Origin of the sequence: Nereida sp. MMG025 (assembly GCF_021654165.1) — a bacterium.
Lineage (GTDB): Bacteria > Pseudomonadota > Alphaproteobacteria > Rhodobacterales > Rhodobacteraceae > Nereida.
This window is the reverse complement of record NZ_JAKFZN010000007.1, coordinates 1-57,671: the sequence shown is the minus strand read 5'-3', so window position 1 is coordinate 57,671 and position 57,671 is coordinate 1. Positions and strand designations below refer to the sequence as shown.

General features: G+C 56.7%; 46 protein-coding genes (1 of these 46 running past the window's edge). 21 read left to right on the top strand and 25 right to left on the bottom strand.

From position 1 onward, the window contains the following. The 11 genes from L1065_RS13730 to L1065_RS13680 all read right to left on the bottom strand — a co-directional run. Window positions 1-695, bottom strand: partial view of an aldose epimerase family protein gene (locus L1065_RS13730; RefSeq protein WP_237096076.1) — the 5' portion only. The gene continues 268 nt to the left of window position 1, outside the view; 695 of the gene's 963 nt are visible here — the first part of the coding sequence; the start codon lies at window positions 693-695; its stop codon lies beyond the left edge, outside the window. Further along, window positions 680-2,566 (bottom strand): beta-galactosidase, encoded by a 1,887-nt coding sequence (locus L1065_RS13725; protein ID WP_237096075.1) that lies wholly within the window; start codon window positions 2,564-2,566, stop codon window positions 680-682. The genes L1065_RS13730 and L1065_RS13725 overlap by 16 nt, the downstream gene beginning before the upstream one ends. Window position 2,567: 1 nt before the next feature. Continuing rightward, on the bottom strand, window positions 2,568-3,380 hold the full coding sequence (locus L1065_RS13720; protein WP_237096074.1) for an SMP-30/gluconolactonase/LRE family protein: 813 nt from the start codon (window positions 3,378-3,380) through the stop codon (window positions 2,568-2,570). Then, a complete protein-coding gene (locus L1065_RS13715) occupies window positions 3,377-3,982 on the bottom strand; it encodes a 2-dehydro-3-deoxy-6-phosphogalactonate aldolase (RefSeq protein ID WP_237096073.1) in 606 nt (201 codons plus the stop codon). Before L1065_RS13715 ends, L1065_RS13720 begins: the two co-directional genes overlap by 4 nt. After that, window positions 3,979-4,887, bottom strand: coding sequence for a 2-dehydro-3-deoxygalactonokinase (locus L1065_RS13710; protein WP_237096072.1), 909 nt, complete (start codon window positions 4,885-4,887; stop codon window positions 3,979-3,981). The genes L1065_RS13715 and L1065_RS13710 overlap by 4 nt, the downstream gene beginning before the upstream one ends. After that, the gene (locus L1065_RS13705; protein ID WP_237096071.1) at window positions 4,884-5,648 is read right to left on the bottom strand and encodes an SDR family NAD(P)-dependent oxidoreductase; all 765 of its coding nucleotides are present in this window, start codon (window positions 5,646-5,648) and stop codon (window positions 4,884-4,886) included. The genes L1065_RS13710 and L1065_RS13705 overlap by 4 nt, the downstream gene beginning before the upstream one ends. Beyond that, window positions 5,648-7,363, bottom strand: a complete 1,716-nt coding sequence (locus L1065_RS13700) for an IlvD/Edd family dehydratase (RefSeq protein ID WP_237096070.1) — start codon at window positions 7,361-7,363, stop codon at window positions 5,648-5,650. The genes L1065_RS13705 and L1065_RS13700 overlap by 1 nt, the downstream gene beginning before the upstream one ends. Further along, the gene (locus tag L1065_RS13695; protein ID WP_237096069.1) at window positions 7,360-9,438 is read right to left on the bottom strand and encodes an alpha-galactosidase; all 2,079 of its coding nucleotides are present in this window, start codon (window positions 9,436-9,438) and stop codon (window positions 7,360-7,362) included. Before L1065_RS13695 ends, L1065_RS13700 begins: the two co-directional genes overlap by 4 nt. Continuing rightward, the gene (locus L1065_RS13690) at window positions 9,438-10,286 is read right to left on the bottom strand and encodes a carbohydrate ABC transporter permease (protein ID WP_237096068.1); all 849 of its coding nucleotides are present in this window, start codon (window positions 10,284-10,286) and stop codon (window positions 9,438-9,440) included. Before L1065_RS13690 ends, L1065_RS13695 begins: the two co-directional genes overlap by 1 nt. Continuing rightward, the gene (locus L1065_RS13685; RefSeq protein WP_237096094.1) at window positions 10,286-11,206 is read right to left on the bottom strand and encodes a carbohydrate ABC transporter permease; all 921 of its coding nucleotides are present in this window, start codon (window positions 11,204-11,206) and stop codon (window positions 10,286-10,288) included. The genes L1065_RS13690 and L1065_RS13685 overlap by 1 nt, the downstream gene beginning before the upstream one ends. A 120-nt stretch (window positions 11,207-11,326) precedes the next feature. Then, window positions 11,327-12,577, bottom strand: coding sequence for an ABC transporter substrate-binding protein (locus tag L1065_RS13680; protein WP_237096067.1), 1,251 nt, complete (start codon window positions 12,575-12,577; stop codon window positions 11,327-11,329). Window positions 12,578-12,720: 143 nt separating this feature from the next. On the opposite strand from L1065_RS13680, the gene L1065_RS13675 reads away from it, so the two are divergent. After that, a complete protein-coding gene (locus tag L1065_RS13675) occupies window positions 12,721-13,521 on the top strand; it encodes an IclR family transcriptional regulator (protein ID WP_237096066.1) in 801 nt (266 codons plus the stop codon). Continuing rightward, window positions 13,521-14,576, top strand: coding sequence for an ABC transporter ATP-binding protein (locus L1065_RS13670; protein WP_237096065.1), 1,056 nt, complete (start codon window positions 13,521-13,523; stop codon window positions 14,574-14,576). Before L1065_RS13675 ends, L1065_RS13670 begins: the two co-directional genes overlap by 1 nt. Here the strand turns inward: L1065_RS13670 and L1065_RS13665 are convergent. After that, on the bottom strand, window positions 14,573-16,654 hold the full coding sequence (locus L1065_RS13665; RefSeq protein ID WP_237096064.1) for a DEAD/DEAH box helicase: 2,082 nt from the start codon (window positions 16,652-16,654) through the stop codon (window positions 14,573-14,575). The genes L1065_RS13670 and L1065_RS13665 overlap by 4 nt on opposite strands. An 82-nt stretch (window positions 16,655-16,736) precedes the next feature. Next, window positions 16,737-17,705, bottom strand: coding sequence for an ester cyclase (locus tag L1065_RS13660; protein ID WP_237096063.1), 969 nt, complete (start codon window positions 17,703-17,705; stop codon window positions 16,737-16,739). Window positions 17,706-17,823: 118 nt separating this feature from the next. Here L1065_RS13660 and L1065_RS13655 point away from each other — a divergent pair, with 118 nt between their 5' ends. The 4 genes from L1065_RS13655 to L1065_RS13640 all read left to right on the top strand — a co-directional run bounded on the left by L1065_RS13655 (window position 17,824) and on the right by L1065_RS13640 (window position 22,216). Further along, window positions 17,824-18,873, top strand: a complete 1,050-nt coding sequence (locus L1065_RS13655) for an ABC transporter ATP-binding protein (protein WP_237096062.1) — start codon at window positions 17,824-17,826, stop codon at window positions 18,871-18,873. An 87-nt stretch (window positions 18,874-18,960) separates the two neighbouring features. After that, entirely contained in the window at window positions 18,961-20,211 is a 1,251-nt protein-coding gene (locus L1065_RS13650) for an ABC transporter substrate-binding protein (RefSeq protein WP_237096061.1), read from the top strand. Window positions 20,212-20,300: 89 nt separating this feature from the next. After that, complete coding sequence (locus tag L1065_RS13645) at window positions 20,301-21,326, top strand: carbohydrate ABC transporter permease (protein WP_237096060.1); 1,026 nt, start codon at window positions 20,301-20,303, stop codon at window positions 21,324-21,326. Window positions 21,327-21,337: 11 nt separating this feature from the next. Then, on the top strand, window positions 21,338-22,216 hold the full coding sequence (locus tag L1065_RS13640; RefSeq protein WP_237096059.1) for a carbohydrate ABC transporter permease: 879 nt from the start codon (window positions 21,338-21,340) through the stop codon (window positions 22,214-22,216). A gap of 21 nt (window positions 22,217-22,237) precedes the next feature. Here L1065_RS13640 and L1065_RS13635 read toward each other — a convergent pair whose 3' ends face one another. The 6 genes from L1065_RS13635 to L1065_RS13610 all read right to left on the bottom strand — a co-directional run bounded on the left by L1065_RS13635 (window position 22,238) and on the right by L1065_RS13610 (window position 30,997). Then, complete coding sequence (locus tag L1065_RS13635; protein ID WP_237096058.1) at window positions 22,238-23,110, bottom strand: DmsC/YnfH family molybdoenzyme membrane anchor subunit; 873 nt, start codon at window positions 23,108-23,110, stop codon at window positions 22,238-22,240. Further along, complete coding sequence (locus L1065_RS13630; protein ID WP_237096057.1) at window positions 23,110-23,865, bottom strand: 4Fe-4S dicluster domain-containing protein; 756 nt, start codon at window positions 23,863-23,865, stop codon at window positions 23,110-23,112. The genes L1065_RS13635 and L1065_RS13630 overlap by 1 nt, the downstream gene beginning before the upstream one ends. Window positions 23,866-24,046: 181 nt before the next feature. Further along, window positions 24,047-26,884, bottom strand: a complete 2,838-nt coding sequence (locus L1065_RS13625; protein WP_237096056.1) for a molybdopterin oxidoreductase family protein — start codon at window positions 26,882-26,884, stop codon at window positions 24,047-24,049. A gap of 20 nt (window positions 26,885-26,904) precedes the next feature. Next, window positions 26,905-27,657 carry a sulfite exporter TauE/SafE family protein gene (locus tag L1065_RS13620; protein ID WP_237096055.1) on the bottom strand — a complete coding sequence of 251 codons (753 nt, stop codon included), beginning with the start codon at window positions 27,655-27,657 and terminating at the stop codon, window positions 26,905-26,907. 30 nt (window positions 27,658-27,687) lie between these two features. Continuing rightward, on the bottom strand, window positions 27,688-29,460 hold the full coding sequence (gene xsc, locus L1065_RS13615; protein WP_237096054.1) for a sulfoacetaldehyde acetyltransferase: 1,773 nt from the start codon (window positions 29,458-29,460) through the stop codon (window positions 27,688-27,690). Window positions 29,461-29,545: 85 nt separating this feature from the next. Next, the gene (locus L1065_RS13610; protein ID WP_237096053.1) at window positions 29,546-30,997 is read right to left on the bottom strand and encodes a PLP-dependent aminotransferase family protein; all 1,452 of its coding nucleotides are present in this window, start codon (window positions 30,995-30,997) and stop codon (window positions 29,546-29,548) included. Window positions 30,998-31,306: 309 nt separating this feature from the next. Between L1065_RS13610 and L1065_RS13605 the strand changes: the two genes are divergently transcribed. Next, complete coding sequence (locus L1065_RS13605; protein ID WP_237096052.1) at window positions 31,307-32,209, top strand: bifunctional helix-turn-helix transcriptional regulator/GNAT family N-acetyltransferase; 903 nt, start codon at window positions 31,307-31,309, stop codon at window positions 32,207-32,209. Between the two features lie 52 nt (window positions 32,210-32,261). On the opposite strand, the gene L1065_RS13600 is transcribed toward L1065_RS13605, so the two are convergent. Further along, window positions 32,262-33,653 carry an aspartate aminotransferase family protein gene (locus L1065_RS13600; protein ID WP_237096051.1) on the bottom strand — a complete coding sequence of 464 codons (1,392 nt, stop codon included), beginning with the start codon at window positions 33,651-33,653 and terminating at the stop codon, window positions 32,262-32,264. A gap of 391 nt (window positions 33,654-34,044) precedes the next feature. Here L1065_RS13600 and L1065_RS13595 point away from each other — a divergent pair, with 391 nt between their 5' ends. The 5 genes from L1065_RS13595 to mmsB all read left to right on the top strand — a co-directional run bounded on the left by L1065_RS13595 (window position 34,045) and on the right by mmsB (window position 39,824). After that, the gene (locus tag L1065_RS13595) at window positions 34,045-35,052 is read left to right on the top strand and encodes an ABC transporter substrate-binding protein (protein WP_237096050.1); all 1,008 of its coding nucleotides are present in this window, start codon (window positions 34,045-34,047) and stop codon (window positions 35,050-35,052) included. Window positions 35,053-35,136: 84 nt separating this feature from the next. Continuing rightward, a complete protein-coding gene (locus L1065_RS13590; protein WP_237096049.1) occupies window positions 35,137-35,946 on the top strand; it encodes a taurine ABC transporter ATP-binding protein in 810 nt (269 codons plus the stop codon). A 64-nt stretch (window positions 35,947-36,010) separates the two neighbouring features. After that, window positions 36,011-37,282: an ABC transporter permease gene (locus L1065_RS13585; RefSeq protein WP_370641194.1), complete on the top strand. Its 1,272-nt coding sequence runs from the start codon at window positions 36,011-36,013 to the stop codon at window positions 37,280-37,282. 4 nt (window positions 37,283-37,286) lie between these two features. Further along, entirely contained in the window at window positions 37,287-38,918 is a 1,632-nt protein-coding gene (betA, locus tag L1065_RS13580) for a choline dehydrogenase (RefSeq protein ID WP_237096048.1), read from the top strand. A 33-nt stretch (window positions 38,919-38,951) separates the two neighbouring features. Then, entirely contained in the window at window positions 38,952-39,824 is an 873-nt protein-coding gene (mmsB, locus tag L1065_RS13575; RefSeq protein WP_237096047.1) for a 3-hydroxyisobutyrate dehydrogenase, read from the top strand. On the opposite strand, the gene L1065_RS13570 is transcribed toward mmsB, so the two are convergent. Then, on the bottom strand, window positions 39,813-40,673 hold the full coding sequence (locus L1065_RS13570; RefSeq protein ID WP_237096046.1) for a LysR family transcriptional regulator: 861 nt from the start codon (window positions 40,671-40,673) through the stop codon (window positions 39,813-39,815). The genes mmsB and L1065_RS13570 overlap by 12 nt on opposite strands. Before the next feature lie 96 nt (window positions 40,674-40,769). Between L1065_RS13570 and L1065_RS13565 the strand changes: the two genes are divergently transcribed. The 6 genes from L1065_RS13565 to galE all read left to right on the top strand — a co-directional run bounded on the left by L1065_RS13565 (window position 40,770) and on the right by galE (window position 48,369). Then, complete coding sequence (locus tag L1065_RS13565) at window positions 40,770-42,269, top strand: CoA-acylating methylmalonate-semialdehyde dehydrogenase (RefSeq protein WP_237096045.1); 1,500 nt, start codon at window positions 40,770-40,772, stop codon at window positions 42,267-42,269. Between the two features lie 269 nt (window positions 42,270-42,538). Then, entirely contained in the window at window positions 42,539-43,570 is a 1,032-nt protein-coding gene (locus tag L1065_RS13560) for a hypothetical protein (RefSeq protein WP_237096044.1), read from the top strand. Window positions 43,571-43,641: 71 nt separating this feature from the next. Further along, window positions 43,642-43,968: a hypothetical protein gene (locus L1065_RS13555; RefSeq protein WP_237096043.1), complete on the top strand. Its 327-nt coding sequence runs from the start codon at window positions 43,642-43,644 to the stop codon at window positions 43,966-43,968. Between the two features lie 46 nt (window positions 43,969-44,014). Further along, on the top strand, window positions 44,015-45,817 hold the full coding sequence (locus L1065_RS13550) for a S8 family serine peptidase (protein WP_237096042.1): 1,803 nt from the start codon (window positions 44,015-44,017) through the stop codon (window positions 45,815-45,817). A gap of 150 nt (window positions 45,818-45,967) precedes the next feature. Then, window positions 45,968-47,317: a polysaccharide biosynthesis/export family protein gene (locus L1065_RS13545; protein WP_237096041.1), complete on the top strand. Its 1,350-nt coding sequence runs from the start codon at window positions 45,968-45,970 to the stop codon at window positions 47,315-47,317. 23 nt (window positions 47,318-47,340) lie between these two features. After that, window positions 47,341-48,369 (top strand): UDP-glucose 4-epimerase GalE, encoded by a 1,029-nt coding sequence (galE, locus tag L1065_RS13540; RefSeq protein ID WP_237096040.1) that lies wholly within the window; start codon window positions 47,341-47,343, stop codon window positions 48,367-48,369. 1 nt (window position 48,370) lies between these two features. On the opposite strand, the gene L1065_RS13535 is transcribed toward galE, so the two are convergent. Then, on the bottom strand, window positions 48,371-49,681 hold the full coding sequence (locus tag L1065_RS13535; RefSeq protein WP_237096039.1) for an AarF/ABC1/UbiB kinase family protein: 1,311 nt from the start codon (window positions 49,679-49,681) through the stop codon (window positions 48,371-48,373). Next, window positions 49,678-49,893, bottom strand: a complete 216-nt coding sequence (locus L1065_RS13530; RefSeq protein ID WP_237096092.1) for a TIGR03643 family protein — start codon at window positions 49,891-49,893, stop codon at window positions 49,678-49,680. The genes L1065_RS13535 and L1065_RS13530 overlap by 4 nt, the downstream gene beginning before the upstream one ends. Window positions 49,894-50,067: 174 nt before the next feature. On the opposite strand from L1065_RS13530, the gene L1065_RS13525 reads away from it, so the two are divergent. Continuing rightward, window positions 50,068-52,251 (top strand): NADP-dependent isocitrate dehydrogenase, encoded by a 2,184-nt coding sequence (locus tag L1065_RS13525; protein ID WP_237096038.1) that lies wholly within the window; start codon window positions 50,068-50,070, stop codon window positions 52,249-52,251. A gap of 119 nt (window positions 52,252-52,370) precedes the next feature. Continuing rightward, on the top strand, window positions 52,371-53,306 hold the full coding sequence (locus L1065_RS13520) for a carbohydrate kinase (protein WP_237096037.1): 936 nt from the start codon (window positions 52,371-52,373) through the stop codon (window positions 53,304-53,306). Here the strand turns inward: L1065_RS13520 and L1065_RS13515 are convergent, their stop codons facing one another. Together L1065_RS13515 and L1065_RS13510 are read right to left on the bottom strand one after the other, a co-directional pair. Beyond that, on the bottom strand, window positions 53,307-55,544 hold the full coding sequence (locus L1065_RS13515) for a xanthine dehydrogenase family protein molybdopterin-binding subunit (protein WP_237096036.1): 2,238 nt from the start codon (window positions 55,542-55,544) through the stop codon (window positions 53,307-53,309). Between the two features lie 3 nt (window positions 55,545-55,547). Further along, complete coding sequence (locus L1065_RS13510) at window positions 55,548-56,009, bottom strand: (2Fe-2S)-binding protein (RefSeq protein ID WP_237096035.1); 462 nt, start codon at window positions 56,007-56,009, stop codon at window positions 55,548-55,550. A gap of 139 nt (window positions 56,010-56,148) precedes the next feature. Between L1065_RS13510 and L1065_RS13505 the strand changes: the two genes are divergently transcribed. Beyond that, on the top strand, window positions 56,149-57,066 hold the full coding sequence (locus L1065_RS13505; RefSeq protein ID WP_237096034.1) for an aminotransferase class IV: 918 nt from the start codon (window positions 56,149-56,151) through the stop codon (window positions 57,064-57,066). The last annotated feature ends 605 nt before the right edge of the window (window positions 57,067-57,671 follow it).

Sequence of the window (57,671 nt, the reverse complement as noted above, 5' to 3'; positions counted from 1 at the left end):
AAGTTATGATCAAGGCGGCGCTGCGCGATGGGGCTTGCGCGGCGTAGATCAAATGATGTGCCTTTGACAGGTGCGCGGTGCGTCGGGATGCCCTGCGCATCTGTTGCAAGGTAGTGGTCGGCCGCAACGGACAGCGTGTGTTCATCAATCGTGTCTGCCCCCGAGAGATTCCAATAGCTGTGTTGTGCAGGGGCGATCCATGTTGCGGCGTCGGCGCGGGCGATGATGGCAAGCGTCAGGTGCGGCCCGATCAACTGATAGGTCGCGGTGACATGATAGGCGGCGCGAAACCCGCCGTCACCTGCCGTGCTACGCAGTGACAGGGTCACGAAACCGGGGCCTTGATCCGCGATATGCCAGTTTTTCAGGTGCCAACTGGCCGCGCCTGAATGAAGTGTGTTGCCGGTGTCGTTGGCCTCAAACCGATGGTTGGATCCGCCCAGAGAGGCCTGCGCGCCCGCAATTCGGTTGGCTACGGGGCCAATGATACCACCTGCGAAATGGCCTGTTTCAAGGTAGGGCGCAATCGTGTTGAACCCCAAGGTCAGATTGCGGGGGGCGCAGGCATGAACAACCGATTGCAACGTGGCCCCGAACGTGAGGATGCCGACGGTCATATCGTCAGATTGCAGGGTGATTTTGCTGATCTCTTGCCCGTCTGGAAGGGTGCCAAAATGCGTCAAAGCGACGTCCATTGCACACCTGCGGCAGGAATGGTCAGACCCTCGAAAGTCACATCATGCGGGTTGTAATTGATCCAGAAGCGGTGCGCATCGGTGTCGCGCACGCGCAACCCTTGGGGCAGGTTCATCGGGGTCACAAACCGTGCGATGATCTTATCCAGCGTTTGCTCGTCTGGCCAGCCGCCCAGATAGTAAAGGTTGTTTTTTGCAACCATTGCAGGGCTGCCAGCCGCGTGGCGCAATACGGGGTCAGCCGCGCCTTCAAGATGTTCGATCCAATGGACAAAGCGACCGCCCCCTTGCAAAGGTGCGTGCGTGTTTGGCGGGATGCTTTCGGTCATCACGACGCTGATGTCTAACCCGTCCACGTTTGGCCCCATTGGTGTCGGGATTGCCAGATGGTCTGTCTTGGTATCTGTGCGCGGCCCCAGGATGACAGGTGTTTTCGTATCACGCAGGGCCGTGCGCAAGGCGAACGACAAGGACATCAGGCCAGGGGCCATAACCAGTTCATATCCGTCCAGATTGGTGGTGTCGGGTGCAAGTATGTCCACGTTCAAGCCTGCCCGCCGCAGCCCGCGATACACCGCAAAGCACAAGCGGAAGTAGTCGAAATCAGCCCCTTGTGGCTGCGCCATCCATGCCCAAGCCGAGGTATAGTCAAAGATCAGCGCGGCCTGCGCTTTGGCTGTGCCCACATCGGGCATTGCCGCAATCTCTTGGGCCACTTGCTGGCATTCGGCAAGCGCGGGGGCATCGGCGCTGTCAGGGCGTAAGAGGCCAGCGTGCATCTGCTCCTGGGCGAATGGGGCCTGCCGCCAGCGGAAATAGCAGACGGTTTCGGCACCATGGGCAAATGCCTCCCACGCCCAAAGCCGCGCCATACCGGGCAGCGGGGCAGGGTTGTAGGGTGCCCAATTCACGGGGCCGGGTTGTTGTTCCATGATCCACATGCGCCCGCGCCCCACACTGCGGTAAAGATCATGGTGAAACGCCTGAAAATCGGGATCACCTTGGCGCAGGAAATGACGTTTGTGATCATCGTCTGCCTCAAGCCGATCGGACAGAAAGCCGATGGGATAGCTGTCCCAAGATGCGATATCCAGATCGGCCCCGACCGCGTAGTGATCAAATTCAACGATGCGCCCCATGTAGTTATGAATAAGGGGGGCATCGGTGTGCTGGCGTAAAATCTCGGTTTGCAGGCGGTTGAATTCTACAACCATATCCGAGCTATAGCGCATGAAGTCCAGCTGATGGGGGTGGTTCGGCTCGGTCACGGTCAAGTTTGGCAGATCGACATCTGCAAAGTCCGGGTACTCCATCGACCAGAACACATTGCCCCACGCGCGGTTCAAGGCATCGGGGCTTTGATATTTCTGCGAAAGCCAGTTTTGGAACCCGGCACGCGCGGCGTTGGAATAGCTGATCACGGTATCATGGCAGCCGTATTCGTTGTCTGTTTGCCACGCCTTGATAAACGCATGTGCGCCGTAGCGTTCGGCCAGTTTGGTGACGATGCGGCGACATTCCTGACGGTAGCCTTGATGCGAAAAACAATAGTGCCTGCGGGATCCGAATTTGCGCGGCGCGCCGCTGGCATCAACGGCCAGCATATCGGGATGTTTATCAAGCACCCATTTCGGGGGCGTGGCTGTGGGTGTGCCAAGCACGACCTTGAGACCCGCATGTCCCAATACGTCGATAGCGTCATCAAGCCATGCGAAATCAAAATTGCCTTCGGTGGGTTCAAGACGTGACCACGCAAATTCGCCGATGCGCACCCACGTCAGGCCCGCATCCACCATGCGGCGCGCGTCATCTTCCCAGACATCGCGGGGCCAGTGTTCTGGATAATAGCAGGTGCCAAGGGTGCGCTTCATATCACAAAATCACCTGATGTTCGGTCTGGCCGCGCACGGGCAGTGGGATAAAGAATGTTTTGCCGCCGTCGGGTTCATTCACACCCTCGCTGGCACTGGTGGCATATAACCCGTCTGGCCCGAGTGCGGGGCAGGTGATTTGGCTGGCAGGCAAATCGAAGGCGTGTTGGAACGCACCATTTTGATCATAAACAGCGATGCGTGACGCACCCCATTGGGCATTCCACAGATTGCCATCGCGGTCCACCACGGCGCCATCGGGTGCAAGGCCGTCGGCTGTCAGATCAACAAACACCTCTGCTGTCCCTTTGGGCCATCCATCGGTATCGAGGGCCTGGCGCATGATCAGCTTGGTGGGGGTGTCTGTATAGAACGCGCATGCTTTGTCAGGGCTAAAGCAAATGGCATTGCTGATCGTAATGCCTGAACGGATCTGGTTGAGCTGTCCCTTGTAGAAACGATAGATGGCGCCGGCTTGGGGTTCGGCTTGTTTGCCCATCGTGCCAATCCAGAACCCACCCCAAGGATCGGCCCGACCGTCATTGGAACGGGTGATTGTGTTGTCGGCTTCAAGGTCCGCAACCTTGCGCTGTTCGCCCGTTTCCAGATTGAAGGAAAACAGCTTGGTTTCCGATGCGATCAACAGGCGGTCTTTGGTCAGCCAGCCCGCGGCGGACACGTGTTCTGAAAACTGCCATTCCTGTTGTGAAGTCAGCAGGCGCTTTCCCTTAATGTCGAACCAAAACAGTTGCTTGCGGGTTGGATGCCACAGCGGACCCTCGCCCAATATACATTGTCTGTCATCAAAAATCATGCGGTGGCCTTATCAAAGGCCGCGACAATTCCGGCGGCGTTTTGGGCGATATTTTCGATTGTGTCACCTGGCTTGAACAGGGCCGATCCGATGCCAAAACCGCTTGCGCCTGCTGCAATCCAATCGGCGAAATTTTCGGGGCCTGCGCCGCCGACCGCATAGACCGGCACCTGCGGCGGCAGCACGGCGCGCATGGCCTTTAGCCCATCTGGACCCGCCATGTTGCCCGGAAACAGCTTGAGGCCTGTGGCACCCGCGGCAATTGCTGCGAAAGATTCGGTCGGGGTGAACACGCCCGGCCAAGACTGCATCCCAAGGGCAACGGTTTTCGCTATGACCGCCGTATCGCAGTTGGGCGATACAACCAATTTACCGCCAGCCTTATGGACCTGCGTGACTTGATCGGTGTCCAAAACAGTGCCCGCGCCGATAAGGGCGGATGTGCCGTGGGCATCTGCCATTGCCTTGATGGAGGCAAAGGGATCAGGCGAATTAAGCGGCACTTCAATGCGGTCGATCCCTGCGTTTATCAAAACGGATGCAGCCTCTGCGGCGTCTTTCGGGGCGATGCCGCGCAAGATTGCGATGATAGGACGGCTCATGGTGTGGCTTTCAGTTGGGCATAGGCGGATGCAAGGCCCGCGAGGGTCATTGCGGTCGGGTCGGTTTCTATCACGGGCACGCCTTGCACCTTCAGCGCTTGGGCATAGGCGGGCGCAACCTGATCCGAGCCGATCAAAGCGACCTGCTGGCCAAGCCAGTAGGGGCGCGTCGCGGCCAGTTCTGCGCCCAACAGAAAACCCGATAGCCGCGATTTGGCGACAGACACGTCCTGTCCGTTCACAAGGTCTTCTGCGCGGATATTGAACAACCTTGCGGCCAGCATCTCGGGTTTGGACATGGCGTCTGACAGCGCAGTTTCAAAAGCCTCCTGGTGCCATTCACCGCCCGCGAGCGAATGTTTCAAAACGCTGTTGTGGCGCAGAAAGCTATAGATCTCGCCTGTCATAAAGGTCTGAAATGACACAACTTCGCCAGCGCTTAGATGCGCCCATTTGCTGTGGGTGCCGGGCAAGCAGATGACACCATCCCATTTGGGGTTCAGCTTCAAGAACCCTGCGATCTGTGTTTCCTCGCCGCGCATAACATCGGCGGGGTTGGTTTGTTTGAGGCCACTGATGATGTGGAGCGAAAGATTTGGATGATCTGTCGGCGCCTCAATCAGGGTTGGCGCAAGCGGTTCACAGGGCACCGTGGCATAAGGCGCTTCGCACCATCCCTGGCGGGCGCCGACCATGCCACAGGCGATGACGGGTTTGGGCGTATCAAGCCAGTCTTTGATCAGGCTGAGAAGCGCGCTTTCAAACGCGCCTTGGGCAAGCGTGGCCATGCCTTGTTCGCTTTTGCCTTGGGCCACCACGCGCCCATCACGGCCAATCCCCCAAACCCGCAGGTTTGTGGTGCCCCAATCCGCAGCGATCCATGTGATGTCAGCAGCCTGGCTCATCCTGTCACCACAACGCCCCCGTCGATGACAAGGGCTTGGCCTGTCATCATTTTTGACGCGTCAGAGGCCAGAAACAGCACACCGCCCGCGATGTCATCGGGCGCAAGAGGGTCTTTGAGGCATTGGCGTTCCAAATGGGCCGCAAGGCCTTCTTCGGTCACCCACATGTCTTTTTGCTTTTGCGTCAGCACCCATCCCGGCGCCAGCGCGTTGACGCGGATCTTGTCGGGGCCAAATTCCCGCGCGAGGCTTCGGGTCATGCCGTTGATGCCTGCGTTCGCGGTGGTGTAAATCGGGTAGCCTGCATTGCCCATCATATAGCTGATCGAGCTGAAGTTGATGATTGAACCACCCCCTGCTTGCGCCATCATCGGGGCGGCGTGCTTGCAGGCAAAGAAATACGCCTTGAGGTTGATGTCGATCATCCAGTTCCAGAAATCCTCGGTCACTTCTTCGGTGCTGTGGCGTTTGTCATTGGCCGCGTTGTTGACAAGTGTGGTGATGGGGCCGTGGGCGGCGGCGGCTTCGTCCATCGTCGCCTTCAGCCGCGCGGTATCGGTGATGTCGCCTTGCATAAAAAGAGGGCGGGTGCCGTGTTTGGCTTCCATCGCATCGCAGAAATCTGTCGCGTCAGAGCGCCCGATAAATGCAACATGGCTTCCTTGTGCCATGAAGGCGTCAGTCAGCGCCGCACCAATGCCAGAGCCGCCGCCTGTGATATAGACGGATGCACCTTTGAGGTCTGGAAAAGAAGCGTTCATCAATGGCTCTCCCGCGTGACGGGGCGGGTGTCTTTACCCACCAGAAAATCAAGGTCTGCGCCCTTATCAGCTTGCAACACGTGGTCAATATAGAGTTTCGCATAGCCGCGCGTATAGTGTGGGGCTTCGGGCGTCCAAGCGGCGCGGCGGGCCTCCAGTTCAGCTGCATCAACCAATAATTCCAGCTCGCCTTTGCGGGCAGACACGCGAATGCGGTCGCCTGTTTTGACCAGCGCGAGTGTGCCGCCTGCGTTTGCTTCGGGGCTGACGTGCAGGATTACGGTGCCATAGGCCGTGCCCGACATCCGCGCGTCCGAGACGCGGATCATATCGCGCACGCCCTGTTGCACCAGCACCTTGGGGATGGGCATGTTGCCAACCTCTGGCATGCCCGGGTAGCCCTTGGGCCCGCAGCCTTTAAGCACAAGGATTGTATCGGGTGTCACGGGCAGATCATCGCGGTCGATATTGGCTTTCAGGTCCTCGATGTTTTCAAACACATAGGCTTCGCCTTCGTGTTCCAGCAGCGCATCTGTCGCCGCCGATGGTTTTACGATCGCGCCATTGGGGGCAAGATTGCCGCGCAACACGCGTAGCCCCGCGGCGGGTTTGACGGGATCGGCCATCGTCTTGATCACATCGGTGTTGTGGTTTTCTGCCCCCTCGGCATAGGCGCTGATATCGCCGTTCAGCACGGTTTTGGCGGGGCGCAAGTGATTTTTCAACTCAGCCAGAACTGCGGGCACACCGCCCGCATAGCAGAAATCCTCCATCAGGTATTTGCCCGATGGCATGCAGTTGACGAGCAGCGGAATGTCCGAGCCGATCTCGATATCGTCCATCGTCAAATCCACGCCGACACGGCCCGCAAGGGCCAGCAAATGCACAACGGCGTTGGTGGATCCGCCCACCGCGGCATTGGCAAGGATCGCGTTTTCAAAGGCTTCGCGCGTCAGGATGTCAGAGGGCTTGAGGTCTTCATCCACCATTTCCACGATGCGCTTGCCTGTCAGATGCGCCAGCGCCATTCGGCGCGCGTCCACAGCGGGCAGGGCGGCGTTGGTGGGCAGCGACATGCCCATGGCTTCGACAAGCGATGCCATCGTGCTGGCGGTGCCCATCGTCATGCAGACCCCTGCGCTGCGCGACATTCCGCTTTCGGCGTTCATGAAATCCTGCAATGTCATATCGCCTGCGCGCACGGCTTCGGAAAACTTCCATACATCCGTGCCCGATCCGATATCATGCCCTTTGTATTTGCCGTTCAGCATCGGGCCAGAGGATACAACGATCGAAGGCAGATCGACCGAAGCCGCCCCCATCAGCTGGCCCGGTGTGGTCTTGTCGCAACCGCCAAGCAAGACCACCCCGTCGATGCCATAGGCGCGGATGGATTCTTCGACATCCATCGCAAGCAGGTTGCGAAAGAGCATCGCTGTGGGTTTCATCTGCGTCTCACCAAGCGACATGACGGGAAATTCCACAGGAAAGCCGCCTGCTTCCCACACGCCGCGTTTGACGCCTTCGGCCAGATCGCGCAGGCCCGAATTGCACGGCGTGAGTTCGGACCAGGTGTTGCAAATACCGATGATGGGGCGCCCATCGAAAGCATGATCGGGAAACCCCTGGTTTTTCATCCAGCTGCGGTGGATGAAGCCGTCTTTGTCCATTTTGCCATACCAAGCGGCAGAGCGGCGGGGTTTCTTGGCGGTCATATGCGTTCTCCTTCAAGGACCCACATTGTTTCGGGGAAAGACCACGGCAGGGTAACGCCGTGGTTCATCAGATAAGCGCCCGACAGTTGCAGAGGATCTGATTTGATGCGCTGGTCGCCCCGCGACAGGGCATGGGCTGTGGCCCCGTTCAGCAAGCGGATGCGATAGGTGCCTTTGGGGTCCAGATTGGTCAAACGCAGCGGGCGCGGCGCGATCTGGTCGCTGGTGGCGGCCTTGCCTGCAAAGACCACAAAGCGCTGCCCGTCGCGGGCGTGTTGTTGTTCTGCGATCACCGCAGGGTCCGCGCTATCAAGGCGCAGAATATCGGCGGTGTGCATCCAGTTGCGGTTGGCTTTCCACCATGCAGTGACTTCCATCAGCACTTGTTCTTCACGGGCGTCCAACTCGCGCGGGTCCATCTCGAAGCCCATGTGGCGCTGTGCAGCGACCCATGCCCGCATAGAGATATCAATGGTGCGCCCCGAGGTATGGCAATGGCGCGGCCCCACGTGGCTGCCTGTTACGGCCAGCGGCAAAAACAGCGCCGCGTTGTGCTGCATCTTCAGCCGCTCAAGCGCATCGTTGCTGTCGGACAGCCAAACGCGTTGGGTGCGCTTCATGATGCCAAAGTCAATGCGCCCGCCCCCTGACGCACAGCTTTCGATTTCGACGTGGGGAAAATCACCGCGCAGGCGGTCCATGAGAGCGTAAGAACCACGGGTCTGTGCGGCATCAGGCGCAGGCAGCACACGGTTGTGGTCCCACTTGATGTAGTCAATGGCGTGCTCGGCCAGAATTTTGGATATGCGTGTATAAAGGAAATCGCGCACCTCGGGCAGCGCCATATTCAGGGCCTTTTGTTGGCGCCCCAGGGTCTGGTCTTCTGAGCCCAATGCCCAGTTGGGGTGGGCTTTGTGGATTGTGCTTTCAGGGTTGATCATCTCGGGCTCGAACCAGATGCCGAAGGTCATGCCAAGGCTGTGCACATGGTTGATCAGGGGGTCGAGACCGTCTGGATATTTGCGCGGATCGACCTCCCAATCGGACAGCGATGTGGTGTCGTCGTCGCGTTGACCAAACCAGCCATCGTCCAGAACAAAGCGTTCAGCCCCAAGACGCGCGGCGCGTTCGGCGATATCCTTGAGGGTGGGCAGGTTGTGATCGAAATAGACCGCTTCCCAACAGTTGTAGTGCACGGGGCGCGGGGCGTCAGGCTTGGGCCATGTGACGATGCGGTCGCGCAAGTGGCGCTGGAACGCGGTGGCGCAGCCGTTCAGCCCTTGGTTCGAGAACGTGGCATAGAGCGTTGCGGTCTCAAAATGCGTGGCAGGCTCGGTCTCCATTCGGGCGGCGTGGCCAAACTGGATTTGGCGGCGGCCGTCGGGCAATTCCTCGGCGATCATCTTGTGGCCACCTGACCAGCCGTAGTGGAAGGCATGCGCCTCGCCTTTGGTATTGGTATATTGATTGCGCGGCACGATGAGGCCCGGGAAATGCTCATGGCCCGTGCGGCCCGTACGGTTTTCGCGGTAGCGCATGCCAGCAGACCAAGCGGTGACATTTGTTTGAAACTCACCACACCAACGCCCCGAAAAATCGATCATCTCTGCGGCGTGTTGCGAGGCGGGAAACACAGGTGCGGCCAGCCAATGCAGATGGATCGGGCGTGTCGCGTCTAACAAGTGTTTCGCGGTGATGATGTGGGTGTCAGGGTCAATGGCGAACAACGCCGTCAACGTCAGGTTGTTGTCTTGATCGGTGAACACCAGTCGCAACCCGTCGCTTGTATCCGCGTGATCCAGACAGAACTTTGGCAAAAGCGGCGTGCCATCCGTATCGCGGCAAATCAGGCCGGGTTGTCCCGGGAATGTGCGCGAGGCTTCAGGACAAATCGACAGATCGGGGTTGGCGTCCAGCATCCCGCCTGTCACATCAATGGCATGGGCGGCATGCAGGGTCTCTAGGTTTTCGGTGGCAGGCAGCGGCGCGCCCCAATAAATCACCTCGGGCAGTCGTGCGCCTGTGCTGGCCAGAACAAGGGTCTGGCGCGCATCATCCAATCGCCAATGGTGCATTATTTTACCGCCCCCAGTGTCAGCCCCGCAATGAAGTGCTTTTGCATCAGAAAAAACATGGCCACAGGTGGGATGGCGGCCACGATGCTGCCCGCGCTCATCAAATGATACTGCGCCACGAATTGCGAGTTGAAGCTGGTAATGCCTGCGGTCACGGGTTGTGCATCTGGCCCTTGGGTCAGTACCACCGCCCAGAAATAATCGTTCCAGATGAAGGTAAAGATCAGCACGGCCAGCGCGGCCAGCGCGGGTTTCATCAAGGGCAGCACGATAAACCAGAAGATGCGCCATTCGGCGATGCCTTCGACGCGGGCAGCCTCGATCAATTCAAAGGGCAGGGCGCGGATGAAGTTGCGCATAAAGAGCGTGCAAAAGCCTGTCTGGAACGCAATGTGAAACAGCACCAGCCCCAATTTGGTGTCGTAGAGCCCCATGTTCACTGTCAGGTCACGCACAGGCACCATCAGGATTTGGAAGGGCACGAAATTGCCTGCGATGAACATAAAGAAGATCAGCAGGTTGCCCTTGAATTTGTAGATGCCAAGGGCAAAGCCTGTCATGCAGGACAGTGCCACTGCGCCGATCATGGTGGGCACGGTAATCAGCACCGAGTTGAGCATATAGCGCGGCATATCGCTTTCAAAGAAAACCTTGCCGTAGTTTACGAACCCTTCAAAAGTCGACGGCATGCCCCAGTAATTCCCGCTTGCAAAATCGGCTGAGGATTTGATCGAAAACATCGCCACCGCAATCAAGGGCAGCAACCAGACGATCATCGCAAAAGGCAGGATGGCCTGGTAGGTCAGCTGCCAGGTGCGCGAGGTTTTTTCGATGGGGGTCGGAAACATCAGCGCGCTCCTTTTTCGTCACGATACATCGACCACAGGAAGTAGGCGATGAAGATCAGCATCAGGAAAAACAGCACCACGGCGATGGCCGCGCCATATCCCATGCGGAAGCCGAATTCGGACAGCGACTCCTCGAACATGTAGAACGACAGCACGCGGGTTGAGCCGAAGGGGCCACCGTTGGTCATTACGGCGATGAAGTCAAAAGACCTTAGCGCGCCGATGATGGTGACGACAAAGGCAATAAAGGTTGCGGGTTTAAGCTGTGGCAGGATGACATGCCACAACATGCGAAGGCCCTTGGCACCGTCCAGACGGGCGGCCTCTACCTGTTCGGGGTCAACTGCGTTGAGGCCTGTCAGATACAAGATCATGCAATAGGCTGTCTGCGGCCAGAGGCCCGCCGCGATGATGCCGTAGGTGGCCAAGGACGGATCGCCCAGAATGTTGACCGTGCCCATTCCGAAAAACTGCAGGATCGCGTTCAAAAGTCCTTCGCGGGGCAGGTAGAACCATGAAAACACAAGACCCACGACCACCTGCGACAGCACAAAGGGAAAAAAGAACATCGACTTATAAAGCCTGATGCCGCGCACTTTCTGGTTCAGCAACAGCGCGATCGACAGGCCAAGCGGGATGGCCAGCAAGTAAAGAAACAGCCAGCGCAGGTTGTTCCAGAACGAGACCTCGAATTTGCGGTCACCGCCCAAAAGGCGCTCATAATTTGCGGTGCCGACCCATGTTTTTTCGCCCAAGCCATCCCATTCGTGAAAGCTGATCCAGAAGGACTGGAAAATCGGGATGATCACATAGACCGAAAAGAAGATCACCGCGGGCAGCAGGAACAAAAAGGGCGTGATCGCGATTTCGTTGCGTTTGTACCAACCCCGCGGTTTGACGGGTTTGGGGGTATCGGCCATGACCGTCATTTGCGCCCCTCCCAAGGCTTGGATCAACACATGCGAAAAGCCTGTCATGGGCTTTGCGGATGGGTTGAAAACGGGCAGGGCACGTCTGACCCCGCCCGCAATCATGTGTGCTTAGTAGATACGCTGACGCGCGTCTTCCATACGTTGCAGGATGTCGTCCAAATTGTCGGGGAACACCATGAACTCTTGCAGACCTTCCATGCCCACGCTGGCCATTTCAGCGGGGAAGTCACGGTCAAAGAACTGTGCAACGCCACCTTGGGCATTGGTCGACAGCATCTCGAAGCCTTGTTCAAGGAACTCGTCGGCATCGACTGACGAATTGGCGTTGACTGGCAGTTGGCCCAGTTTGTCGCCACCGTTGATGTCCGATTGGACTTCGGCCGATGTGACATACTGCAAGAAGGCGCGTGCGGCTTCCTTGTTGGATGCATTCGCAGGGATGTGGAATGTATCTGTGGGTGCGTCCTCACCTTGTGGCACGTCTGCGATTTTCGGGAACTGATAGAAATCGATCTGTTCGTCCGACAAACCTGCTTCGCGCAGGTGCGGCACCGCAAAGTTACCGATCAGGTAGGATGCGGCTTCGCCGTCTGTCATGAACTTGAGGGCTTCTTGCCAGCTATACGACTGGTGATCCGCGATGTAGCCGCCCATGTCGATGATTTTGCGCCAGTTTGCGAATGTTTCGCGGACGCGTGGGTCTGTCCATTCCACTTCGCCGCGGGCCAGTTGCATGTGGAAGTCAAAGCCGTTGGTGCGCATGTTCAGGTAGTCGAACCAGCCGCCAGCCGTCCACAGGAATTTCGTGCCGATGGCGTAGCATGCACGGCCAGAAGCAACGATCTTTTCGCAGTTGGCCAGCTCTTGCTCAAAAGTCATCGGCTCTTCCAGACCAAGCTCGTTGAAGATGTCTTCGCGGTAATAGATGCCCCATTGGTAGTATGTGTAAGGCACGCCCCACTGCTTGCCATCAAGGGTCATTGCGCCTTTCACAGCGTCAAGGCCTGGCAGGTCGCCGTTGGCGTACATGTCGCTGATGTCTTCAAACAGGCCCGCGTTCACATAGGGTGTCATGCGGTTGGCGGCATACCAGTTCACCACGTCGGGTGCATTTGCGGTCAGCGCGTTGCGGATTTGTGTTTTCCACGCTTCGCGGTCCACGATCTCCAGCTCAACCTCAAGGTTGGGGTGCAAGGCGTCAAAGTCGGCGGCCAGTTGCTCCATCGTGGCGCGGGGCGCGGGGTTGGACATATCCGAGATGATGCGGAGTGTGCCGCTGAGGTCTTGCGCGAACGCGGCCCCTGCAAGCATGGATGTTGACAGCAGCGCCGCGGCGGACGCTTTGAAAATGGAACGCATGGTTTCCTCCCTAGGTGCTTCCAAACTATGTTTGCGGTTTCATTATTTGAAACTGCGTTTTACATATTGAAATGATAACGACGACTCGCATAGGCTTGTCAACAGCGTCGTGTGATTTTGCGATGCTTGGGAGGATGACAACAATGGCAGAGGCAAACAGCGGCACCGTTGGCAAGGCGCTTGATGTGCTTGACCGTGTTGCGGGATTCAAACGGCCAGTGCGGTTCAATGATGTGCTAGAGCAGTCGCCCTATCCCAAGGGCACTTTGTATCGGCTGATGCAGACCTTGGTGCATGAGGGGATGTTGGTGTTTGATACAGATCGCCAAACCTATGCGCTTGGTGTTCGGCTGGTGCGGCTGGCCCATGCTGCATGGGATCAGTCATCGCTTGCCCCGCTTGCTCGCCCGCATCTGGATGCGCTGAGCCGCGATGTCGGGGAAACCGTGCATCTGGCGCAACTTGATCACGCGCAGGTTCTCTATGTTGATAAGCGCAATGCGGATGACCCTGTTGAGATGTATTCATCTGCTGGAAAGGTTGGGCCAGCTTATTGCACAGGTGTTGGCAAGGCGATGCTGGCGCATTTGCCTGAAAGCGAGCTGGACCGGCTTATTCCACTGCAGCTGTTTCACAAGTTTACCGATCAAACCTTAACAAGCGAAGCGGCCCTGCGGACCGAGCTTGCAGATATTCGCACGCATGGATACGGCTTTGACCGTGAAGAGCACGAGCCCGAAATTATCTGCGTGGCTTTGCCAATTCTGACCAAATCGGGCCGCGTCCTGGGGGCGCTTTCGGTCACCAGCACAACCAGACGCACAAACCTGGCCGCGCTTGAAACGCTTGTACCACGCATCAAAAAAACTGCCGATGCCATCGCAACGGAGGTCCAGAGTTGGGCTTTCCCCGATGGTTCCATGGCCCAAACGGGAGACCAATAATGTCGGGTGTCAAACTGAACAACGTGATCAAGAGATACGGTGCCACGCAAGTTATTCACGGCATTGATCTGGGGATCGACGATGGAGAGTTTTGTGTGTTCGTGGGGCCATCGGGCTGCGGTAAATCAACGTTGCTGCGTATGGTTGCAGGGCTGGAAGAAACCACAGAAGGTCAGATCAATATCGGCGCACGTGATGTCACCCGGCTTGACCCAAGCGATCGCGGCGTTGCAATGGTGTTTCAGACCTATGCGCTTTACCCGCATATGACAGTCGAACAGAACATGGGTTTCGGTCTGAAAATGAACGGCCATCCCAGATCCGAGATCGACGCCAAGGTGGCCGAGGCCAGCCGCATCCTGAAGCTGGATGATTATCTCAAACGCAAACCCGCGGCTTTGTCGGGCGGACAGCGCCAACGGGTTTCCATCGGGCGGGCCATTGTGCGGGGCCCCGAGGTCTTTTTGTTCGATGAGCCGCTGTCAAACCTTGATGCGGAATTGCGTGTTGAAATGCGGGTCGAGATCGCACGTCTGCACAAAGAAATTGGCGCGACGATGATCTATGTCACCCATGATCAGGTCGAGGCGATGACGCTTGCCGATAAGATCGTTGTGCTGCGCGCGGGCCGTATTGAACAGGTGGGCGCGCCGATGGATCTGTATCGCGATCCAGACAACAAATTTGTGGCAGGGTTTATTGGGTCTCCTGCGATGAATTTTCTGAATGGCAAATGCGCGGCAGAGGGTGTTGATGTGCCAGGTCTGGCGATGACTGTGCCGATGGGCCAAGCCGCGCAGAATGCGGGAACAGAGGTCAGCATCGGGATACGCCCCGAACATGCGCAGATTGTCGATGGTGACACCCATGTGGTTGAATTGACCGAGGCTTTGGGCGGCGTGTCTTATGCATACCTAAAGGCCCCCACGGGCGAAAAGATCATCGTCGAAGAACGTGGGGACGAACGGTCAAAGACAGGGGACCGTGTGGGGCTGCGGTTTGATGCCAGCCGCGCGATGTTGTTCGACGCGGCCAGCGAAATGCGGATCCGCTAGGGCTTGCTGCGTGCGCCGCGGGGTTTGCGCCCGCCGCCTTTGGATGGATCGGACGCCCAAGAGGGTTTGCCCGCACCCTTGCCCTTTGGCTTGCCACCTGGTCTTCCGCCAGGCTTGCCGCCTTTGAAGGGTGGTTTGTCACCGCCTGTGCGGGCCTTGTTCTTTTTGCTGGTGGGCTTGCCTTCGGGGGGTGTCGGGCCCTTTTTCTTATAGGGCTTCACCACACCGTCCGGGCGTTCGCTGCGTTCCTCGCGCGGTTTGTAGGGGGCTTTGTCCTTACCTTTGTAGGCAGGCTTGCCACCTTTGCTTTCGGGTTTGGGTTTGCGCGCTTTGGGCGTGCGTTCATCATCCCAAACACGTGGGGCGCTGTCGGATTTTTGGCGTGGCTTTTGGGGGCGGTCATCGCGCTGGTCATCGCGTTTTTCGTAGGGTTTGCGATCTCCACGCGGCTTGCCGCCGTAGGGTTTTTTGTCGCTGAAGGATTTGCCATCACGCGGGCTGCGTTGGGGCAGGTCGGGGGCTTTGGCAAGCTGTTCGATACCCGCGCCTTCGACCTTCATCTCTGCGCCGATGGTTTCGACAAATCCGTTCACCGCGTCTTTGCGCAATTCCACATAGCTTTTGTCATGCATGACTCGGATCGCGCCGATGTCGTCTTTGGTCAGCCCGCCTTCTTTGCACAGCATTGGCAACAACCGGCGCGGCTCTGCACCTGCGTCGCGTCCGCCATCGACCGCAAACCAGACTGATGGGCCAAAGGCCTTCTTGGGCTCGCGTGGTGCTGAAGGACCGCTGAGGTCTTCTGGCGCAGAGTGCTGCGTGTGGAAAAGCTGCAGATAGGCGTGCGCAATTTGTTCGGGGCTGAATGTCTCGACCAGTTTTGCAACTGTCGCGGCATCGCTGTCTGGAATAGGCGAAAGCCATGCATCATCGGCCAGCATACGTTCTTCGTCGCGTGCGCGCACTTCGTCGGCTGAGGGGGCCTGGCCCCAAGTGGCGTCAAGTTTGGCCCACCCCAAGATACGCTGTGCCTTTTTGCGCACCTTGGGTGTCACGATCATGACGCTGGTGCCTTTGCGTCCGGCGCGACCCGTGCGGCCCGAGCGGTGCAAAAGCGTCTCGTGGTTGGACGGCAGTTCGGCATGGACCACCAGATCAAGGTTGGGCAGGTCAATCCCGCGGGCGGCCACATCGGTGGCCACGCAGACCCGTGCACGGCCATCGCGCATCGCCTGCAACGCATTGGTGCGTTCGCCTTGGGTCAGCTCACCCGAAAGGGCCACAACTGAAAAGCCGCGGTTCGACAGCCGCGTGGTCAACCGATTGACCATCGCGCGGGTGTTGGCAAAGACGATGGCGTTGGGGGCTTCATAAAACCGCAACGTGTTGATTATCGCGTTTTCTGCGTCACGGTCACTGACGTCACAGGCGCGATATTCGATGTCGGCGTGCTGGCCTTCTTCGGACTTGGCGACAACACGGATCGCGTCGCGCTGATAGCTTTCGGCCAGTTTGGCGATAGACTTTGGCACGGTTGCGGAAAACAGAAGCGTCTGGCGATCGTCGGGGCATTCGCCCAAAATGAATTCCAGATCCTCACGGAAACCCAGATCCAGCATCTCGTCGGCTTCATCCAGAACCACCGCGCGGATGGCGCTTAGATCAATGGCGCCGCGCATGATGTGGTCGCGCAGACGACCGGGCGTGGCCACAACGATATGTGTGCCGCGGTCAAGCGCACGGCGTTCATCGCGCGTGTCCATGCCGCCCACGGTAGAGGCCATGACAACGCCAGCTTTGGCATAAAGCCATGACAATTCGCGTTTGACCTGCATCGCCAATTCACGTGTCGGCGCAATAATCAGGGCCAGCGGCGCAGAGGCGCGATCAAATGTATTGGCATCGCCCAAAATGGTGGGGGCAATCGACAGGCCAAACCCGAGCGTTTTGCCCGAACCTGTTTGGGCCGAGACAAGAAGATCGGCGCCTTGGTATTCGTCCTTGAGCACCTCTTGCTGAACAGGTGTCAGATCGGTGTAGCCTTTGGCGGCAAGAGCATCGGAGAGGGATTGTTTCAAGGGGTGTGCCTATTGGTCGGATCAAAGACCTCGCGCTCTAACGGGTTCATATCGTGCTGTATAGAGAAATAGGGTCGCACCCTTACGTCAGAGCGTTGCTTTCCATGATCAGGTCGCGCCCCATCTGATAAAACAAATCGCCGTAATCCAGCGTGACCCAGTTTTCGGCAATGCGGTTCGTATCGATGCGATAGAAGTCCATTACCCGCAGCGTCAATGCGCGGCCATCGGCAGGTTGGCCCAAATAACTGTCTTGGAACGTCATAGTCATGGAGGGCCAACCGCTGACCGCGGCGTAATTCGCATCACCGATGCGACAATAATGATTGCCGCCTTTTCGGTCGGGGAAGGCGCGCAGGAAATCGGCGCGATGGTCTTTGACGAATCCATCCCATCGATAGTTGCTGCCCACACCCGCAGGACCATACCACAGCATATCATCCGCCCATGTACCGTCTTGCCCGGTCTGTCCTTTGGAAGCGCCGGTCTTTGGATCGTAGACATGCAGATCGCCGAGCATGCGCTGCACCACATCAAGCGATGCCATCCCATCGCCTGAAACGGGGCAAAGCCCGTCTTGGGTGGCGGGGGCAGGGAATGTGATTTCAGTGCCAAGAGACGGTAAGGGAAGGCGGCCCGATTGATGCATCAGATCGGGCAGGTCGAAGATGATTTTGGCTTCAACGATTTGATTGTTTTGCAGGCGGTAAAACTCGCCCGCGCGAAGGAAGGCAAGTTTGTTTGACGGCGTCAGGCCAAACATAGGCGCATCGAAGGTGCCGACATAGTGGGTCACACAGGCGCACCAATACCCGCCCGTATCGCGGATGTTTTGCCCGCCGATAAACAAAAGATCGCGCCGATGTGCATGAGACAACGCGCGGCGCACCGGATCAATGAAATGCGCAAGAATCGTATCACGTCCGATCAATTGGTTCACCGGCCATGCGACATCAAACACCGCATTTTCGGCGATCACATCTGTATTTCCGCCGTCGCGCCAGAGCGCGTCCAAGCCTTGGCGCAAGCGTTTGCGTGGGTCTATCGTCATGGGCCAGCCAATAAATGTTGGGAATTTCAAAAAAGAAAATTGCAAATGCTGCGGCTTGTGTCTAGCATTTTTGCAAACGTGTGCAAAAGAGCACAACAAGACAAGCCAGGGGGGTCGCATGGCTGAAATCCAGCTGCGCAACGTAGGAAAGCGTTGGGGCAATTTTGTCGGGGTCAAAAACTTTGACCTGACGATTGCAGATCAAGAATTTTTGGTCCTGCTTGGTCCTTCGGGGTGCGGTAAGACCACGACGATGCGCATGATTGCGGGTCTTGAGGACGTGACCGAAGGCGACATCATTGTCGATGGCAAACGGGTAAATGATCTGGAGCCTAAAGACCGCGACATCAGCATGGTGTTTCAGTCATACGGCCTCTACCCGAATATGAATGTTTACGACAACATCAAGTTCCCTCTGAAGGTCCGCAAGGTGCCTGCGCACGAGCATGATGAGCGCGTTATGCGGGCGGCTGCTATGGTTGAGCTTGAACCTTTTTTGCACCGCAAACCAGCGGAGCTGTCAGGCGGCCAACGTCAACGCGTGGCACTTGCACGCGCGATTGTGCGCGAACCGAACGTGTTTTTGATGGATGAACCGCTGTCCAACCTTGATGCGAAATTGCGTGTTTCGACCCGTGCGCAGATCAAAAACCTCAGTCATGAGCTTAAAGTCACCACGATCTATGTCACCCATGACCAGATCGAAGCAATGACCTTGGCTGACCGTGTTGTTGTGATGGAAAAGGGGATCGTTCAGCAAGTTGGCACGCCGACAGAAATCTACGATAACCCCGCCAATACATTTGTCGCCAGCTTTATCGGCTCGCCTGCAATGAACCTGGTTGACGGGGACATGAAAGGCGGCACGTTCACATCTGCCAATATGTCCGTGTCTGGTTTGAAGGCACCTGACGGGCCGATCACGCTTGGGTTTCGCGCGGAAGATGCCACAGTGGTGGAGAGCGGTGGCCAAGCAAAAGCGCCCGCCTACACAATGGAATTGCTTGGTGATGCCACAATGGTCGCAATCCGCCTGGGCGGCGCGCTGTGTAATGTGAAAGCGGCCAAAGACTACCGGACCGAAATTGGGGATGACGTCGCTGTCTCGATCCCCGCTGAAATTTGCCACCTGTTCGATAAAGAAACAGGCGTGCGGATGGGGGCCTAGAGCCCTTCCAATAATTCCTCGAAAATGGGGATAAGAGTTGTCTTTGGCATTCTGCCGAAGGCCAGGAAACAAACAGGGAGACACAGTATGTTTCTGAAGAAAATTGCAACTGCAGCCGCGATGTCCATCGTTGCCGCATCGGCTGTCCAGGCGGCAGGCCACTCGGATTGTGGTATCGAAGAAGGCCGCGTCAGCATTGTGGGCAACGAATTCCCCGCAATTCAGACGGTTGGGGCAGGTGCGCTGGCGTGTGCCAACGACAATGTCGTGGTCGAGACAAATCTGACCGCCGATCACCAGAAAATCAATCTCGCAGGTATGCAGGGCAACCCTGCGGAATACACGTCTGCGATTGTTGCGAACTCGTCCATCGTTGCGCTGATGAACGAAGATGTCATCCGCCCGCTGGATGATCTGGTCGCCGCTCATGGCGCCACTTTGAAGCCAAACCAGCTGATCACTGTGGGTGGCAATGTGATGGCCGTGGCCTTCATGGCGAACGCACAGCACCTGACATATCGCTCTGACATTCTTGAGCAGGCTGGCATTGAGCCGCCAATGACATACGAAGAAATGCTGGCGGCTGCCGAAAAGATCCGCTCGATGGGTATTCTTGAAAACCCGATCGGTGGCCCATATGCCGCTGGCTGGAACCTCGCGCAAGAATTCAACAATATGTACATCGGTCACGGTGGTCAGTTTTTTGAACCAGGCACAGCCAACGTCAGCATCAACAATGAGCAGGGTGTTGCCGCGCTCGAGATGATGAAGGCGCTATCGGAATACATGAACCCCGATTTCCTGACGCATGATTCCAACGCGACATCGGCAGAATGGAAAGCGGGTAACGTGGCTTTGATGCATATGTGGGGCAGCCGGATTGATCCGCTGCGTTCAACCGAAGGGTCGTCCGAGCAGGTTGCCAACAACACCGCCATTGCCGGTCCGTTGACAGTTGCAGGCGGCGACACGCCGGCCACAACCCTGTGGTGGGATGGTTTCACTGTGGCAAAGAACATCAGCGATGCAGACGCAGAAGCCACCTTCAAAGCACTGGTCAAAGCCATTGACCCATCCATCCTGAATGACGAAACAAGCACACAAGCTGTCTGGCTGATTGATGGGTATGAGCCAACACCCGCCGCCACAGGTGTGTTTGCTGCGGCCAACGCGGGTTCGGTTCCATATCCAATGTTGCCTTACCAAGGCCTGTTGCATTCGGCGCTTGGTGCTGAACTGGCAGACTTCATGCAGGGTAAAGAAAGCGCCGAACAAGCGCTTGCAGATGTTGAAGCGGCCTACACCGCTGCAGCAAAAGAGCAAGGCTTCCTGCAATAAGGATGCGTTTTGGGCGGGACCACTCTGGTTCCGCCTTTTTATATTTTTCGACCTTATTCGTTTTGACCTTTTCCACCTGAGGCTGCCTGATGAAGCATAAGACATTCTTCTGGTTCTTTCTTCCGACCGCGCTGGCGATGCTTTTGTTTATCGCTTTCCCGATCGTGTCGGTTGTTGTGCAGTCTGTTTTCACGCCGCATGAAGCTGTGTTCAAATCAGTCGAAAACAGTGGCCCGTTCGGCACCACAACCGAAACCATCATTGATCAAGAGGCAATGGCCATCCTGAAAGACGAGCGGCCTTTGGGCCAATTCGCGGGCCTGTCTATCTATCTTGATCGCGGGCATCTTGCGGTTTCCGAAGTGGGCGATGCATGGCGCAGTAATGAAACGATGAGTGGCTTTTTGTCGGAGTTGCGCAACCTGCCGTTTTACCGCGCGATGGCTTTTACCCTGACCTATACGTTCACAGTGACGCCGCTGCTTATCATACTGGGGTTCGCGATTGCAGTTGGGGTGAATTCGCTTCACCGCCACCTCAAGGGGCTGGTCATTTTCTTTTCGCTTTTGCCGATGATTGTTACCCCGCTGATCGGCTCGCTCATTTTGTTCTGGATGATCGATAGCCGCGGTATTCTGGGGACGTTTTTGCAATATCTGGCCAATGACCCCGATCTTTCTCTTAAGGCCTCAACGGGTCTGACATGGATCATGCTCATTGTTTACGGGATCTGGTCCTCGGCGCCCTTTGCGTTTGTGGTGTTCTATGCGGGGCTGCAAACCTTGCCCAAGGATACGCTGGAATCTGCGATGATTGATGGCGCGACGCGCTGGCAGCAGATCCGCTATGTAGTCATCCCGCATCTTATGCCGCTGGTTACTTTTGTGGCGTTGATCCAGCTGATGGACAATTTCAGGGTGTTTGAACCGATCGTCGGCTTTAAGGCAGAGGCGCATGCGACCTCGCTCAGTTGGATTATTTTCAACGATTTGGGTGGCGAGACGCAGTTGCTGTCCTCGGCGGCGGCGACATCTGTGCTGACGATCATCTGTGTGTCGATCCTGCTTGCGCCCGTCTTGGTGCGCACGTGGCGCGATTTCACGGCAAAGACATAGGGGAACGGGATATGTCAAAGGCAACCGAAGCACCGACCTCTCTGAAACTGTTTAACTGGGGGTTCATTACGGTCTGGCTGATCGTCGCGGCTTTCCCGTTTATGTGGACCTTGTGGGGGTCATTCAAGGTCGAGCTGGATTTCTTCTCGATCGCAGATTGGACCAATGCGCTGACAGGCGAGCGCACCCAAGCGGTCTATGGCTCTCCATTCACAGGCGCGGGTTATTATGGCGCTTGGGTGCAAGAAGGCTTTGGCAGCGCGGTCATCAACACCTTTATCGTGTGTTTCTTCGTCGTGCTTACATCGCTGACGATCGGCACACTTGGGGGATATGCGCTTTCGCGGTCCGGGTTTCGCTACACATTCTGGTTGCTCATCATCGCACTGATCTTTCGTGCGATGCCGCCAATCACACTGGTTTCAGGGTATTTGTTGCCGTTCTTTGAGTGGAACCTCTGGGGCATTTTGCCCACCTCGATCATCGTGCTTGTGGCGATCAACCAACCATTCACCCTCTGGATGCTGCACAGTTTTTTCCAAAAAATTCCCAAGGATCTGGACGAAAGCGCCAAGGTCGATGGCTGCACACAGTTTCAGGCATTCCGGTTTGTGATTATCCCCGTCATGTGGCCGGGGGTGATTACCACGGGTCTATTCAGCTTCCTTTTGGCCTACAATGATTTTGCCGTGACAGCGATGTTGCTGAACCAGGAAAACCAAACCATGGTGCCCAAGATCGCCTCGTTCCTTGGAACCACACAAACCGAAGGAAATGTGATGTTTGCGGTTGCAGCAGTGGTTTCAGCCACTGTGCCATTGTTCATCCTTGTTATGTTCTTCCAGCGCCAGATTGTCAGCGGACTGACAGCAGGCGCGGTGAAGGGATAAGTGGAAAACCTGGGCGGGCGACTAACCGCGTTTTCCGTAATAGAGACCGACCACATGTTCGGCTTGCGCGAAGAAAAGCCAGCGAGCGGTCAGCACGCCGGCAAGATGTGCCAGCACAGCACCTGCCGCCAGAGTATGTGAAAACGGTAAAAGCAGCAAAATGATCGGAGCCACCAACAAAAGCAGGGCAATGATCTGTAGCTTTTGTGCGTGCTTGCGTCCGATCATATGGACCATCTCATGTAGCAGATAATTGGTGCCGGTATGGGGCGGTTCAAAGGCGCGAACCTTGCCGATGTCGCCCAGTTGCGTTGCGGTTTCGAGCGTATGGCCGCGCGCAGCAAAGCGCGTATCTGCAGTGAAAAAGATGAAGGCTTGCAGCGCCGCGGCACAGCCCATCAAAACCAAAGAGACCGACACCTGCCCTGCCAAAAGCGAGCCGCCCGCCAATGCATAGGCGATGAACATGGCCGGCGTGGTGGGGTGGTTCCAACGCGGCACGGTTTTGAGCTGCGCATAGATCATGGAGGTGCCATAGACCGTGGCCAAGGCGCACGCCGCCCCAAGATAGCCCAAGGCAGTCCAGCGCGTTTCAAGAAATACAAGCCCTGCGCCGTAAATGGCCATGATCGTTAAAGTGATCGCTGACAGCCATGCCTCGCGCGAAAGCCAGCTGGTTTTCCATTGCGTGAAGGCTTTGAGGGCGCGTTGCGGGTTTCCCAGATGAAAGGTCGAGGAAATCAGACCACCAACCGCAAAGATGTAGGCCAAAGCAAACCAGATAAACGCGTTGATGCCCGTGGGTGCAGGCATGCCCAGTCCCAAAAAGATCATCAGCCCGAAGCCGAGGCCCGACAAAACGGTGAACAGAATAATGGAAGGGGCAGGATGCATCAGAGTTTCTCCAAGGCTTTGTCGAGCCAGCCCAAAAGTCCCTTTGCATCAGGCGCGACCGGGTCGAGAAGCGGTGCCAGAATGTCGATTTCACCCGTGTTGGTGTAGTCGTCTTTCAGGCGGGGCGGCAGGTATTGGTTGACGGGTTTGGTGCCTTGTTCGGGCATCAGGTCCAGCCCCCCGCGCTCGGCCACGAGTTGGCTGACCTCGCTGTCGGGATCGCCCAGATCACCAAAGTGGCGCGCGCCCGCGGGGCATGTGCGGACACAAGCGGGCTCGCGGTCCTCTGCGGGCAGGTTTTCGTTGTAGATACGATCGACGCACAGAGTGCACTTTTTCATGACCCCTTGGTCCTGGTCCATCTCTCGTGCGCCATAGGGACACGCCCATGCGCATAGACCGCACCCGATGCAATCGCTTTCGTTCACCAATACGATCCCGTCTTCCACGCGCTTGTAGCTGGCCCCTGTCGGGCAGACGGTCACGCAGGGTGCGTCTTCGCAATGCAGGCAGGACTTGGGAAAGTGGATCAACTGGGCGGGGCCTGTTTCGGGCTGAACCTCATAGCTGTGAACGCGGTTGAGGAATGTGCCGGTGGGCGCTGCGCCATAGGGGTCCTGGTCCGACAAAGGCGCGCCGTAATTTTCGGTATTCCAGCCTTTGCAAGAGATCACGCAGGCGTGGCAGCCCACGCAGGTATCCAGATCAATCACCAGCCCCAATTTTTTTTCGGTTTGGGTGGGAAGCTCTGTCATAGTCGCGCTCCTTTACAGGTGGTGGACTGGGGCGCTGCCCCAGACCCCGAGGTATTTTTCCAACAATGAAGGGATGAGATCGCGCTTTCGCGGGCGGGGTCCCATGTGGCGATGAACCAGATGAAACTGCCCACACCGAAAGCGACAAAGGCAAGTATCAGCAAGAGGGTGCGCTTGGGTGTCATTTGCCTGTTTTCCATGCCAGATGATCGGGGCCTTTGCCCACAGGGGATTTTATTGCCGGCATTTGGGGCTGGCTTTCCTTGGGGGCGGTGGTCTTTTCGATACGCACTTTGAGGTCAAACCAAGCGGCTTGGCCTGTGACAGGATCGGAGTTTGCCCACCGAAGCCCATCGCCTTTCGGCGGTAGCAATTCGTGGATGAGATGGTTCAGAAGGAAGCCTTTGGTGGCCTCTGGTGCGTTTTTGTCCAACGCCCAAGCCCCTTTGCGTTTCCCGATGGCGTTCCATGTCCAGACGGTGTTTTCGTTCAAGCTGGCTTGATGGGCAACAGGCACGGTTATTTTACCGTGTGGGGATGTCACAAGGGCCCAGTCCCCCTCACTAAATCCGTTGGCCTCCCAGATTTTTGTGGGCACATAGAGTGGGTTCCTCCCGTGAATTTGCCTGAGCCATGCGTTCTGACTGCCCCAGGAGTGATACATCGCCATAGGCCGTTGGGTGAGGGCTGTGACGGGAAACGCATCTGCTTTGTTCTCGGCCGCGTTTGAGTACCAAATCGGCAAGGGGTCGAGTGTGTCGATGATCCGTTTGCGCAAATGATCTGGCGGTTGGCGGTCTCCGTGACCTTCGGCGGCCCTTTGGAATTTGCGCATGGGCTCGACATATAGCTGGAAAATATACGGCTGGACGGAGTCGTAGAACCCCATTTTCACAGCCCATTCCTGATACCGCATGTTCCAAGGTTTGTAATAATTTGCCCCCTCGGGCAGGTGTTCCATCCAAAAGCCGCCGTTTTCGATATAGGTGTCTAACTGGGCATCATTGGCATCGCCACGCCCGTTTTGCAGACCATCTTCGCCTGTACGCCAACCCGCGAGGGGGCCAATCCCGGGGCGCCGGATATGATGGGTGATGTAGTCTGCGTAGTCTTTGTATTTCTGGGTGCCGTCTTCGTTCACGAACCCTGGCAGATTGAGGCGTGCGCCAAGATCACAGAGCATGGATTGAAAACCGCGCACATCGCGGTCCGGCTCGATCACGGGCCAGCGGATCGCATCTGCTACGGCATCCGCCTCACAGATGGGGCGGTCCAACAGGCTGATACAATCGTGCCGTTCCAGATAGGTGGTGTCGGGTAAAACGAGATCCGCGTAAGCCACCATTTCCGATGAATAGGCATCCGAGTAGATGATATTCGGGATCACATAATTACCGTCTTCATCGGTGTCGGTCAGCATCTTATGAACGCCGCCTATGTTCATCGATGAATTCCACGACATATTCGCCATATACATAAACAGCGTGTCGATTTTATAGGGGTCGCCCGCATGCGCGTTCGAGATCACCATATGCATCAGCCCGTGCGCGGACATCGGATTGTCCCATGTGAAGGCTTTGTCGATGCGCGCAGGGCTGCCATCGTCTTTGAGGCACAGATCTTCAGGGCCGTGGACAAATCCCAGATGCGGACCATCGAGCGGTGCGTTGGGGGTTACTTTGCAGTGTGGTTTTGGATGCGCGGTCGCTGGCTTTGGATAGGGCGGTTTGAATCGCATCCCGCCCGGGGTTTCGACCGCGCCAAGAATGATTTGCAACATGTGCAATGCGCGGCATGTTTGAAACCCGTTCGCGTGGGCAGAGATCCCGCGCATGGCGTGCATTGAGACAGGCCGTCCGATCATTTTGGTGTGTTTTGTGCCCCGAAAGTCGGTCCATTCGTGGTCCAGTTCAATCGCTTGATTGAAGGCGACGTCCGCCAGCTGTGCGGCAATCGCTCGGATGCGTTTGGCTGTTATCCCGCAACGGTCGGCGACGGCCTCTGGCGCGTAGGCGTCGTCCATGTAGCGTTCGATCATCATATGAAAAACGGTGCGATGGGTGTAGCCCGCCTTGCGGAACGACGCGCCCAGATCAGGTTTTACCCCTTTGGCATCAAACGCGGTCAGCTTGCCGGTGGTGCGGTCCATGACAACGGGTTTGCCATCGCTATCGCGTAAAAACAGGCCGAAGTCTGGGCTGCTTTCATCCCCGTTCAGCAGAACAGGCGCGTTGGTGAATTGCGACAGATAATTCAGATCAATCTTGCCCGCCTTCAACAGACAATGGACAAGCGCCAAAATGAAAAGCCCGTCGGTGCCGGGCGTTATTCCGACCCATTCGTCTGCAACCGCATTATAGCCTGTGCGGATGGGGTTTATGCCGATGATCTTGGCACCGCGTGCCTTGATTTTGCCGATCCCCATCTTGATGGGGTTGCTGTCGTGATCTTCGGCAACGCCAAACAGCATGAATAACTTGGTGTGTTCCCAGTCTGGTTGCCCGAACTCCCAAAACGCACCACCCATGGTATAGATGCCAGCGGCGGCCATATTGACAGAACAAAACCCACCATGGGCGGCATAGTTGGGGGTGCCGAACCCTTGGGCCCAAAAACTGGTAAAGGATTGTGATTGGTCACGCCCCGTGAAGAAGGCCAGTTTTTCGGGGTTCTTTTCGCGGATGGGGGCCAGGGTCTTTGTGGCGATGTCCATTGCCTCGTCCCATGTGATTTCCTCAAACGCGCCTGACCCGCGTGGTCCGACCCTTTTCAGAGGCGCGCGAAGCCGCGATGGTGCGTTGACCTGCATGATACCAGCAGACCCTTTGGCGCATAGCACACCTTGATTGACGGGATGATCTTTGTTGCCTTCGATATAGGCGACCTGCCTTTTTCCGTCGGGACCGTCCTTCATATGCACGTTAATCCCGCAGCGGCAGGCGCACATATAACACGTGGTTTTGCGAATTTCATCGCTGACTTTTGGCGAGGTCTCGACGACTGGTTGGTTGTATCCCATGGTTCCCCTCCCGAACGTGCTTAGCTGAGCACTGTGCGGATCAATGATACGCCTGCAAGCCCGATCAGAAGTATCAGACAGAACGGACGGTAGTAAGGCTCTAGACGTGGCGAAAACATCAATTTCCCCAAGATCACACCGCATGCAACGGGCGCGGCCAACACGATTCCGCGTGCAACAGCAGTTTGATCCATGACGCCAAAGGCAATGTAGGTGATGGCGGTCGTTATGATGCCAAGAAATAGATATACGACAAGCGAAGCCCGCATTTCGCGTGCAGGCAGTTCGCGGGCCAGAACATAGAGCGCGACAACCATCCCGCCGATGCTTGCCAACCCGGTCGCGATGCCCGCCAATAACCCTGATCCATAGAGCCCCGCATGCGTTGCAAGAAAAGACAGCCGAATTTTGGCCAGCTGTGTAAAGGCCAGTGTCGTGACCAAAGCCAAGGCGACCATTTTGGACACTTCGGGATCCAGACTTACAGTTGCCCAAATTCCCAAAGGTGCGCCGACCACCGATCCGATGAACAGCCCGCCGACGACACGCTTGTTGGCGTCTTTGACACCGCCGCGCACCATCAAAAGTGATGCGGTCATTTCAAGCCACCAACAGATTGGAATAAGTTGCACCGGCGGTAAAATCATCGTCGCCGTGGCCATCACCAGTGCTGAAAGCGCAAAGCCAGAAAACCCGCGCACAAGACCCGCCGCAAAAGCAATTAGCCCCAGAACAAATATGTCCCCCGCAGGAAGTGCGAGGGACGTTATCAAAGGCTCTGCCCAAGTTGGGCCGCCCGCCAATTACTCGGCCGCCATGTCGCTGGACGAAACGCCTGCAACGGCCACTGGTTTTTTCATCGCGTCACGGCGGAAAGGCTCGCCCAGTTCCTGGTTCAACATCACCTCGATCAAGGTTGTGACACCGTCCTCCATCTGTTCCTTGATGGCGGTGTTCAGGATGTCGGTCAGCTCTTCCATCGTGCGGGCTTCAACACCTTTCAGGCCACATGCGTTTGCGATGCCCGCATAAGACACTTGGGTGTCCAATTCCGTGCCTACAAAGTTATCATCAAACCACAGGGTGGAGTTGCGCTTTTCTGCGCCCCACTGGTAGTTGCGAAAGACGATCTGTGTGATGGCAGGCCAGTCGCCACGGCCAATGGCCGTCAGTTCGTTCACAGCGATTCCAAAAGCGCCGTCGCCCGCAAAGCCCACCACAGGCACGTCAGGCTGACCGATCTTTGCGCCAACGATCGCTGGCAGACCATAGCCGCACGGACCAAACAGACCCGGCGCAAGGTATTTGCGACCAGCGTCAAAATCCGGATAGGCGTTGCCAATGGCGCAGTTATTACCGATGTCAGAGCTGATAATCGCGTCTCTGGGCAGGGCCGCCTGAATGGCACGCCATGCCATGCGTGGGCTCATCCAGTCAGGCTTGTCGGCGCGGGCGCGCTCGTTCCAAGTGGTGCCTGGATCGTCCTCTTCATGGTCCATCGAAGCAAGCTGCTGCTTCCATGCCGATTTGGTCTGGGCGATTTTATTCTTGCGTGCCTCGCGTCCTGCGTCGCCTGCATCCTCGCTGAGTTGGGCAAGGATGCCCCTTGCGACCTTGGCGGCGTCACCGACAATACCCACCGTGACCTTTTTGGTCAGGCCAATTCGATCCGGGTTGATATCCACTTGGATGATCTTCGCATCTGCAGGCCAGTAATCAATGCCATAACCCGGCAAGGTCGAGAACGGGTTGAGCCGTGTGCCAAGGCACAAAACCACATCTGCTTCACTGATTAGCTCCATACCAGCCTTGCTACCGTTATACCCAAGCGGGCCCGCAAACAAAGGGTGTGAGCCCGGAAAGGCATCGTTGTGTTGATAGCCAACGCACACAGGCGCATCCAAACGCTCTGCCAGATCAATAGACGCTTGAATGCCGCCGTCCGACAGGACAACGCCAGCACCGTTCAAAATGACGGGGTTCTTGGCGCCAGAGATCAACTCTGCCGCTTTGGCGACTGAATTCTCTCCACCTGGCGAGACTTCGAATTCGATCGGATCAGGGATTTCAATATCAACAACTTGGGTCCAGAAATCGCGCGGGATATTAAGCTGCGCAGGGCCAGACAAACGCTTGGCCTGGCTGATTACACGGGTCAGCACTTCTGCGACGCGTGTGGGGTCACGCACCTCTTCTTGATAGGCCACCATGTCCTCAAACAGTTTCATCTGTTCGACTTCCTGGAAGCCACCTTGTCCGATCGTTTTATTTGCGGCCTGCGGGGTAACCAAAAGTAAAGGAGTGTGGTTCCAATATGCTGTCTTAACGGCGGTCACGAAGTTTGTAATGCCAGGCCCGTTCTGCGCGATCATCATCGACATCTCACCTGTCGCACGGGTGTAGCCGTCAGACATAAAACCGGCGCTGCCCTCATGGGCGCAGTCCCAGAACTTGATCCCCGACTTGGGGAAAAGGTCCGAAATCGGCATCATAGCCGAACCGATGATCCCGAATGCGTGGCGGATGCCATGGCGCTGAAGGGTTTTCACAAAGGCTTCTTCGGTGGTCATTTTCATGGGTGGGGACTCCTTGGGTTGGACGGAGTTTAATCGGATTCTGAGGATCGGGGTTAGGTCCAGTTCAGAATGCGATTAAGTCCAGTTATATGGTTTCGGCCAAAATGCGAATCCCTTCGGCGATCCTGTTTTCGGGGATTGACGAATAGGCGAGGCGGTAGTGGCAAATTCGGTCTTTATCGGGCAGAAAGAACGGCGCGCCGGGTTCTATCAACACACCTTTTGTCTTAAGCTCGCGTGCCAATTCCACCGTATTGCGCCGCCCGTCAGCACGCATCCAGATGCTTGAGCCGCCGTAAGCGCCGCGCCCTGCAACGGTCAGACCGTAGCGGTCAATCGCGGCTTCAAGCGTGTTGCGCCGCGCATGGAAGGCTTTGGACATGCGCTTGACCAAAGCATCGTAGTGGCCAAGTGACAAGAAGTAGGCCGCGGTCCTTTGGATCTGTCCCGGAGGGTGGCGCAAAACGCTGGCACGCAGCTTGCGGGCCTCGCGGATAAACGGCGCGGGGCCCACCATATACCCAAGTCGCAAACCGGGCGCGAGGCTTTTGGAAAAGGAGCCGATATAGACGACACGGCCATCTTGATCGAGAGATTTCAACGCAGGTGACGGGGCTTCCAGAAAGGACATTTCGAATTCGTAATCGTCTTCGACGATGATGAAATCCTGCTGCGTGGCTTGGTTCAAGAGCACCTTTCTGCGGGCCAGCGGCATCGACGCGGTGGTCGGGCATTGGTGGGACGGTGTGCAGAACACCACGTCGATATCTGCGGGCAAATCAGCGGGCGGCAAGCCATCTTCATCAACCTCGATATGATGCAGATTACAGCGTGTTTGTTCAAGAATATCACGCAAACCAGGGTAGCAGGGTTCTTCGATGGCTGCGTTGCGGCGTTGGGTCAAAAGCAACTGGGCGGCCAGCCAAAGCGCGTTTTGCGCGCCCATGGTGACAAGGATTTCGTCGGCATGCGCCTTGATCCCGCGGCGGGGCAGGATGTGGCGCGCGATGAATTCCACCAGCTTGGGATCGTCTTGGTCGACATAGTCGCTGGTAAGCGCTGCAAAGTCACGTTTGCCCAAAGCCTGAAGAGAACACAGCCGCCAGTTGGCGCGATCAAACAGATCGGGATCGGCCTGCCCGTAGATGAAAGGATAGCGATAGTTCTGCCAATCGAGCGGCTTTTCGAAGGGCATCTCGTCAGGGGTTTGGCTGGAGAGCACGCGGTTCCAATCGACGCTGTCATTTTGGGGCCGCAAGGTGGGAAAACTGGGCGGTTGCGGTGCGTTTTGCGAGACGAAATATCCAGACCGGCCGCGCGAGGTGATGTAGTCGTCGGCCACCAGATCGGTATAGGCCAGCGTCACGGTGATGCGGCTGATTTTGAGGTGGTTGGCCAATTTCCGAGAGGAGGGCAGCTTTTCACCCGGGCGGAAGCGACCTGATAAAATGCCTTCGGCAATCATCTGCTGAATTTGCGCTTTCAAGGTGCCTTGAGCGGTGGGATCCAGAAAGAAGGTTTCGACGGGAAGCGCCATGGACTGGCCTTATCTTGGATGAAATCTGGACTTACGGTAGCAAGCACCGGGTTGCTTCACAAGCGATCCAATTCAATTCCGTTTTTGGCGAAAACGGCGTGTCCTGCGGCGTCTGCTGGGCGTCTGCTATCGGTATGGCTTTGCGTCTGACGCGATTTTCGCACATGACTGCGCGCGAGGGGCCGTTTTTGTGCATTTCTGCGAATTACTGCGCCATATTGACCCGAAGGCCGATGGCGGCATGGACAATCAGGGGGCACGGCGTTCAGGCTTTTGTTGATTGATACAACCCTGAAGTCTGCGCCCCCTATGATCACAGTTTCCCAAATCCGCCGTTTAAGCCATCAGATCGAAACCCGCTTTGCCCATCTGGAAGCTGATGCCAGTCAGGGTGCGGTGTCGACCAGCGGGGCACAGGCCTTGGCCTTGCTGCAAAGCGCACCACTGCGGGCGTCGGCCCTTGGGGATGCGTTGGAATTGGAGAAATCGACGGTCAGCCGATTGGTTGGCGGACTGTTGAAAGCCGATTTGGTCCGCGAGATGCCTGACCCCAAAGACGGCCGTGCCAAATTGGTACAGCTGACGGATACGGGCCGCGCGCTGGCCAAAGCCACGGCAGCGGGTCTGGGCGGCGCTTTGGATCATCAGACGTCTGATGCGGCGCGATCAGATGCCTTATGGGGGTTGGCGTGCACGGCACGTGGTTTGGGGATGGATGTTGCCCATGACCTTCAGATCACCACCGGCTACAGCGCCGGTGCGATGGGGCGGCTGATTGAATTGCACGGCACGGTTTACAGCGCCGAGCAGGGGTTGGACCAAGCCTTTGAAGCGGTTGTTGCAAAGGAGTTTGCAGAGCTGACCCCGAAACTGGGGGGCGGTAAGTCACAGATCTGGACGGCCCATTTGGACGGGCGTTGTGTGGGCGGCATCTGTGTGGATGGTGATAGCCTGCGGTTGAACCGCGCCGAGATACGGTTTTTTGTGCTGGATCCTGCAGCGCGTGGTTTGGGGCTTGGCAAGAAGCTGGTCAAACGTGCGGTCAATTTCCACCGCAGCAAAGGGTTTGACGAGTTGAGCTTGCGGACGTTTGAGGGGTTGGACGCCGCACGCGCGCTTTACGAAAGCGTCGGCTTTGCCTTGGTAGAGGAAAAGCAGGGCGATACCTACGGACGCAGGATGGTCGAACAGAAGTTTGTGTTGCAAGGGTAGCGCAGAACGGCGGCCCTTGGTGGACCGCCGTTTTGGAGTGTCGGTGGTGCGACTAGCCGAAAACGCGGGTCAGTGCCGCGTCCATGCCGCTGACGATATGGTCGATATCATCTTTTGTGGCGATAAGCGCGGGCGACAGGCAGAGCGTGTTGTTAAAGCCCGGCAAGCTGCGGTTGGTGGCCCCGATGATGATGCCTTGGGCCATGCAATCTGCGACGACGGCTTGAACATGCGCCTCTGGCACAGGTTCGCGGGTGGTGCGGTCTGTGACAAGTTCGGCCCCGGCAAAGAGACCTTTGCCGCGCACATCGCCGATGCAGGCATGTTTGTCGGCCAGCGCGTGCAGGTGATCAATTAGGTAGGCGCCCATGATGTTGGTGTTGTCCAGAAGGTTTTCGTCCTCGATCACGGCCATGTTTTCCAGCGCTGCGGCAGGACCGGCGGTGCAGCCCCCGAAGGTCGAGATATCGCGGAAATAGCTGAGTGGATCGGAGGTGTCGTCCTTGAACATGTCGAACACCTTTTCGGTGGTGACGGTGCAGGAGATGGCGGCGTAGCCCGATGCGACCCCTTTGGCCATCGTCACGATATCGGGTTGGATGCCGTAGTGCTGATAACCGAACCATGTGCCTGTGCGGCCCAAACCGCAGACGACTTCATCAAGGATCAGCAGCACATCGTATGTGTCACAGATTTCGCGGACGCGCTCCCAATACCCATCGGGGGGGGTGATGACGCCGCCGCCTGCTGTGATCGGTTCAAGGATCAGGCCGCCGACGGTTTCGGGGCCTTCGCGCAAGATTACCTCTTCGATGGCGTTGGCCGCTTCGATGCCGTAGGTCGCCCCTGCAGTGTGGCCGTTTTGATCGGCGCGGTATTCAAGGCAGTGCGGCACGGGCACGAAACCTGCGGGGAAGGGGCCGTAATGCGCGTTGCGCTGGTGGTGACCACCTGCGGCCATCGTGGCGATGGTGGTGCCGTGGTAGTCGCGTTCGCGGTAGAGAATTTTATGCTTCACACCATTGGTGGTTTTATGCGCAATCTGGCGGACCATTTTGAAGGCTTTTTCATTCGCCTCAGAGCCCGAGTTGGAATAATACACACGGCTCATTCCCGGCATTTTTTCGATCAGGCGTTCGGCGAATTTGGCAGCGGGGACCGATCCTGCGGCCGCGGCAAAGTAGTTCATCTTGACCAGCTGGTCGCGCACGGCATCTGCGATGCGTTCGCGCCCGTAGCCCACGTTGACCGTCCATACACCGCCCGACACGCCATCAATATGTTCTTTGCCGTGCTGGTCCCAGACCTTCATGCCGCGCCCTTCGACGATGATGCGCGGGTCCGCGGTTTCAAAGGGTTTATGCTGAATCAGATGGTGCCAGACATGCTTGCGATCTGATGCCACGACATCGCTGATATCATTGTAATTCAAAGAGCCATCCATAACAGAATCTCCATCCGCCGGAAAATTGTGATAGCAAACTGTGTCTGAACATGTGCAAATCAGTTAGGGCCAGATTTTGCACAGTGATAAGTCCAGTTTTACCGCCTGTTACAACCCTAGGCCAAGGCACGTTGAGGGCGCATGGGTTTTGAGGGGGCGAATGATGCGCGAAATCAGCATCTTGCTGCAGGTGCATTAATATTTGCCGCATTGCCGCAGAATTAGGCTTTGTTGTTCTGGCGGGAGGGGTCGAGCCAACTTCCCCCTTCCATAGGGGCTTTTTGTGTGTTTGCCTGCACGAGATCGGGGGATCTGCGCGCTGCGCTAGACCTGTTTCCGACACGAATGCGGCAACCAAAGACCGCGACTTATGAACATGGGAGTTCTATGAATGACACTTAAATCCAAACTGATGGGTGCCGTTGCTGGCATCGCGATGATGAGCGGCGCACAAGCTGTGATGGCTGCGGGCCACGAAGAAATCACAGTTGCCTACTTCCTTGAGTGGCCCATGCCATTCCAGTTCGCCAAAGAAACCGGCATGTATGAAGAAGCCCTTGGCAAGACGATCAACTGGGTCAGCTTTGACACAGGCACGGCGATGAGTGCGGCTATGGCATCGGGTGATGTGCAGATCAGCGTCAGCCAGGGTGTGCCACCCTTCGTTGTGGCGGCATCGGCTGGTCAGGACATCCAGATTGTTGATGTCGCCGTAAGCTATTCGGACAACGATAACTGCGTGGTCGCAAGTGGCTTGGAGATCGACAAAATGTCGGCAGGCGAGCTGGCCGGCAAGAAAGTTGCTGTGCCACTGGGCACTGCGGCGCACTACGGGTTCCTGAGCCAGATGAACCATTTTGGCGTTGATGTTGCCTCGATGGAAGTTGTGGACATGGCCCCTGCAGAAGGTGCGGCGGCGCTGGCGCAAGGATCGCTTGATATGGCTTGTGGTTGGGGCGGTGCGCTGAACCGCATGAAAGAGCATGGCAACATCCTGTTGACAGGTGCGGAGAAAGAAGCGCTTGGCATTCTGGTATTTGACGCGACAACAGCGCCTGCGTCATACATCGCAGAAGAGGGCGAAACCCTCGCGAAATTCCTGGCGGTGACGGCAGAAGCAAACGCGATGTGGGCCGATGAGGCGAACCACGCCAAGATGCTGCCAGTGATCGCCAAGGATGCGGGCATGTCGGAAGAAGACGCGGCGGCAAGCCTTGCCACGTTCGCCTTCCCCACAGTTGATGAGCAACTGTCGGACGCATGGTTGGGCGGCACGGCTGCGAATTTCATGAAGGGCGTTGCAGACGTCTTTGTGGGTGCCGAGTCGATCCCAAGCGCGTTGGACAGCTATGAAGGCACAGTGAACACTGGCCCTCTGATGGCTGTAAAAGGCATGTAATTGCCAACATATCGGGGTGCGCATGGACATGTGCGCACCCCTTTTTTACGACCCTGACACCCCACATTAAGAACGGACATAGCAATGAGCGGTCTGGCGATTGACAAGATTTCCATGCGGTTTGACCTGCCTGACGGCGGCGCGGTTCAGGCCCTGAAAGATGTGAGCCTTGATTTGAAACAAGGCGAATTGCTGAGTGTTTTGGGGCCATCGGGCTGCGGAAAGACCACGCTTTTGAATATCGTGGCAGGGTTTCTGGCGCCGACTGCGGGTGAAATCCGTTTGAACGGCCATACGGTTCAGGGGCCTGATGCGGAACGCGGGATGGTGTTTCAGCAAGGTGCGCTGTTTGAGTGGATGAGCGTGCGCGAAAATGTGAGTTTCGGCCCTGATATGAAGGGTATGAAGAAGGCCGAAAGCCGCGAGATTGTCGAGCATTTGCTGGACGTTGTGGGCCTTCAGGATTTCAAGGACAAGATGGTCTATGAATTGTCGGGCGGGATGCAGCAGCGTGTGGCTCTGGCCCGCTGTCTGGCCAATGACCCCGATGTGATTTTGATGGATGAACCCCTTGGTGCGCTGGATGCGCTGACGCGCGAAAAGATGCAGGGGCTGGTTCTGAGACTTTGGAAAGAGACGGGAAAGACGATCATTCTGATCACCCACTCGGTCGAAGAGGCACTGCTGTTGGGCGAGCGGTTGTTGGTCATGGCGCCGCGTCCCGGGCGGATTCACAAGGAATACCGTCTGCCCTTTGCCGAGATGGGCGTGGGCGCGGATTTGCGCGAGGTGAAAAAGCACCCTGAGTATGGCCCGACGCGCGAGGAAATCCTGACCATGATCTGGGATATGGAAGAAGAGATTATGGGCGGCACAGCAGGCGGGGAGGCCTGAGATGGAAATTATCAGCGATCTAAGCGGCGAGTTGGCCACGCTGTTTTTGGGTATTTTGGGCACCTTGCCTGCATTGATCGGATATGTGGCCGTCATTTTGCTGGCGATGATCGTTTGGCGGTTTGCACGATCCAAGATGCAATCACGGGCGGATTATACATCGCTGAAAACTGTGACCTTTGGCGATGAAAGTGCGGTGGTTTCGGACAAGGCCGCCTCGGTCATTTCAATTGTTTTGATCTTTGTGATTTGGGGCGCGTTCACAGGATCGGCATGGCTGCCCAAGCTGCTGCATGCACCCGGTGCGTTTACGGGCCAAGACAGCTTTAGCTATACGGTGGAGTATGCCGATGGCAGCACCGATGACGCCGAGGTGTTGGTGAATGTGTTTCCCAAGGGCGGCAGCCCCGAGGGGATCAGCGTGGCGGCAGGCAACGGTCCTGCGGCCAGCGATGTGGTCGAGGTGCAGGCCTATCGCAGCAAGCTGATCGTATGGGACCAGAATGATGCGGTGAAACGCGCCGACGGGGCAAAGATCACCAGTGTGGGTGGCATGGCCATTGCGGCGGGTGAGGATGTGACCCTGCCGTTTGGACGCGTTGCGCTGACCGATAAAGGCACGATGAATTTTGAGCCGGGAACGGGCTGGCAGATGGAAGATATCTGGCTGCCTGCCCCCAACGCGGTGGCTGAACGGTTGGTGACATTGTGGCAAGACGGCTATCAGAATGTCACACTGGCCGAGCATCTGTCCTATTCGCTGTTTCGGGTGATTGTCGGGTTCTTGTTGGGGGCGCTGATTGGTATTCCGCTTGGCTATGCGATGGGGCTAAGCAATTGGTTCCGTGGTTGGTTTGACCCGATTGTGGAATTCATGCGCCCTGTGCCGCCGCTGGCCTTGATCCCGCTGGTGATCATCTGGTTCGGGATCGGAGAGCAGGGCAAGATTATCCTGCTGTTTCTTGCGGCGCTTTGGATCATGGCGATTGGGGCGCGCTCGGGTGTGTCGGGGGTCAAGATCAGTAAGGTGCATGCCGCCTATTCGCTTGGGGCCAGCAAGGTGCAGATTTTGCGTCATGTGATTATCCCGAATTCTCTGCCCGAAATCTTTACCGCTGCACGTGTGGCGATGGGTGTGTGTTGGGGCACTGTCGTGGCCGCCGAGCTGGTGGCGGCCGAAAAAGGCGTGGGTAAAATGATTGTTGCCGCGTCGAAATTTCAGGCCACCGATATTGTGCTGACGGGGATTATCCTGATCGGAATTATCGGCTTTGGCATCGATGTGCTGATGCGCCTGATGGAAAAATGGCTGGTGCCCTGGAAGGGGAAAGGCTGATCCATTGAAGGCGGAGTATGTGATTATCGGGGCGGGGTCTGCGGGTTCCGCCCTTGCGTTTCGGCTGACGCAAGCAGGCAAATCGGTTATTGTGCTTGAGGCAGGTGGCAGCGATGCGGGGCCGCTGATCAACATGCCCGGGGCGCTGTCCTATCCGATGAATATGGAGCGGTATGCGTGGCGCTATTGGACTGAGCCCGAGCCGCATTTGGGTGGCCGTCAGATCTATAATCCGCGCGGCAAGGTCATCGGCGGGTCGTCGTCGATCAACGGCATGATCTATGTGCGCGGCCATGCGATGGACTATGAGACATGGGCCGATATGGGTGCGGACGGATGGGCTTATGCGGATGTGCTGCCTTACTTCAAACGGATGGAAAACTGGAACGGCGGGGCCAGCGCCTATCGCGGAGACAGCGGCCCGCTGCATGTGAGCAAAAGCCCGATGCGCAATCTGCTGTATCAGACATTTATTGATGCAGGCGCGCAGGCGGGCTTCGAGATTACCGAGGATTACAACGGCGAAAAGCAAGAAGGGTTTGCGGCTTTCGATGCCACGATCCACGCAGGCAAGCGGTGGTCTGCAGCGCGTGCTTATATGAAACCTGCGGTCAAGATGGGGGCAAAGCTGATCCACTGCGAGGCGCAACGCCTGCGCATGGACGGCACGCGGTGCGTGGGTGTTGAAACCGACAAGGGATTCATCGCGGCTGAGGCCGAAGTGATTGTTAGTGCCAGCCCGTTCAACACGCCAAAACTGCTGATGTTGTCGGGCATTGGCCCTGCGGATCATTTGCGCGATCACGGCATCGAGGTGGTCGCGGATCGGCAGGGCGTGGGGCAGAACCTTCAGGACCATCTGGAGCTTTATATCCAGCAGGCCTGTACGCAGCCGATCACGCTCTATCGCTATTGGCCGCTGCCCAAAAAGATGCAGGTGGGGCTGCAATGGGTGCTGGCGCAGCTTGGGCCGGGGGCCAGCAACGGGTTTGAAAGCTGCGGGTTTGTGCGTAGCAAGGCAGGGGTGCAATATCCCGATATTCAATATCATTTCCTGCCATTGGCGGTGCGCTATGATGGCACTGCGGCGGCCGAAGGGCATGGCTGGCAGGCGCATGTGGGGCCGATGCGATCGAAATCGCGCGGGGCGGTGACGTTAAAATCGGCTGATCCGAAAGAGCCGCCGCGCATCCAGTTTAACTACATGAGCCACCCAGAGGATTGGGAGGATTTCCGCCACTGCATTCGCCTGACGCGCGAGATTTTCGGGCAGGCGGCGTTTGATCCTTATCGCGGCAAAGAGATTTCGCCAGGGGCTGACGTGCAAAGTGATGATGACTTGGACGCGTTCATCGCCGAGCACGTGGAAAGCGCCTATCACCCTTGCGGGACCGCGCGGATGGGGCGAGCAGATGACCCGATGGCGGTGGTGGATCCTGCGTGCCGCGTGATCGGCGTGCAGGGGCTGCGGGTGGCCGATAGCTCTGTCTTTCCGCAGGTGACCAATGGCAATTTGAACGGGCCGTCGATTATGGTGGGCGAGAAGGCGGCGGATCATATTCTGGGGCGCGGGATGTTGCCGCGCGAGAACCTTGCGCCGTGGATTAATCCGCGCTGGCAGACCTCGGACCGCTAGGCTAGCGTTTCGATCAAACAGGGAGGATTTTGCATGAAGATCGGATTTATCGGGCTTGGGAATATGGGCGGGCCGATGGCAGCCAATCTGGCCAAGGCGGGCCATACGGTGGCGGGCTTTGATGTGAGCGGCGTGACGGTCGATGGCGTGTCGTCTGTGGCGTCGGCGGCAGCGGCGGCTGCGGGCGCAGATGTGGTGATTACGATGCTGCCAAACGGTGCGATTCTGCGTGCTGTTGCGGATGAGGTGGTGCCCGCGATGGAGGCGGGGGCTGTGCTGGTGGATTGTTCAACCGTTGATGTCGACAGCGCGCGGGCCGTGGCCGAGACGGCTGTTGCGGCGGGTAAGCTGGCGGTGGATGCGCCGGTGTCTGGCGGCGTTGGCGGTGCGGCTGGCGGGACGCTCACGTTTATGGCGGGGGGCAGTGCAGACGGGTTTGCCAAGGCCGCGCCATTGTTTGAGATCATGGGCCAAAAGGCGGTGCATTGCGGTGACAGCGGTGCAGGGCAGGCGGCCAAGATTTGCAACAACATGATTTTGGGCATCACGATGATCGGCACCTGCGAGGCCTTTGCGCTGGCCGATAAACTGGGGCTGGATCGTCAGAAGATGTTTGATGTGGTCAGCACGTCATCGGGGTACTCGTGGTCGATGAACGCCTATTGCCCTGCGCGGGGGGTGGGGCCACAAAGCCCTGCGGATAACGATTACCAGCCCGGGTTTGCGGCGGATTTGATGCTGAAGGACTTGCGTTTGTCGCAGCAGGCGGCGCAAAGCGCGGATGCCGATACGCCTTTGGGGCAGGCTGCCACGGGACTGTATGAGCAGTTTGTGGAGAGCGAGGACGGTGCGGGTAAAGACTTTTCAGCGATGCTGCCACGGTTCGAAAAGCGATCACGCGGATAGGGCTTGGGCGAATTGGCGGCGCAGCAAGGTTGCAAGTGTCGCCATACGCCGAAACGCCATTTCGTCTTTGCGCAGGTTCAGGAAATATTGGCGCGGCACGGAAAATTCGGGGAAAATGCGGGTGACCGCGCTTTGATCGCGCAGGGCAAAATCATGCACCATGCCGATGCCGTGTCCGTGCTTGATCCATTCCCACTGCACCAGCACCGAGTTGGAACGCAGCTTGGGTGCGCGGGTGCGAAAATGCGCAGGCATGTCCAGTTCGGGATCCATCAGAAGTTCGGGGATATAGCTGATCAGCGGTTGATCCTTGAGCGCGTCTTGCCCAACGCGATCGACCAATTTGTGCGCAGCGGCGAATTGAAGGTGATAGTCTGCCAGCGGTTCCGACAGCAGCGCCTTGGATTTCGACGGGGTCACGGAAATCGCCAGATCGACGTCGCGGTTCAACACATCGAAATCGCGCGAAGCCGAGACGACTTCGATAACCAGTTCGGGATGCGCCGCACTGATCTGTGCGAGGATATCAGGCAAAAGGAAGGTCGCGCAGCCATCTGGTGCACCGATGCGAATGCGCCCTGTCAGAGAGGTGTCTTCGTTCAGAAAATCGCTGGAAATCTCGGTTAGTACGTTTTCCATCTTGGCGGCATGCCCACTGAGCGCGTTGCCATCATCGGTCAAAACATAACCGCGCGGGGATTTCGAAAACAGCGAAGTGCCAAGCACATCTTCGAGGCGCTGGATGCGCCGTCCTACGGTCGCGGGATCTTTGCCCACGCTGACAGCAGCGGCGGAAATGCTGCCTGTGCGTGCCACAGCAAGAAAGATGATCAGGTCGTCAGGGTTCATGGTTTGGCTTTGCATTTTTGCAAAATAATGATCGAAAATTTCACCTACTACATGAGTAATCGCAAAGATAGGATCATGTCAAAAGGAGACCAACTCATGCAAGAATTGACCCATTACATTAACGGCGAACATGTCAAAGGCACGTCGGGGCGCTTTGCCGATGTCTACAATCCTGCGACGGGCGAGGTACAGGCGAAATGCCCGCTGGCCAGCACAGAAGAGATGGCCCATGCGGTCGAGATTGCCGCCAAGGCGCAGCCCGCGTGGGCCGCGACAAACCCGCAGCGCCGTGCACGTGTTTTGATGAAATTCGTGGGCCTTCTGAACCGCGATATGGACAAGTTGGCCGAAGCGCTGAGCCGCGAGCATGGCAAAACCCTGCCTGATGCGGCGGGCGATGTGCAGCGTGGGCTGGAAGTGGTGGAATACTGCATTGGTGCGCCGCAAATGCTGAAAGGGGAATACACCGACAGCGCAGGGCCTGGCATTGATATGTATTCCATGCGGCAGGCTTTGGGGGTGACGGCGGGGATTACGCCGTTCAACTTCCCTGCGATGATCCCGATGTGGATGTTTGCGCCTGCGGTCGCCTGTGGCAATGCGTTTATTCTCAAACCAAGCGAGCGCGATCCATCGGTGCCGCTGATGCTGGCTGAATTGATGGAAGAGGCAGGGCTGCCCAAGGGGATCTTGCAGGTTGTGAACGGCGACAAGGAAGCGGTGGATGCGATCCTGCACAACGATGTGATTCAGTCGGTGGGCTTTGTCGGATCCACGCCGATTGCCGAATACATCTATGCCACGGGGTGCGCCAACGGCAAACGCGTGCAGTGTTTTGGCGGTGCCAAGAACCATATGATTATCATGCCTGACGCCGATATGGACCAAGCGGCCGATGCGCTGGTGGGTGCGGGATATGGGGCTGCTGGCGAACGGTGCATGGCGATTTCGGTGGCCGTGCCTGTGGGCGACGAAACCGCGGACCGATTGATTGAAAAGCTGGTGCCGCGGATCGAGGCGCTGAAGGTCGGCCCCTATACCAGCGGCAATGACGTGGACTACGGCCCTGTTGTAACGGCTGCGGCCAAGGCCAATATCGAGCGGCTTGTCCAAACAGGCATCGATCAAGGGGCCAAGCTGGTGGTCGATGGGCGCAACTTCAGCCTTCAGGGGTATGAGGACGGCTTTTTCGTGGGCGCGCATCTGTTCGACAATGTCACCAAGGATATGGACATCTACAAGCACGAGATTTTCGGTCCTGTGCTGTCCACGGTGCGGGCGCAATCCTATGAGGAGGCGGTCAGCCTTGCGATGGATCACGAGTATGGCAACGGCACGGCGATTTTTACCCGTGACGGCGATGCGGCGCGTGATTTTGCCAACCGCATCAACATCGGGATGGTGGGCATCAATGTGCCCATCCCCGTGCCGCTGGCCTATCATACGTTTGGTGGTTGGAAGAAGTCGGTCTTTGGCGATCTGAACCAGCATGGGCCTGACGCGTTCAAGTTCTACACACGCACAAAAACGGTCACAGCACGTTGGCCATCGGGCATCAAAGAGGGCGGTGAGTTTAGCATTCCTGTGATGGAATGAGCTAACCCGCAAAGAAATTTCTAGTAAAGGCGCGTGGTCAAGGCATTGATTGCGCGCCTTTTTCTTTGGGTGGTGCCCCTCTGGTTGCGCAGGTCAGTGATTCCATACCTTGCGCCGAATCGTAAACGCAGTGTTTCCTGTCTGTGTCAGGTGCTGAATTTTCCAGCAATTTCACTGGCACCCCGAGCCATTATTTTTCGGCTCATTCGACAGCTGAATTTTCAGCAAACAGACGTTTTTGAAAACCAATTTTTAGGGAGTTTTTTCTCATGTACTACAATCCAAATCATATGGTTCCTGTTGATCCTTACGCAGGTCAGTTCGCACCTCAGGGTGCGTTTGGCGATGGCCTTGCTGCGGTTGCGCCGATTGCGGGTGGCATCGCGACAGCCGTTGCGAATGGTCATCAGGCCACACGGTTCATGGCGCCGGTTATCGGTGGTGCGGTCACTGCTGGCACACGTGCTGTTGGCAACTGGCTTCCATTTCAGGCAGGACCGGGCGGATATGTTCAAGCCCCTGTCATGCAAGAGCCGGTCTATGCCGAGCCTATGGCCTACGCGCCCCAAGGTGCCATTGGACGTTGGTTGGGTCGCAGTGTTGGCGGCTTTGTGGGTAACAAACTGGGCAATCGCGGTGCGGGGCAGGCCGTTGGCGGCGCATTGGGCAACCTTTTGCCGTTCCAGGCGGGGCCAAGTGTTTATGCCGATCCCGTTTACCAAGAGCCGATCTATCAAGAGCCTGTGGGCTATGCGCCCCAAGGTGTGTTTGGCTCTGCCTTGGGCAGCATTGCGGGCGGTGCCATCGGTGGTCATTTCGGTCACCGCGATCTGGGCAGTGCTGTGGGCGGTTTGGCAGGCAGCTTCCTGCCGTTCCAAGCTGGTCCTGAAATGGGGCAGCCACAGTTCGCGCCGCAAGGGCGTTGGGGTGATTTCATTGCGGATGTAGCACCTGTTGTCGGCAATCATGTCGGTGGAAACTGGGGTCGTGCGATCAGCACCGTTGGCGGGTTGGCTGATATGCTGCCCTTCCAAGCAGGGCCTGGCGGTTACCCCATGCAGCCTGTCTATCAAGAACAGCCTGTGGGTTTTGCGCCCCAAGGTGTTCTGGGTGGGCTTGCTGGCGGGGCCGTTGGCGGATGGATCGGCAAGCGCCTTGGCAATAAGAACCTTGGCCGCGCGATTGGCGGCGGTTTGGGCGCATTGCTGCCGTTCAATGCCTATGGCCAGCCCGTTTATGGCCAGCCTGTCTACGGGCAACCGATGGTCGAGCCGCAAAACGAACAGATCGTTTATCACTAATTGATCTGGTGCGGGGCGGTCTGATGATCGCCCCGACATCTCGAATGTCCCAGTCAGGAAAGGAAAATATTATGTCCGAACCGATGATGACACTGATCGCCATGCGAGATGGTTCTGTGGTGTCTGTGCGCGATGAGCTGGACGCGTTGATCGCCTCGGCCACCCATCACCCTGAGATTACGGTGCAAAAACGGAACGATTTGATGGCCACGTTGACGGGGCCACGATCAGTGGTTCAGTCCTTTGCCGACAGCTTTGAACGCGCCTTGATTTTCGAAGAGGACAAAAAGCTGACGGCGATTGCGCCGCCTGGTCCCTTTGAGGGCGACAGGGTCGAACCTTCGGGATCTGACGAAGCTATCCGCTTTAGCGAAGACGATGAAGTGAACGAAATTTAACCAAAGCATTTTTCAAAAAGACATTTATTTTTAGGGAGTTATTACGATGCCAGAGAATGGATCAAATACAAATGGCGCGTCACAAGACGCGATTTATGAGACCTCGGAAAAGATTGATATTCTGGTTGGTCCGCGCCGCAGTCTTGCGGCAAAACGTGCGGGCATCCAGCCGATGAATGCCAGTACAATGGCCAGTGCGGTGCGTATTTTGGAAAGCCAGTTCGGGGTGACGCCCGAACGCGTGATCCGGCGCAAGATCAACAAAACGCTCAGCACCCATGACGAAGCGACGGATGTTTTGAAATACCGTATGGATATCGAAGCGGCGGCTATTCTGGCCCAAACAGCGGGGCCAAGCGTCAGTGTTGAGGTGGACAGCCACCTTCAATACGGGGCGGTCGCACCCTCGAACCTGATGCAACAGCTGATGGGACGCACGAATATGGGCAATGCGGGGCTGAAGGAAAGCACCGTGAAAATTCGCATCATCGGGGAGGGCGACAAACCTGTCGCAGGTGCCAGTGTAACGATGGAGGCGGCGGGCTTTCCGCAGGAGGGGCGATCAAACAGCCGCGGTGAATTGACCATGAAGTTGTTTGAACTGCCGGGCGGAAATCAGGTGAAGTCGATTTTCGTGCGCCCGTCCGCAGGACATTGGAACCGCATCATCAATAGCCCGAACCTGTCGACAACGGGCATCAATGTGATCCGGCTTAAGCCGATTGCCGATACCCACGCAGGGTTTCCCTTGAATGCCGCTTATGGATGGGGACAGCGGCTGATGGGGTTGGACAAGCTGCCAGATGAATATACGGGCAAAGGTGTCAAGATCGCGATCATCGATTCAGGTGCTGATCCGACCCACCCTGTCTTGTCGCATATCGCGCAGGGGTTCGACATGACGAAGGACACCCCCGATGGGCAGGCGGGCGAAGGGTGGAAAGATGATGTGATCGGTCACGGCTCGCATTGTGCGGGGGTCATCACAGGCAAGACCGATGGCACCACGGCCATTCGTGGTTTTGCCCCTGATGCAGAGATCATCGTGATGAAGGTCTTTCCCGGCGGGCAGTTTTCGTCATTGCTGGATGCGTTGGCCAAATGCATCGAACTGAATGTGGATGTGGTGAACATGTCGCTTGGTGGTGGCGAGGCCAGTGAAGTGGTCGAGCAACAGATCGAGGAATGTGTGCAACACGGCATCGCATGTATCGTGGCAGCAGGGAATTCGGGCAATGAGGTGCAATACCCTGCCAAATCGCCGTCGGTTCTGGCGGTCGCAGCCTTGGGCCAGATGAATACCTTTCCCAATGACACATGGGAGGCCACCACGATGCAGCCAAGCCAGGTTGTAGGTGATGGCCTGTTTTCGCCAAGCTTTACCTGTCATGGCCCCGAGATTGCGGTTGCGGGTCCGGGCGTGGGGATCATCTCGACCGTGCCGGGGGGGCAGTTTGACCCACAATCCGGTACCTCGATGGCAACCCCGCATGTCTGCGGTATGGCTGCGTTGCTGGTGGCGCATCACCCTGATTTCAAAAACGCACCGCGCGATGCAACACGGGTGGCGCATTTGTTTAACATGATCCGCACGTTGAGTGCCCCGCTGCCCTTGGCGGCAGAGCGGGTCGGGTCGGGCTTTCCGACGCTGCACGGTGCCTTTGCCGCTTTTGAGGCAGGACGCGCAGCAGAGGATGGCGATGGCGATCATGCGCAGTTCGCTGCTGCATCCGCAGGGCCCAGAATTGGGGGGCATATGGCGTTTTCGCATTATGCGCCGCATCCCGCGCAGCACGCTTATGGGACGCAAGGTGCAGTCTACCGGCCACAGGGGTTTTATTCCTACTGATCCCTAATTCTTGGAAATGTGACATGCCCCTACACCAGATGTAGGGGCATTTTGCGCGTTTTAAGGCTGAAAACCGCTTTAGTCAGGCCAAACACCTTGCGAATCCTCACCTGATTTGAAAACAGTGCTGCAGACGATCGGGGATGTCGCATGAAGTATTTATCTGTTGTTTTTGCGCTGGCGTTGGGCGCTTGTGGGTCTGCCTATGTGACGCCCAAAGTCAAAACGGATTCCGCCGATGTGCCTGTGCGCATCGTTGCTTTGTCTGGCGAAACGGTCCTGCAAGCCAACCAGTCAACATATCGCCCCAAAACTTTGCCGGCGGCGTTTTTCCAAAATGCAGGCGCGGGTGGTGCGGGCATTGGGGCTGGTGCTTTGCCACGTGGTGCGCTGACCGAACCTGCCCCAAGAGCGGCACTTCAACTGCGCGTGCCGCCGCCGGTGCCTGCGCGAAACTATGAAATCGGTGTTGGCGATGTGATCTTGCTGGCGACGCCTTCGTCGGGAACAACGGTTGAAGAGCTGAGCGGACTGTTGGCTGCACAAAACCGTCGTCAGGGATATACGGTGCGCGATGACGGTGCGATTGCGATCCCCGATGTTGGGCGCATTGAGGTGAACGGGCTGACGCTTCAGCAAGCCGAAGAGGTCATCTTTGAGCGTCTTGTCGAACGCCAGATTGATCCCACCTTCAGCATCGAGATTGCCGAGTTTAATTCGCAGCGTGTTTCCATTGGCGGTGCGGTTGCGAAACCATCGGTTGTGTCCATTCGTCTGACGCCCCTGACGCTGGATGAAGCGATTGCGGCAGCTGGCGGGATTGATGCGCCCGACCTTGAGTTTGCGAGTGTCCGCATCTACCGCGACGGAACGCTCTATCAAATCCCGCTTGAGGATTTGTATTCCAACCGCAATCTTTTGAAAACGCAGTTGGCTGCAGGCGATAGCGTTTTTGTCGATACGTCTTTTGATCTTGAACGTGCCGAAGCCTATTTTGATCAACAGATCACGCTGACCGGCCTTCGCAATCAGGCCCGTCGCGATCGGTTGACCGCGCTTCAGACCGAGGTGAATTTGCGCCGCTCTGCTTTGCAAGAACAGCGTAGCAATTTTCAGGCACGGCTGGATTTGGGCGCGGTGGATGTCGACTACGTCTATCTGACGGGTGAGGTGGCGAACCCATCGCGCTTTGAGATGCCCTTTGGCCAGCAAGCAACGTTGGCGGATGCCTTGTTCGCTTCAGGTGGTTTTGACAACCGCACGGCGAACCCATCACAGATTTACGTATTGCGCGGCAATCCTGATCCTTCGGCCTTTAGCGCCGTGACGGCATGGCATCTGGATGGGGAAAACCCTGTTAACATGATCCTTGCGACACGTTTGGAGCTTCGTCCCAATGACATCATCTTCATTGCGGAACAGCCTGTGACGCGTTGGAACCGTGTTGTGCAACAAATCACGCCAAGCTTGATCAATGCGGGTGTGCGCGCAACAAATTAACCGACTTGACGAGGGCCGCTGTCGTGACGCCAAGGCATACAATTCTTTTGACAGGTGGGCTTGGGTACATCGGCTCGCATACGGCTGTTGCATTGGTCGAAGCGGGATATCGCGCTGTCATTCTGGATGACCTTTCAAATTCCGAACGCTCTGTTTTTGACGCGATTTGCCAGATTTGCGGCGATGAACATCTTGAGTTCATCGAAGGGGATGTCACCGATGCGGCCTGCCTGAAAACCGTGTTTGAGGCGCATGATTTCTTTGGCGTCATTCATTTTGCGGCCAAGAAATCTGTGGCTGAAAGCGAAGCGGATCCATTGAGTTACCTGCATACAAACCTAAGCGGTCTGGTAGAGTTATTGCGCGCAATGGATACGGCTGGCGTTTACAATTTGGTGTTTTCATCATCGGCCACGGTCTACGGCGATCAGGAGGTGTTCCCGATCCCCGAGACAGCTACGCGTCATGCGGTCAACACCTACGGCTATACCAAAGTTGCCAGCGAAGAGATGCTTGAGCGTGTGGGCACCGCAGATGATCGCTGGTCGTTCGGGGTGTTGCGCTATTTCAATCCGATTGGTGCGCATGGTTCGGGTTTGATCGGTGAAAACCCCAAGGGTATTCCTGCGAACCTTCTGCCGTATATTGACCGTGTTGCGACAGGTGAGTTGCCCGAACTGGTCGTTTACGGCGATGACTATGACACGCCAGACGGCACAGGTGTGCGTGACTATATCCACGTGATGGATTTGGCCGAAGGTCATGTGCAATCGCTTGATGCGATTGATGCAACGGGCCAAGGGCATGTCGTCAATATCGGTACGGGGCAGGGGTATTCTGTGCTGGAAGTTATCAAGGCATACGAAGCAGTATCGGACATTGAGATCCCGTTTCGCATTGCGCCGCGCCGCGCGGGGGATGTGGCGGTCTATTGTGCGGACGCATCCTTGGCCAGAGATGTTTTAGGGTTTCAGGCAAAGCGCGATTTGTTCGAGATGTGCCGCACCAACTGGGCATGGACGCAAAAGATGGCTGAGGCCAAAACAGCCTAATTTACAAATAGCGCAGAAGGGTCTTGGTGACCTCGACTTTTGCGCCAAGCTTTGCCGCCAGCAAAAACACCCCGCCAAATTTGCGTTGCAGGAACAAGACATCGACAGGCAATGGCGGCGGCACAAACCCGTCTTCCGCCAGTGCCAGCCCTTCGCGTTGCATGTATTGCGACAACCGCCTGTCGGCGAAATCATAGGTGTCCGAGGCGCGCAGAGCGTCAAAGGACATTGCCATCATATCGACGATCTTGGCGCGGTGATGTTCGGCCACTGTGTCATCCACAAAGCCGATCTGATGGGCAAGGTCTTCCATCTGGTTGCGATTGCCCGCCAGACCGGCGCGCAGCAGGTTCTTGTAGTGCTGCGCGATGTCATCCGCGATGTCGCGGGTGGCGCCAAAATCCAATAGCACCACCTTTTGGGTCACTGGATCAAAGCGGTAGTTGGCGAAATTCGGGTCGGTCTGCATCGCCCCGAACATACAAAGTTCCTGCATCAAAAGATCGATCAAGTCGGTCGCGATCTTGTTGCGTTGCTCTTGTGGTAAGGCCGCGGCCTCTTCTATGGGGCGGCTTTCGATGTAGGACATGGCAAGGATCGTATCGGTCGAAAACTCTGGATAGACCTGCGGCACCATGAAACGTGCGTCATCCTTTAGAAGCGTATGAAAACGTTGCAGGTGATGTGCCTCTAATGCGTAATCGGTTTCGTCATGCAACTGTGCGCGGGCTTCGGCCAGATAGGGCTTCAACTCAAACCCTTTGGGAAGCAGCCCTGACATTTTGATCAATGTGCCAACATTTGCGACATCGCTGTCGATACTTTGGGCAACCCCGGGATATTGCACCTTGATGGCAAGCTCGGTGCCGTCTTTCAAAGTGGCGCGGTGCACCTGCCCGATCGAGGCGGCTGCGATGGGGCGCACGTCGAAATGTTTGAAGCGTTTGATCCAGCCGTCACGCCACGCGGCATTCAGAACCTTTTTGAGTTGGGCAGGTGGCATAAAATGCGCATCGTCGCGCAAGCGCGCCATGATGTCGGCCAGTTCGGGGGGCAGCATTTCGCCCGTATCCATTGATACCATTTGGCCGACTTTCATCGCGGCACCGCGCATTTTGGCCAGTTGGTCGGTCACACGCCGTATGTTGGCAGGTGTCATCAAAAGACCGCGCATTGAAGGACGTTGCCCCTTGGTCAGCTGTGCGACGCCATTCACGGCCATGTTTCCCGCAACTCCTGCGGTCATGGTGCCAAGTTTTGAAAACCGTGACAGGCGGCTGGCAGGAACCGAAAGGGGGCGTGCATCACTCATTTGTAGTGCGCTCTTCGATCCGAGAAATCACGCACCCTTTTGCGCCACGTCCGATAACTGCTTGGCCGCAGGTTTTCGCGCATCAACGCTTTCACTTGTGCTTCGCGCAGGCCGTATTCCGCACGTATGTCATCAAAGCTGACATGATCAGACAGGGCCATTTCAATGACATGGCTGATGTGTTCGGGGCTGAGCGGCTGGTCTGTTTTCATGTAAGTGATGTAGTCGCACAGGCCATAAGGACAACCGTAAGCGCGATATCTGACAGTGCCGTGCACGCGCATGGGATGACATGTCGCCGCGACCTGCATTCCATTGTAGACGACAGTATACAAACGGGGTAAGTGGCGATCAAATCGCATATCCAGTTTACAGGAGCCCCAAGCATGGCCGACATTATTTACACCAAAGTTGATGAAGCACCGCAGTTGGCATCGGCGTCACTTTTGCCAATCATCCAAAAGTTTCTGTCCGAAGCGGGCCTGACTGTGGAAACGCGCGACATTTCGCTGGCAGGCCGCATCATCGCAGCATTCCCCGAAAACCTGAGTGCAGATCAGCAACAGTCTGATGCGCTTGCGGAATTGGGTGAGCTGGTCAAGACCGCGCAGGCCAATGTTATTAAGCTTCCGAATGTGTCAGCCTCTGTCCCGCAGCTGGTTGCGGCAATTCAGGAGTTGCAAAGCCAAGGCTATGATTTGCCCGATTATCCAGAGGATCCGCAGACAGATGCCGAGAAAGACGCGCGTGCGCGCTACGACGCCATCAAAGGGTCGGCCGTGAACCCTGTTTTGCGCGAAGGGAACTCTGACCGTCGTGCGCCTGCGGCTGTCAAGGCATTCGCCCAAGCCAATCCGCACCGCATGGGCAAGTGGGAAAGCAGCAGCAAGACCCGTGTGGCCACGATGGGCAAAGATGATTTCCGCAGCAATGAACAATCCGTCACGCTTGAAAACGCGGCAACCCTGCGCATTGAATTGGACGCAGTGTCTGGTGTGAAGGTGATGAAAGACGGTTTGGCGATGCCTGCAGGCACAATCGTCGACAGCACGTTCATGTCAGCCAAAGCCCTGTCAGCCTTTTATGACCGTGTGATTGATGAGGTTGCCGCCGAAGGCACGCTGTTTTCGCTGCATATGAAAGCAACGATGATGAAAGTGTCTGACCCGATTATTTTTGGCCACTGCGTCCGTCGTTATCTTGCGCCGGTTTTCGAAAAGCATGGTGATGCGTTTGAGGCCGCAGGTGTGGACCCGAACGGGGGTTTGGGCACGATGCTTGAGAAGATCGCAGAAATGGACGGCGGCGATGCCATCATCGCTGAAATTGATGCGACCCTCGCCAAGCGCCCACCGCTTTACATGGTGAATTCCGACAAAGGCATCACGAACCTGCACGTGCCTTCAGACGTGATCATCGATGCGTCGATGCCCGCTGTTATCCGCGCTGGCGGTAAAGGATGGGGGCCTGATGGCGCGGAAGGCGACACCACCTGTGTCATTCCAGATAGCAGCTATGCAGGTGTGTATTCAGAAAGCATCGACTATTTCAAACAAACCGGTGCCTTGGATCCAGCAACATCTGGCACTGTGCAAAACGTGGGGCTGATGGCGCAAAAGGCGGAAGAATACGGCTCGCATCCGACGACCTTCGAGATCGCCGAGGCTGGCACGATGCGCGTGATGAATGGCGACGAGGTTTTGATGAGCCATGTGGTCGAGGCAGGCGATATCTGGCGGATGGCCTCTGCGCGTAAAGCACCGATTGAAAACTGGATTGAACTGGCGATTGAGCGTCAGGCCGCCGAAAATTGCCGTGCGATCTTCTGGCTGGATGCCACACGCGCCCACGATGCCGAATTGATTAAATACGTCAAACCCGCGCTTGAGGCTGCGGGTGTTGCTGACAAATTCGAGATCATGGCGCCTATCCCGGCCACGCGCGCGTCGATGGAGGAAATCCGTTTGGGCAAAACCTGCATTGCCATCACGGGCAACGTGTTGCGTGACTACCTGACAGATCTGTTCCCAATTCTGGAAGTGGGCACCTCTGCCAAAATGCTTTCGGTTGTTAAGTTGATGCAAGGCGGCGGTTTGTTTGAGACAGGTGCAGGCGGGTCTGCACCCAAACACGTTCAACAACTGGTCGAGGAAAACCACCTGCGTTGGGACAGTCTTGGAGAGTTCTGTGCGCTTGGCGAAAGCCTGCGCTTTGCAGGCAGCGCCAAGGCGAAGGTTTTGGGCGATGCCGTTGATACCGCAACCGAAAAACTGTTGGCCGAAGGCAAAAGCCCAGGCCGAAAAGTTGGCCAAGACGACAACCGCGCAAGCCACTTCCACTTTGCCATGTATTGGGCCGAGGCTTTGGCCACACAGACGGATGACAAAGAATTGGCAGCGTCCTTTGCGCCAGTTGCGCAAGCGCTGGCATCGAAGGCCGATACGATTCTGTCGGAATTGAAAGCAGGCGGTGGCAAGGCTGTGGATCTGGGCGGATATTATCACACCGATGATGCGAAAACGGCGGCTGTGATGCGTCCTTCACCGACCTTTAATGCCATTATCGGTTAATCGGCCCGCTGTTAATACGAAAGAAAAGCGCAATTTATTTTGCGCTTTTTTTGTGCGCCTTTTCCATTTATGTTTCCGCTAACATTTTGGGCCATAAGCCCGACTAGGGGAAATACGTGATGATCTTATGCTGTGGCGAAGCGCTTGTTGATTTGGTTGAAACAACTGCGCCCGACGGACGGACTGCTTTTGCGCCGCATGCGGGCGGTGCCGTGATGAACACGGCAGTTGGCCTTGGTCGATTAGAGGTCAAGACCAAGTTCTTGTGTGGGCTGTCGCAGGATATGTTCGCTGATGTCTTGCTGCAGCATATGCACGACAGCAATGTTGATACCGCCCTGTGCCCAACGCTTGATGCGCCCACAACGCTGGCATTTGTCAAACTTGTCGACGGACAGGCCAGCTATGCTTTCTTTGACGAAAATTCTGCTATGCGACAGATGTCCATTGATGATTTGCCGAGTGTTCCCCAAGAGACGAAGGCGCTGTTTTTTGGTGGTATTTCACTGACGTCAGGCAAATGCGCCGAGGCCTATGCCGCATTTCTTGCGCAGCATGCCAGCGATGTGTTTGCGATGATCGATCCCAACATCCGTCCCAGTTTTATTCAGGATGAAGCGGGATATCGGGCGCGGTTGGATGCGATGATCTCTAACTGTGATGTGATCAAGCTGAGCGACGAAGATCTCGTTTGGCTGGAAGGTGAAGGTGAAATCGAGGGTTTGGCCAAGGGTATTCTTGCACGCGGTCCCAAGCTGGTGTTGATCACCGAAGGCAGCAAAGGCGCAACGGCGTATCACAATGATTTCTCGGTGACTTGTCCGGTCGTTCCTGTCGATTTGACCAATTCGGACACAATTGGCGCGGGTGATACCTTTAACGCAGGTTTTCTGGCGTCGCTGCATGATCAAGACGTGTTGGACAAAGCGGCGATTGCCAATGCGTCACCTCAGGTCGTTAAGGCAGCGGTTGAAATGGCCATTCAAGCCGCCGCCATTACCGTGTCGCGCAAAGGTGCGAACCCGCCTTGGCGCCACGAATTACAAGCGTCCTGATCAGGCAAAGTCCACGAATTTGGTAAACGGCATTTCGCGCAATCGCTGGCCTGTCGCGTCAAAAATTGCATTTGCCAGAGCGGGGGCCGCAGGGGGGACTGGTGGTTCTCCGATCCCGCGAATTTTGGGCGCGTTTTCGAGGCCACGCACGTATATTTCAGGCGTTTGATACATCCGCAGTCCCGTGTGGCTGTCATAGTTTTGCTGTTCTGCCATCCCGTCAGAATAGGTAATCTCGCAATTCATCGCGTGGCCAAGCCCCCAGATCACACCGCCTTTTACGTTATTTTCAAAGTTGTCAGGGTCGACGATCTGACCAACATCGGCTGCCACAAAGACCTTGTCGATCTGGATGCCATTATCCGTTGCAGTCACTTCAACCACCTCTGCGGTTGGTACGCCGAAGGAGCTGACAAAGGCAACGCCCCGCCCGCGGTTGGGGCCAAGGTCGCTGCCCCAGTCGGACATATCTGCGACGGCCTCAAGGACTTGGCGGGCGATGTCGTAGTCACATAAATCAAGGCGGCCCTGCATGGGGTCTTGGTTGGCGGCGATCAGCAATTCGTCCAGAAACCCTTCTGCAAAGAAACCCGCATGAGACGCGCCGACAGAACGCCATGAGCTGACCGGCGCAAGCTCTGGCGCACGGTAGGCCGTGACGCGCAGGTTTTCGATCGCATAGGGCATGTTCCACGCACCTGCGATGATCTGCATGTCGGGGCCCGGCGGCACAGGCAGGCCTGCACGCGGTACCTGCGATGCGATGGGAGAGGGCGATGCAACTTTCAGATCATAGGTGGAAATCACACCGTTCGATACCACCCCATCAGCGCGGCCCATCGCGATTTGGCGGGGGTAGTCATGGGCGAAATCTTCTTCGCGCGAGAAGGTGAGCTTTACAGGTGTGCCCCGCAGCTTCATCGCAATCTCGGTTGCGTAGCGCACGTTCTCAAACTCAAGCCTGTGACCAAAGCTACCGCCAGCATATTGGTTGTGAAGAGCAACTTGTTCAACAGGCAGACCTGTGATCGCAGACACCATATCCTCTACGGCGCGGGGAAATTGGTGGCTGGTCCAGATATCGGCGCGGTCTTCTGTGATTAACGCAATAGCGTTCAACGGCTCTAGCGGGGCGTGGGCCACATAAGGCGCGCGGTATTCGGCGCTGATTGTATCGGCACTTTCCAAAGCGGCAGGCACGTCACCATCGTGGCGCCATTCGCTGTCCAAGCGATCTTTGGTGAAACTTTCGGATAAGGCCTGCCAGTGGTCTGATTGCTCGGCAGGATAGGGGGCTTCGGCCCAATCCACATCGACGGCCTCGACGGCCCGGATGGCGCGCCATGTATTGTCCGCGATTGCGGCTATGCCACCGGTTACCTCGATGATGTCTGTAACGCCGCGCATTTCTTTTGCGGCTTGAGCGTCAAAAGCATTAATGGCACCGCCTTGGCGCGGATTGAAACGCACGGCTGCATGGACCATGCCATCCATTTTCATATCGATGCCAAATGTCATCTTGCCGAATGATTTGTCTGCGATGTCCATCCGCTGCGTTCGTTTGCCGATGTAGCGCCACTGTGAAGGATCGCGCAGTGCAACATCTGTGACCGGATCAAGCTGCGCGGCGGTGCTGGCCAATTCCGTATAGGGAACCTGCGTTCCATCTGGCAAAATCACCGCACCGTCTTTGGTCGTCAGATCGCCGACGGCAACGCCTGTTTCTTGCGCCGCCGCGTGTTTAAGGGTTTCGCGGGCAACGGCACCTGCCATACGCAATTTATCAAAACTGTCAGGCACAGAGGTAGATCCACCTGTGCCCTGAACACCCAGTGTTTTGACAACGTAGCCAACAACAGTTCGCATGGTTTCGGCCATGGCGCTGTCGTCGCGGGACATAAATGGCACGCCTTCATCGGCAAAAGCCGTGTTGAAGTAGGCGGGGTCGGGGGTGCCAAAGCTTGTTTCAAAACCGTCAAGGGCAAGGTCCATTTCCTCGGCAATCAGAAGGGCCTGCATGTGAACAGCACCTTGGCCGATATCGACGTGAGGTGTGATCAGCGTGACCGCATCTGGGGTCACTTTAACAAAGGGGTTGAATGTAGCCTCGCCGTCGTTGACCCCAATTGGATTGTCGTGGGGTTTGCGCACGGTGTAGGCGCCAAAGGCAATACCGCCCGCAATGGCAATAGATCCGATCAGGAAACTGCGGCGTGCGATGGTTTTCACTTTGCCCATGCTTTAACCCTCCTGCAGCTTGGTTGCGGCGGTTTTGATGGCGTCGCGCACCCGCGGGTAGGTGCCGCAGCGGCATAGATTGCCGCTCATCTCATCATCGATATCCGTGTCGCTTGGATTGGGATTGAACGTCAGCAAAGACGCGGCTTGCATGATTTGGCCCGATTGGCAGTAACCGCACTGGGCGACCTGATGTTCGACCCATGCTTGCTGGACGGGATGCGGATCATCTGGGGTGCCCAGACCTTCGATGGTGGTGATGTTTGCGCCTTCAGCATCAATCGCAAGAGTTTGGCAACTGCGCACCGCTTGGCCATCCAGATGAACCGTGCACGCGCCGCACTGCGCAATGCCGCAGCCGTATTTCGTTCCTGTCAGGCCAAGCTCGTCACGAAGAACCCACAGAAGGGGCATGTCTTCTTCTACGTCCACCTCTTGGATTTTGCCATTCACAGAAAACTTCATCCGCTTGCGCTCCTGTCGCCTATTTTTATGATCTTAGCATCGAACCATTCGGTTCAGATAGGGCTGTCGGTGCAAAATGCGAGTTGACCAAAGGTCGCCAAAGCGTACCGTCGGCCATGACCCCCAAAGGAGCGTTTTTATGTCCGTGACAACCCATGATGCTTTGGAAGATCCGCGCAACGCGGATATCAAAATCTATGTGAATGGCGAACTGAAGCACCGCGACCAGGCGATGGTGTCGGTATATGACAGCGGCTTTATGCTTGGCGATGGTATGTGGGAAGGCATGCGTCTTTATAACGGCGTCTGGGCCTTTTTCGATGAACATATGGACCGCTTCTTTGGCTCTTGCAAAGCGGTTAGCCTGGATGTCGGGATGGACCATTCGGGTATTGCACAGGCGCTTGAAAAAACACGTGTTGCAAACGGTATGAAGACGGATGTGCATTGCCGTTTGATGCTGACCCGCGGGATCAAGATCAAACCATTCCAGCACCCATCGCTCAGCCGTTCAGGGCCTACACTTGTGATTATCATGGAGCATTCGAAACCCGTTGACCGGTTGCAAGCGGCGGGCATTCGCCTGGCAACCGTGCCACAGGTGCGCGGGTTGCCGATGGCCCAAGATGCCAAATACAACAGTCATTCAAAGCTCAATTGCGTGATTGCCTGTTTGCAAGCGGAACAGGCCGGCGCAGATGAGGGGTTGATGCTGGACCCTCATGGTTTTGTAAATACGACCAACGCGTGTAACTTTTTCATTGTGCGAAAAGGCGAGGTTTGGACCTCAACGGGCGACTATTGCATGAATGGTGTGACCCGCCAAAAGGTGATTGATCTATGCCGCGCCAATGACATTCCCGTGTTCGAAAAGAACTTTTCGCTTTTTGATGCCTATAGCGCGGACGAAGCTTTTTTGACGGGAACATTCGGCGCCCAGACACCTGTAGCCTCTATTGACGGCAAACCCATTGGCAGCGGCGAAAGGCCCGTCACCGCCCGCATTCGCGACCTTTATAAACAATTGATCGAGGATCATGTCGCAGCTGTGGGATGATCTATTCAAAAGAGGTTACTGCCGAGCCAAAGGGTGCGCAGCTTTAGAGCTTCCGCGTTTTAATTAGTTCGATCAAGCCATCCATGGTCTTGGTGTTGGTCACATCGTCGTATGAAAACCGGATGCCGAATTCCTCTTCCAGTACTAAAATCAGGTTGATGTGACCAATGGAATCCCAACCTGCGGTTTCGTTTGCACGGATGTCGTTTTGCAGCGTTGAGCAAGTCTCAGTTCTGTTTGGTCTCAGCGATCTCGCGTTTCGATTTCCGAATTCTCCGCCGTAGATGTCTCAAGGGCGCTTTGCGACACATAACTGGTAGGACTGCGCGTTCTATGCGTTTTTTTAATTTTTACGGCGCGTCCAATCGAGCGGTTCGACCACTTTTTGCGAAAATGCCCGCCGCGCCTTGGAAAAAAAGGTTATTGTCCGCGGGGGTCGCTGGATTTTGTTGGGATTGGTAAGGGCTTTATCTTGCCCGCAGCGAGCTGTGGGGACAGGTTCCGCGCTTCATCCGTTACGTATCTGGTTGGACTGTCACATCGCTTTATACCTTAATGGGGTTTGTGATCACGATCGGCGTCTACAATTATGGGTGGCAATGATC

Coding starts and splice junctions, on each gene's coding strand:
- L1065_RS13725 (WP_237096075.1), bottom strand. CDS start 2,566: ATGAAGCGCACCCTTGGCACCTGCTATTATCCAGAACACTGGCCCCGC.
- L1065_RS13720 (WP_237096074.1), bottom strand. CDS start 3,380: ATGATTTTTGATGACAGACAATGTATATTGGGCGAGGGTCCGCTGTGG.
- L1065_RS13715 (WP_237096073.1), bottom strand. CDS start 3,982: ATGAGCCGTCCTATCATCGCAATCTTGCGCGGCATCGCCCCGAAAGAC.
- L1065_RS13710 (WP_237096072.1), bottom strand. CDS start 4,887: ATGAGCCAGGCTGCTGACATCACATGGATCGCTGCGGATTGGGGCACC.
- L1065_RS13705 (WP_237096071.1), bottom strand. CDS start 5,648: ATGAACGCTTCTTTTCCAGACCTCAAAGGTGCATCCGTCTATATCACA.
- L1065_RS13700 (WP_237096070.1), bottom strand. CDS start 7,363: ATGACCGCCAAGAAACCCCGCCGCTCTGCCGCTTGGTATGGCAAAATG.
- L1065_RS13695 (WP_237096069.1), bottom strand. CDS start 9,438: ATGCACCATTGGCGATTGGATGATGCGCGCCAGACCCTTGTTCTGGCC.
- L1065_RS13690 (WP_237096068.1), bottom strand. CDS start 10,286: ATGTTTCCGACCCCCATCGAAAAAACCTCGCGCACCTGGCAGCTGACC.
- L1065_RS13685 (WP_237096094.1), bottom strand. CDS start 11,206: ATGGCCGATACCCCCAAACCCGTCAAACCGCGGGGTTGGTACAAACGC.
- L1065_RS13680 (WP_237096067.1), bottom strand. CDS start 12,577: ATGCGTTCCATTTTCAAAGCGTCCGCCGCGGCGCTGCTGTCAACATCC.
- L1065_RS13675 (WP_237096066.1), top strand. CDS start 12,721: ATGGCAGAGGCAAACAGCGGCACCGTTGGCAAGGCGCTTGATGTGCTT.
- L1065_RS13670 (WP_237096065.1), top strand. CDS start 13,521: ATGTCGGGTGTCAAACTGAACAACGTGATCAAGAGATACGGTGCCACG.
- L1065_RS13660 (WP_237096063.1), bottom strand. CDS start 17,705: ATGACGATAGACCCACGCAAACGCTTGCGCCAAGGCTTGGACGCGCTC.
- L1065_RS13655 (WP_237096062.1), top strand. CDS start 17,824: ATGGCTGAAATCCAGCTGCGCAACGTAGGAAAGCGTTGGGGCAATTTT.
- L1065_RS13650 (WP_237096061.1), top strand. CDS start 18,961: ATGTTTCTGAAGAAAATTGCAACTGCAGCCGCGATGTCCATCGTTGCC.
- L1065_RS13645 (WP_237096060.1), top strand. CDS start 20,301: ATGAAGCATAAGACATTCTTCTGGTTCTTTCTTCCGACCGCGCTGGCG.
- L1065_RS13640 (WP_237096059.1), top strand. CDS start 21,338: ATGTCAAAGGCAACCGAAGCACCGACCTCTCTGAAACTGTTTAACTGG.
- L1065_RS13635 (WP_237096058.1), bottom strand. CDS start 23,110: ATGCATCCTGCCCCTTCCATTATTCTGTTCACCGTTTTGTCGGGCCTC.
- L1065_RS13630 (WP_237096057.1), bottom strand. CDS start 23,865: ATGACAGAGCTTCCCACCCAAACCGAAAAAAAATTGGGGCTGGTGATT.
- L1065_RS13625 (WP_237096056.1), bottom strand. CDS start 26,884: ATGGGATACAACCAACCAGTCGTCGAGACCTCGCCAAAAGTCAGCGAT.
- xsc (WP_237096054.1), bottom strand. CDS start 29,460: ATGAAAATGACCACCGAAGAAGCCTTTGTGAAAACCCTTCAGCGCCAT.
- L1065_RS13610 (WP_237096053.1), bottom strand. CDS start 30,997: ATGGCGCTTCCCGTCGAAACCTTCTTTCTGGATCCCACCGCTCAAGGC.
- L1065_RS13605 (WP_237096052.1), top strand. CDS start 31,307: ATGATCACAGTTTCCCAAATCCGCCGTTTAAGCCATCAGATCGAAACC.
- L1065_RS13600 (WP_237096051.1), bottom strand. CDS start 33,653: ATGGATGGCTCTTTGAATTACAATGATATCAGCGATGTCGTGGCATCA.
- L1065_RS13595 (WP_237096050.1), top strand. CDS start 34,045: ATGACACTTAAATCCAAACTGATGGGTGCCGTTGCTGGCATCGCGATG.
- L1065_RS13590 (WP_237096049.1), top strand. CDS start 35,137: ATGAGCGGTCTGGCGATTGACAAGATTTCCATGCGGTTTGACCTGCCT.
- mmsB (WP_237096047.1), top strand. CDS start 38,952: ATGAAGATCGGATTTATCGGGCTTGGGAATATGGGCGGGCCGATGGCA.
- L1065_RS13570 (WP_237096046.1), bottom strand. CDS start 40,673: ATGAACCCTGACGACCTGATCATCTTTCTTGCTGTGGCACGCACAGGC.
- L1065_RS13565 (WP_237096045.1), top strand. CDS start 40,770: ATGCAAGAATTGACCCATTACATTAACGGCGAACATGTCAAAGGCACG.
- L1065_RS13560 (WP_237096044.1), top strand. CDS start 42,539: ATGTACTACAATCCAAATCATATGGTTCCTGTTGATCCTTACGCAGGT.
- L1065_RS13555 (WP_237096043.1), top strand. CDS start 43,642: ATGTCCGAACCGATGATGACACTGATCGCCATGCGAGATGGTTCTGTG.
- L1065_RS13550 (WP_237096042.1), top strand. CDS start 44,015: ATGCCAGAGAATGGATCAAATACAAATGGCGCGTCACAAGACGCGATT.
- L1065_RS13545 (WP_237096041.1), top strand. CDS start 45,968: ATGAAGTATTTATCTGTTGTTTTTGCGCTGGCGTTGGGCGCTTGTGGG.
- L1065_RS13535 (WP_237096039.1), bottom strand. CDS start 49,681: ATGAGTGATGCACGCCCCCTTTCGGTTCCTGCCAGCCGCCTGTCACGG.
- L1065_RS13530 (WP_237096092.1), bottom strand. CDS start 49,893: ATGAAAACAGACCAGCCGCTCAGCCCCGAACACATCAGCCATGTCATT.
- L1065_RS13525 (WP_237096038.1), top strand. CDS start 50,068: ATGGCCGACATTATTTACACCAAAGTTGATGAAGCACCGCAGTTGGCA.
- L1065_RS13520 (WP_237096037.1), top strand. CDS start 52,371: ATGATCTTATGCTGTGGCGAAGCGCTTGTTGATTTGGTTGAAACAACT.
- L1065_RS13515 (WP_237096036.1), bottom strand. CDS start 55,544: ATGGGCAAAGTGAAAACCATCGCACGCCGCAGTTTCCTGATCGGATCT.
- L1065_RS13510 (WP_237096035.1), bottom strand. CDS start 56,009: ATGAAGTTTTCTGTGAATGGCAAAATCCAAGAGGTGGACGTAGAAGAA.
- L1065_RS13505 (WP_237096034.1), top strand. CDS start 56,149: ATGTCCGTGACAACCCATGATGCTTTGGAAGATCCGCGCAACGCGGAT.